The organism is Asaia bogorensis NBRC 16594, from assembly GCF_001547995.1.
GTDB lineage: Bacteria > Pseudomonadota > Alphaproteobacteria > Acetobacterales > Acetobacteraceae > Asaia > Asaia bogorensis.
The window spans coordinates 2081104-2138160 of the sequence record NZ_AP014690.1 but is presented as its reverse complement, the minus strand read 5'-3'; the positions used below and the strand labels follow the sequence as shown (position 1 = coordinate 2138160).

General features: G+C 60.0%; 54 protein-coding genes (2 of these 54 cut by a window edge). 38 read left to right on the top strand and 16 right to left on the bottom strand.

The annotated features are described in order from the left end of the window. From tkt to Asbog_RS09510, 10 genes are all read left to right on the top strand, one after another. Positions 1–1830, top strand: the 3' portion of a protein-coding gene (gene tkt / locus Asbog_RS09555; RefSeq protein WP_023978566.1) for a transketolase. Its footprint begins 291 nt before the window's first position; only the last 1830 of its 2121 coding nucleotides appear in the window; its start codon lies off the left edge, out of view; the stop codon is at positions 1828–1830. A gap of 157 nt (positions 1831–1987) precedes the next feature. Further along, a complete protein-coding gene (locus Asbog_RS09550) occupies positions 1988–4855 on the top strand; it encodes a bifunctional transaldolase/phosoglucose isomerase (RefSeq protein ID WP_062164974.1) in 2868 nt (955 codons plus the stop codon). A 91-nt stretch (positions 4856–4946) separates the two neighbouring features. Beyond that, entirely contained in the window at positions 4947–5942 is a 996-nt protein-coding gene (gene gnd, locus Asbog_RS09545; protein ID WP_023978565.1) for a phosphogluconate dehydrogenase (NAD(+)-dependent, decarboxylating), read from the top strand. A gap of 133 nt (positions 5943–6075) precedes the next feature. Beyond that, complete coding sequence (gene zwf / locus Asbog_RS09540; protein WP_062164973.1) at positions 6076–7623, top strand: glucose-6-phosphate dehydrogenase; 1548 nt, start codon at positions 6076–6078, stop codon at positions 7621–7623. A gap of 28 nt (positions 7624–7651) precedes the next feature. After that, positions 7652–8515: a Cof-type HAD-IIB family hydrolase gene (locus Asbog_RS09535; protein WP_062164972.1), complete on the top strand. Its 864-nt coding sequence runs from the start codon at positions 7652–7654 to the stop codon at positions 8513–8515. A 95-nt stretch (positions 8516–8610) separates the two neighbouring features. After that, a complete protein-coding gene (gene pgl / locus Asbog_RS09530) occupies positions 8611–9360 on the top strand; it encodes a 6-phosphogluconolactonase (protein ID WP_062164971.1) in 750 nt (249 codons plus the stop codon). After that, entirely contained in the window at positions 9353–10072 is a 720-nt protein-coding gene (rpiA, locus tag Asbog_RS09525) for a ribose-5-phosphate isomerase RpiA (RefSeq protein ID WP_062164970.1), read from the top strand. The genes pgl and rpiA overlap by 8 nt, the downstream gene beginning before the upstream one ends. Next, complete coding sequence (locus tag Asbog_RS09520) at positions 10069–10605, top strand: gluconokinase (RefSeq protein ID WP_062164969.1); 537 nt, start codon at positions 10069–10071, stop codon at positions 10603–10605. The genes rpiA and Asbog_RS09520 overlap by 4 nt, the downstream gene beginning before the upstream one ends. A gap of 274 nt (positions 10606–10879) precedes the next feature. After that, a complete protein-coding gene (locus Asbog_RS09515; RefSeq protein WP_171840684.1) occupies positions 10880–11776 on the top strand; it encodes a DUF4349 domain-containing protein in 897 nt (298 codons plus the stop codon). A 227-nt stretch (positions 11777–12003) separates the two neighbouring features. After that, positions 12004–13398: an MFS transporter gene (locus tag Asbog_RS09510; protein WP_083510818.1), complete on the top strand. Its 1395-nt coding sequence runs from the start codon at positions 12004–12006 to the stop codon at positions 13396–13398. Positions 13399–13514: 116 nt separating this feature from the next. Here the strand turns inward: Asbog_RS09510 and gloA2 are convergent, their stop codons facing one another. Genes gloA2 through cysS form a run of 3 tightly spaced genes read right to left on the bottom strand, consistent with a single transcriptional unit; the run spans position 13515 to position 16037 of the window. Next, positions 13515–13931 carry an SMU1112c/YaeR family gloxylase I-like metalloprotein gene (gloA2, locus tag Asbog_RS09505; RefSeq protein WP_231944552.1) on the bottom strand — a complete coding sequence of 139 codons (417 nt, stop codon included), beginning with the start codon at positions 13929–13931 and terminating at the stop codon, positions 13515–13517. After that, on the bottom strand, positions 13906–14685 hold the full coding sequence (locus Asbog_RS09500; protein ID WP_171840683.1) for an RNA methyltransferase: 780 nt from the start codon (positions 14683–14685) through the stop codon (positions 13906–13908). The genes gloA2 and Asbog_RS09500 overlap by 26 nt, the downstream gene beginning before the upstream one ends. After that, complete coding sequence (gene cysS / locus Asbog_RS09495; RefSeq protein WP_062164965.1) at positions 14682–16037, bottom strand: cysteine--tRNA ligase; 1356 nt, start codon at positions 16035–16037, stop codon at positions 14682–14684. The genes Asbog_RS09500 and cysS overlap by 4 nt, the downstream gene beginning before the upstream one ends. Positions 16038–16133: 96 nt before the next feature. On the opposite strand from cysS, the gene Asbog_RS09490 reads away from it, so the two are divergent. Next, positions 16134–17561, top strand: coding sequence for an MATE family efflux transporter (locus tag Asbog_RS09490; RefSeq protein ID WP_062164964.1), 1428 nt, complete (start codon positions 16134–16136; stop codon positions 17559–17561). A gap of 44 nt (positions 17562–17605) precedes the next feature. Here the strand turns inward: Asbog_RS09490 and Asbog_RS09485 are convergent, their stop codons facing one another. Next, a complete protein-coding gene (locus Asbog_RS09485) occupies positions 17606–18076 on the bottom strand; it encodes a LysM peptidoglycan-binding domain-containing protein (protein WP_023978554.1) in 471 nt (156 codons plus the stop codon). Between the two features lie 386 nt (positions 18077–18462). Between Asbog_RS09485 and rpsD the strand changes: the two genes are divergently transcribed. Then, on the top strand, positions 18463–19080 hold the full coding sequence (gene rpsD / locus Asbog_RS09480) for a 30S ribosomal protein S4 (protein ID WP_023978552.1): 618 nt from the start codon (positions 18463–18465) through the stop codon (positions 19078–19080). Between the two features lie 107 nt (positions 19081–19187). Beyond that, positions 19188–20750 (top strand): peptide chain release factor 3, encoded by a 1563-nt coding sequence (locus Asbog_RS09475; protein ID WP_062164963.1) that lies wholly within the window; start codon positions 19188–19190, stop codon positions 20748–20750. Between the two features lie 111 nt (positions 20751–20861). Here Asbog_RS09475 and Asbog_RS14550 read toward each other — a convergent pair whose 3' ends face one another. From Asbog_RS14550 to aroB, 3 genes are all read right to left on the bottom strand, one after another. Continuing rightward, positions 20862–21005 (bottom strand): hypothetical protein, encoded by a 144-nt coding sequence (locus tag Asbog_RS14550; RefSeq protein WP_023978550.1) that lies wholly within the window; start codon positions 21003–21005, stop codon positions 20862–20864. A gap of 186 nt (positions 21006–21191) precedes the next feature. Next, a complete protein-coding gene (locus Asbog_RS09470; protein ID WP_023978549.1) occupies positions 21192–22337 on the bottom strand; it encodes an OmpA family protein in 1146 nt (381 codons plus the stop codon). Positions 22338–22647: 310 nt separating this feature from the next. Next, on the bottom strand, positions 22648–24330 hold the full coding sequence (gene aroB / locus Asbog_RS09465) for a 3-dehydroquinate synthase (protein ID WP_083510982.1): 1683 nt from the start codon (positions 24328–24330) through the stop codon (positions 22648–22650). Between the two features lie 147 nt (positions 24331–24477). On the opposite strand from aroB, the gene Asbog_RS09460 reads away from it, so the two are divergent. The 3 genes from Asbog_RS09460 to Asbog_RS09450 are packed head-to-tail and all read left to right on the top strand — an operon-like array spanning position 24478 to position 26672. Next, positions 24478–24729 carry a hypothetical protein gene (locus Asbog_RS09460; protein ID WP_146926369.1) on the top strand — a complete coding sequence of 84 codons (252 nt, stop codon included), beginning with the start codon at positions 24478–24480 and terminating at the stop codon, positions 24727–24729. Between the two features lie 11 nt (positions 24730–24740). Beyond that, the gene (locus Asbog_RS09455) at positions 24741–25667 is read left to right on the top strand and encodes a tyrosine recombinase (RefSeq protein ID WP_062164960.1); all 927 of its coding nucleotides are present in this window, start codon (positions 24741–24743) and stop codon (positions 25665–25667) included. 48 nt (positions 25668–25715) lie between these two features. Then, on the top strand, positions 25716–26672 hold the full coding sequence (locus Asbog_RS09450; RefSeq protein WP_062164959.1) for an acetyl-CoA carboxylase carboxyltransferase subunit alpha: 957 nt from the start codon (positions 25716–25718) through the stop codon (positions 26670–26672). 90 nt (positions 26673–26762) lie between these two features. Here Asbog_RS09450 and Asbog_RS09445 read toward each other — a convergent pair whose 3' ends face one another. Continuing rightward, entirely contained in the window at positions 26763–27515 is a 753-nt protein-coding gene (locus Asbog_RS09445) for a competence/damage-inducible protein A (protein ID WP_062165854.1), read from the bottom strand. Between the two features lie 131 nt (positions 27516–27646). Between Asbog_RS09445 and Asbog_RS09440 the strand changes: the two genes are divergently transcribed. Then, positions 27647–28555, top strand: coding sequence for an SMP-30/gluconolactonase/LRE family protein (locus tag Asbog_RS09440; RefSeq protein ID WP_062164958.1), 909 nt, complete (start codon positions 27647–27649; stop codon positions 28553–28555). A 14-nt stretch (positions 28556–28569) separates the two neighbouring features. Here Asbog_RS09440 and Asbog_RS09435 read toward each other — a convergent pair whose 3' ends face one another. Both Asbog_RS09435 and Asbog_RS09430 read right to left on the bottom strand, forming a co-directional pair. Continuing rightward, positions 28570–29532 (bottom strand): bifunctional GNAT family N-acetyltransferase/(deoxy)nucleoside triphosphate pyrophosphohydrolase, encoded by a 963-nt coding sequence (locus Asbog_RS09435; protein ID WP_062164957.1) that lies wholly within the window; start codon positions 29530–29532, stop codon positions 28570–28572. Next, positions 29529–30629: an aromatic ring-hydroxylating oxygenase subunit alpha gene (locus Asbog_RS09430; RefSeq protein ID WP_062165852.1), complete on the bottom strand. Its 1101-nt coding sequence runs from the start codon at positions 30627–30629 to the stop codon at positions 29529–29531. Before Asbog_RS09430 ends, Asbog_RS09435 begins: the two co-directional genes overlap by 4 nt. Positions 30630–31055: 426 nt before the next feature. Here Asbog_RS09430 and Asbog_RS09425 point away from each other — a divergent pair, with 426 nt between their 5' ends. After that, positions 31056–33572, top strand: coding sequence for a TonB-dependent receptor plug domain-containing protein (locus Asbog_RS09425; RefSeq protein ID WP_062164956.1), 2517 nt, complete (start codon positions 31056–31058; stop codon positions 33570–33572). Between the two features lie 103 nt (positions 33573–33675). On the opposite strand, the gene Asbog_RS09420 is transcribed toward Asbog_RS09425, so the two are convergent. Continuing rightward, a complete protein-coding gene (locus Asbog_RS09420) occupies positions 33676–34518 on the bottom strand; it encodes an ATP-binding protein (protein WP_062164955.1) in 843 nt (280 codons plus the stop codon). A 122-nt stretch (positions 34519–34640) separates the two neighbouring features. Here Asbog_RS09420 and yajC point away from each other — a divergent pair, with 122 nt between their 5' ends. After that, positions 34641–34955: a preprotein translocase subunit YajC gene (gene yajC, locus Asbog_RS09415; RefSeq protein ID WP_023978541.1), complete on the top strand. Its 315-nt coding sequence runs from the start codon at positions 34641–34643 to the stop codon at positions 34953–34955. Positions 34956–35083: 128 nt separating this feature from the next. Here the strand turns inward: yajC and Asbog_RS09410 are convergent, their stop codons facing one another. The 4 genes from Asbog_RS09410 to Asbog_RS09395 form a co-directional block, all read right to left on the bottom strand. Continuing rightward, complete coding sequence (locus Asbog_RS09410; RefSeq protein ID WP_062164954.1) at positions 35084–35692, bottom strand: superoxide dismutase; 609 nt, start codon at positions 35690–35692, stop codon at positions 35084–35086. Positions 35693–35811: 119 nt separating this feature from the next. Further along, on the bottom strand, positions 35812–36699 hold the full coding sequence (locus Asbog_RS09405; RefSeq protein WP_062164953.1) for an NAD(P)-dependent oxidoreductase: 888 nt from the start codon (positions 36697–36699) through the stop codon (positions 35812–35814). Between the two features lie 138 nt (positions 36700–36837). Then, on the bottom strand, positions 36838–37359 hold the full coding sequence (locus Asbog_RS09400; RefSeq protein WP_062164952.1) for a hypothetical protein: 522 nt from the start codon (positions 37357–37359) through the stop codon (positions 36838–36840). 27 nt (positions 37360–37386) lie between these two features. Next, complete coding sequence (locus Asbog_RS09395) at positions 37387–37992, bottom strand: LabA-like NYN domain-containing protein (RefSeq protein ID WP_062164951.1); 606 nt, start codon at positions 37990–37992, stop codon at positions 37387–37389. A gap of 285 nt (positions 37993–38277) precedes the next feature. Here Asbog_RS09395 and rpoZ point away from each other — a divergent pair, with 285 nt between their 5' ends. The 19 genes from rpoZ to gloA all read left to right on the top strand — a co-directional run bounded on the left by rpoZ (position 38278) and on the right by gloA (position 56920). After that, positions 38278–38676, top strand: a complete 399-nt coding sequence (gene rpoZ / locus Asbog_RS09390) for a DNA-directed RNA polymerase subunit omega (protein ID WP_023978537.1) — start codon at positions 38278–38280, stop codon at positions 38674–38676. A 163-nt stretch (positions 38677–38839) separates the two neighbouring features. After that, positions 38840–41053: a RelA/SpoT family protein gene (locus Asbog_RS09385; RefSeq protein WP_062165850.1), complete on the top strand. Its 2214-nt coding sequence runs from the start codon at positions 38840–38842 to the stop codon at positions 41051–41053. An 8-nt stretch (positions 41054–41061) separates the two neighbouring features. Continuing rightward, a complete protein-coding gene (gene acpS, locus Asbog_RS09380; RefSeq protein ID WP_062164950.1) occupies positions 41062–41472 on the top strand; it encodes a holo-ACP synthase in 411 nt (136 codons plus the stop codon). A 43-nt stretch (positions 41473–41515) separates the two neighbouring features. Beyond that, complete coding sequence (gene lepB / locus Asbog_RS09375; protein WP_035443895.1) at positions 41516–42310, top strand: signal peptidase I; 795 nt, start codon at positions 41516–41518, stop codon at positions 42308–42310. Between the two features lie 9 nt (positions 42311–42319). Continuing rightward, entirely contained in the window at positions 42320–43069 is a 750-nt protein-coding gene (gene rnc, locus Asbog_RS09370) for a ribonuclease III (RefSeq protein WP_062164949.1), read from the top strand. After that, the gene (gene era / locus Asbog_RS09365) at positions 43066–43956 is read left to right on the top strand and encodes a GTPase Era (protein WP_062164948.1); all 891 of its coding nucleotides are present in this window, start codon (positions 43066–43068) and stop codon (positions 43954–43956) included. Before rnc ends, era begins: the two co-directional genes overlap by 4 nt. Before the next feature lie 86 nt (positions 43957–44042). Then, positions 44043–44771 carry a UMP kinase gene (gene pyrH, locus Asbog_RS09360; RefSeq protein WP_031240659.1) on the top strand — a complete coding sequence of 243 codons (729 nt, stop codon included), beginning with the start codon at positions 44043–44045 and terminating at the stop codon, positions 44769–44771. A gap of 135 nt (positions 44772–44906) precedes the next feature. Further along, positions 44907–45473, top strand: a complete 567-nt coding sequence (gene frr, locus Asbog_RS09355) for a ribosome recycling factor (protein WP_062164947.1) — start codon at positions 44907–44909, stop codon at positions 45471–45473. Positions 45474–45482: 9 nt separating this feature from the next. Beyond that, positions 45483–46250 carry a polyprenyl diphosphate synthase gene (uppS, locus tag Asbog_RS09350; protein ID WP_062165849.1) on the top strand — a complete coding sequence of 256 codons (768 nt, stop codon included), beginning with the start codon at positions 45483–45485 and terminating at the stop codon, positions 46248–46250. Continuing rightward, entirely contained in the window at positions 46247–47113 is an 867-nt protein-coding gene (locus tag Asbog_RS09345) for a phosphatidate cytidylyltransferase (RefSeq protein ID WP_062164946.1), read from the top strand. The genes uppS and Asbog_RS09345 overlap by 4 nt, the downstream gene beginning before the upstream one ends. Before the next feature lie 19 nt (positions 47114–47132). Then, positions 47133–48335, top strand: a complete 1203-nt coding sequence (gene dxr / locus Asbog_RS09340; protein WP_062164944.1) for a 1-deoxy-D-xylulose-5-phosphate reductoisomerase — start codon at positions 47133–47135, stop codon at positions 48333–48335. Continuing rightward, positions 48328–49413 (top strand): RIP metalloprotease RseP, encoded by a 1086-nt coding sequence (gene rseP, locus Asbog_RS09335; protein WP_062164942.1) that lies wholly within the window; start codon positions 48328–48330, stop codon positions 49411–49413. Before dxr ends, rseP begins: the two co-directional genes overlap by 8 nt. A 194-nt stretch (positions 49414–49607) precedes the next feature. Further along, a complete protein-coding gene (gene bamA, locus Asbog_RS09330) occupies positions 49608–52040 on the top strand; it encodes an outer membrane protein assembly factor BamA (protein ID WP_035443891.1) in 2433 nt (810 codons plus the stop codon). A 71-nt stretch (positions 52041–52111) separates the two neighbouring features. Further along, positions 52112–53023: an OmpH family outer membrane protein gene (locus Asbog_RS09325; RefSeq protein ID WP_062164940.1), complete on the top strand. Its 912-nt coding sequence runs from the start codon at positions 52112–52114 to the stop codon at positions 53021–53023. A 6-nt stretch (positions 53024–53029) separates the two neighbouring features. Next, positions 53030–54091, top strand: a complete 1062-nt coding sequence (lpxD, locus tag Asbog_RS09320) for a UDP-3-O-(3-hydroxymyristoyl)glucosamine N-acyltransferase (RefSeq protein WP_062164938.1) — start codon at positions 53030–53032, stop codon at positions 54089–54091. Positions 54092–54338: 247 nt separating this feature from the next. Next, the gene (gene fabZ / locus Asbog_RS09315) at positions 54339–54758 is read left to right on the top strand and encodes a 3-hydroxyacyl-ACP dehydratase FabZ (RefSeq protein ID WP_031240655.1); all 420 of its coding nucleotides are present in this window, start codon (positions 54339–54341) and stop codon (positions 54756–54758) included. A gap of 21 nt (positions 54759–54779) precedes the next feature. Continuing rightward, complete coding sequence (gene lpxA, locus Asbog_RS09310) at positions 54780–55631, top strand: acyl-ACP--UDP-N-acetylglucosamine O-acyltransferase (RefSeq protein ID WP_062165847.1); 852 nt, start codon at positions 54780–54782, stop codon at positions 55629–55631. Continuing rightward, complete coding sequence (locus Asbog_RS09305; protein WP_062164936.1) at positions 55628–56470, top strand: LpxI family protein; 843 nt, start codon at positions 55628–55630, stop codon at positions 56468–56470. The genes lpxA and Asbog_RS09305 overlap by 4 nt, the downstream gene beginning before the upstream one ends. 54 nt (positions 56471–56524) lie before the next feature. Continuing rightward, positions 56525–56920, top strand: coding sequence for a lactoylglutathione lyase (gene gloA, locus Asbog_RS09300; RefSeq protein WP_023978520.1), 396 nt, complete (start codon positions 56525–56527; stop codon positions 56918–56920). A gap of 74 nt (positions 56921–56994) precedes the next feature. Here gloA and Asbog_RS09295 read toward each other — a convergent pair whose 3' ends face one another. Then, on the bottom strand, positions 56995–57057 hold the 3' portion of the coding sequence (locus Asbog_RS09295; protein ID WP_062164934.1) for a hypothetical protein. The gene runs 150 nt beyond the window's last position; the window shows 63 of its 213 coding nt (coding positions 151–213); its start codon lies off the right edge, out of view — the gene reads right to left on this strand; it ends in the stop codon at positions 56995–56997.

The window sequence follows — 57057 nt, the reverse complement described above, 5'->3', positions numbered from 1 at the left end:
TACCTGACCGGCATCCGCGATGTGGTGAAGGACAAGGTTCTCGACAGCCCGTCGCTGACCCTCGAAGATCTCAAGCAGTTCCGTCAGCTGAATTCCAAGACCCCTGGTCATCCGGAATTCCGCCACACCTCCGGCGTTGAGACCACCACCGGCCCGCTGGGTCAGGGCTGTGGCAACTCCGTCGGTATGGCAATGGCCGAGAAGTATCTCGCTGCCCATTACAACCGCCCCGGCTTCGATCTGTTCGACTACCACACCTATGTGTTCTGTGGTGACGGCGACATGATGGAAGGCGTTTCATCTGAAGCGGCTTCGATGGCGGGTCACCTGGGTCTGGGCAACCTGATCTGGCTGTATGACTCCAACCAGATTTCGATCGAAGGTTCGACCGATCTCGCCTTCACGGAAAACGTGGCTGAGCGTTTCCGCGCCTATAAGTGGCACGTGGTGACGGTCAACGATGTCAATGACATCGCCGCTGTCAGCAAGGCTCTTGAGGAAGCCCGTTCGGTCAAGGATCGTCCGAGCCTCATCGTGATGCACACGGTGATCGGTTTCGGTGCGCCCAAGAAGGCCGGTACGGCCTCTGCCCATGGCGAGCCGCTTGGCGAAGAAGAAATCGCCGGCGCGAAGAAGGCCTATCACTGGCCCTGGACCGATGCTTTCCATGTGCCGGAAGGCGTTCTGGAGCACTTCCAGGAAGGCCTCGGCAAGCGCGGTGCCAAGGCTCGTGCGGAATGGCATGCGCTGTTCGACCGCTACACCAGCGAATATCCGAAGGAAGCCGCCGAGCTGCGCGCGATCTTCGAGCGTCGTCTGCCGGAAGGCTGGGACAAGGATATTCCGGTTTGGGAAGCCGACGCCAAGGGTGTTGCCTCGCGCGCCAGCTCGGGCAAGCTGATCAACGCCGTCGCCAAGAACATCCCCTGGATGATCGGTGGTTCGGCTGACCTTTCGCCCTCGACCAAGACGAACCTGACCTTCGAGGGCGCTGGTTCGTTCCAGCCGCCGCAGTGGGGTGGTACTTATGGCGGCCGCAATGTCCATTTCGGCATTCGCGAACACGCCATGGGGTCGATCTGCAACGGTATGGCGCTGGCTGGCCTGCGCACCTACGGTTCGGGCTTCCTGATCTTCTCGGATTACATGAAGGCCCCGATCCGTCTGTCGGCTCTCATGGAGCTGCCGGTCATCTACATCTTCACCCATGACTCCATCGGTGTTGGTGAAGACGGTCCGACACATCAGCCGATCGAGCAGCTGGCCCAGCTGCGCGCCACACCTGGTATCATGACCATTCGTCCCGGCGACGCCAACGAAGTGTCTGAAGCCTGGCGCACCCTGATCCCGCAGACGCACAAGCCTGCCGTGCTCGTTCTGAGCCGTCAGAACCTGCCGACGCTGGACCGCAGCAAGTATGCCTCCGCCGCTGGCGTGGCAAAGGGCGCTTATGTCCTGGCAAGCTGTGAAGGCAAGCCGGATGTGATCCTGATGGCTTCTGGTTCGGAAGTCTCGCTGGTGGTTGACGCCTATGAGAAGCTGACGGCCGAAGGCATCAAGGCCCGCGTCGTTTCCTTCCCGTCCTTCGACCTCTTCGAGGAGCAGGATCAGGCCTATAAGGACAGCGTGCTGCCGCCGGACGTCAAGGGACGTGTGGCTGTTGAACAGGCTGCCGCTTTCGGGTGGGATCGTTACACCGGCATCGGCGGTTCGATCATCGCGATGAACAGCTTCGGCGCCTCGGCACCGCTCAAGAGCCTTCTCACCAAGTTCGGCTTCACGCCGGAGAAGGTTTACGACGCGGCCCGCGAGCAGGCTGCCCGCAAGTAAGACGACTACCGGGGCCTGACCGCTTCCTCGGCGGTCGGGCCTTTCGGGGCCCTAGCGTGCTTTGGCCCCCTCAATTTGAGGTCAGGGTCGGAAGGCCGACCTGAGCTGAGACGGGTGTCCACAGGGAACCCGTCAGGTGGACAGACAGGAGTACGTCATGGACGTCGAACAGAAGCAGGGTGCCGCCACGAGCGGGAACCCGCTGCGTGACCTTTCCAAATTTGGCCAGTCACCCTGGCTGGACTTCATCCAGAGATCCTATACTGCCGATGGCAGCCTGAAGAAGCTGGTGGACGAAGATGGCCTGCGTGGCGTCACTTCCAACCCCGCCATCTTCGAGAAGGCCATGGGGTATGGCACGGATTACGACGCCCAGATCAAGGATCTGCTGGCGAAGGAAATCCTCTCCCCCGGTGAGCTTTACGAGAAGCTGGCCATCACCGACATCAAGGCAACCGCCAAGGTCATGCACCCGGTATTCGTGCAGACCAAGGGCCTCGATGGTTATGTGAGCCTTGAGGTTTCGCCTTATCTCGCTTTCGACACCAAGGCCACGGCTGACGAAGCCCGCCGTCTGTGGGCTGCCGTGAGCGAAGAAAACCTGATGATCAAGATTCCGGGCACGCCTGAAGGTGTTCCGGCATTCCAGGAAGTTACCTCGGAAGGCATCAGCGTCAACGTCACGCTTCTTTTCTCGCTCGAAGCCTACAAGAACGTTCTCGAAGCCTACATCAAGGGCCTTGAGATCCGTCATGCAGCGGGCAAGGATATCAGCAAGATCGCCAGCGTGGCGTCGTTCTTCGTGTCGCGCATCGACGGCAAGATCGATGGTGCCATCGACCGCCGCGTGAAGGAAGGCGACAAGGATGCCGAGGCGCTGAAGGCTCTGCGTGGCAAGGTTGCCATCGCGAACGCCAAGGTTGCCTATCAGCACTATCTCGAAGTGACCGCTTCCGAGCGCTGGAAGAAGCTGGCCGCTGCTGGCGCTCAGCCGCAGCGTCTGCTCTGGGCCTCGACGGGCACCAAGGACAAGACCTTCTCGGACGTTCTTTATGTTGAAGAGCTGATCGGTGAGGACACGGTCAACACCATCCCGCCCGCAACCTTCGATGCCTTCCGTGATCATGGCAAGCTGCGCGCCAGCCTGACCGAAAACGTGGAAGATGCCTTCAAGGTGCTCGAGCAGCAGGCCAAGCTCGGCCTCGACCTCGATGGCGTCACCAAGACCCTTGTAACAGAAGGCTGCGCTTCGTTCTGCGACGCTTTCGACCAGCTGCTTGGGGCGGTAGCAAACAAGCAGGCCACGTTTCTCGGGTCCAAACTGATCGAGCAGAAGGCCGAACTACCGGCCGATCTGAAAGCCGCCTCTGATGCGGTTCTCGAAGACTGGCGCAAGACCGGCAAGGGCCGCAAGCTCTGGGCCAAGGACGCCTCTGTCTGGACTGGCGGTGACGAAGCCAGCTGGCTGAAATGGCTCGATATCGTCGATGAGCGTCTGGCTCATGCCGCCGAGCTCGAAGCCTTCGCCAGCGAAGTCAAGGCCAAGGGCTTTAGCGATGTGCTGCTGCTCGGTATGGGCGGTTCGAGCCTCGGCCCGGAAGTGATTTCGGAGACCTTCGGCCAGATCGCAGGCTTCCCCAAGCTGCACGTGCTCGACAGCACGGACCCGCAGCAGGTGAAGACGTACGAGAATGCTGTTGACCTGAAGAACACGCTTTTCATCGTCTCGTCTAAGTCGGGCGGCACGCTGGAGCCGAACATTCTGAAGGCCTACTTCTTCGCCGCTGCCGAAAAGGCGCTCGGCTCGGCCCCCGGCAAGCATTTCGTTGCCGTGACCGATCCTGGCTCGCATATGGAGCAGGTGGCAAAGGGCGATGGCTTCTGGAAGACCTTCTACGGTGAGAAGCAAATTGGTGGCCGTTTCTCCGTGCTGTCCAATTTCGGTCTCGTCCCCGCAGCGGCCGCTGGTCTGAACGTTCGTGCGTTCCTCGAATCGGCTTTGCGTTCCGTAAAGGGCGCTTCGGCCAGCACCCCGCCGGCGCAGAACACGGCGCTTCAGCTCGGTGCCATCCTTGGCGCGGCCGCAACGAAGTTTGGTCGTGACAAGGTGACGATCATCGCTTCGCCTGCGATCTATGACCTTGGCGCGTGGCTTGAGCAGCTTCTGGCTGAATCGACCGGCAAGAAGGGCACTGGCCTGATCCCGATTGATGACGAGACCCTCGGTGCGCCGGGCGTTTACGGCAAGGATCGCGTCTTCGCCTATCTGCGCCTGACGGATGCGCCTTGCCCGAACCAGGAAAAGGCCATTGCCGCTCTCGTTGCCGCTGGTGAGCCGGTTGTGACGATCGACCTGGCTGACAAGCTCGATATCGCCCAGGCATTCTTCCATTGGGAGTATGCCACGGCCGTTGCGGGCTCGGTGCTGGCAATCGATCCGTTCGATCAGCCGGATGTCGAGTTCAGCAAGATCGAGACCAAGAAGCTCACGACCGCCTTCAACGAGACGGGCAAGCTTCCGGCCGAGACGCCGTTTGCAACCTCGGGTGCGTTCGAGTTCTTCGCTGACGACACCAATGCCAAGGCATTGGGCGGTGGCGATGCGCTTGCAATCCTGAAGGCGCATTTCGGTCGTGTGAAGGCTGGCGACTACGTGGGTGTTCTCGCCTATGTGGAGCGTGATCTGAAGACGCGCGAGTGGATCCAGAACGTTCGCCTCAACCTGCGTGACCAGCTCAAGGTCGCAACGGCAGCCGAATTCGGCCCGCGCTTTCTACATTCGACCGGCCAGGCCTATAAGGGCGGCCCTGATAGCGGTGTGTTCCTTCAGATCACGGCAGATGATCATGCCGATCTCGCTGTGCCGGGTGAACGCTTCACGTTCAGTGTGGTGAAGGCAGCTCAGGCGCGCGGCGATTTCGACGTGCTGTCCGAGCGTGGCCGTCGCGCCCTGCGTGTGCATATCAAGGGACCGCTTGAAGCTGGCCTCGCCGAACTGGCGACGGTCATCAAGAAAGCCGTCTGAGACTGACGCAATCCGCCCCGCTCCAACGGGGCGGATTGTTTTTTGACGTTGTAGTTAGAGGGCACAGGAAAACTGTGCAGGAGTTTTAGAGATGCAAATCGGTATTGTTGGCCTTGGCCGTATGGGCGGCAACATTGCAGTGCGCCTGACCCGTCATGGTCATGACGTCGTGCTGTTCGACCGCACGCCTGAAGTTGTGACCAAGACGTTCGACCGTGCCGAGAAGGGCCGTGCGATCGCCGCGAACTCGGTGGCCGATCTGGTCAGCAAGCTTTCGGCAGAGCGCAAGATCGTCTGGGTCATGCTGCCGGCCGGTGAGATCACCGAAGCCTGCGTGCAGGAACTGCGCGGCCTGCTCGGCAAGGACGACATCGTGATCGATGGTGGCAACAGCTATTACAAGGACGATGTCCGTCGCGCTCATGAGCTGATGGAGAAGGGCATCCACTACATCGACGTCGGCACGTCGGGCGGTGTCTGGGGCCTCGATCGCGGCTATTGCATGATGTACGGCGGCACCAAGGATTCGGCCGATCATATCGACCCGATCCTGAAGGCTCTGGCACCGGGCAAGGGCGACGTCGTGCGCACCATCGGTCGCGACCGTGAGGGCCTCGATCCCCGCGCCGAGGAAGGCTATCTGCATTGCGGCCCGGCCGGCTCGGGTCACTTCGTCAAGATGGTCCATAACGGCATCGAATACGGCATGATGCAGGCTTTCGCTGAAGGCTTTGACGTCATGAAGTCGAAGAATTCGCCGGTCCTGCAGGAAGACCAGCGCTTCGACCTGAACATGGCCGATATTGCTGAAGTCTGGCGTCGCGGCAGCGTCGTGTCGTCCTGGCTGCTCGACCTGACCGCCGATGCACTCGCCAAGAACGAATCCCTCTCCGAGTTCTCGGGCGAAGTGGCCGATTCCGGTGAAGGTCGCTGGACGATCGAAGCCGCTATCGAGGAATCGGTGCCGGTTCCGGTCATGACGGCCTCGCTCTTTACGCGCTTCCGCTCGCGTTCGGGCAACAACTACGCAGAGAAGATCCTCTCTGCGATGCGCTTTGGTTTCGGCGGTCACGTCGAGAAGAAGTGACATGACGGGCCGGGACCTTCTCTGGTCCCGGCCCTTTTTTTTTCCCTAAGCTGTCTGCCTGAATGCCAGCGGGAGTCCGAATGCTCCCGCTCGCACTCCGGCTTTCCGATTATCGACTAAAAAGGTTTGGCATATGGTCGACGTTTCCGCTTCAGCACATGCGGCATTGTCCAATAACGAGACAACGCGTGGGGTTCGCCAGGCGCCTCCCGGGTCCATGGTCATTTTCGGCGGTGGTGGCGACCTGACCAAACGTCTTCTCGTCCCTGCTATCTATAATCTGGACTCCGCCGGTCTTCTCAGTGAGGATTTCTCGATCATCGTGGTCGACTGGGCCGAGATGACGACAGAAGGGCTGCTCGAGCAGCTCAAAGGCGCGCTGGATGACTTCGTCAGCAAGCGTGGGACCAACGCCACGACGCTGCGTCAGGATGTGTGGAACCGCCTTTCGCAAAGCATCACCTATCTGCGTGGCTCCTTTGAGGAGCTCTCGACCTTTGAGGCCCTCAAGGAACGTCTCGGTGAGCGTTCTGCCGTGTTCTATCTCGCAGTTGCTGCAAGGTTCTTCGGTCCGATCGTCGATCTTCTGGGTGAGTCAGGGCTGGCCGACCAGACCGATACGATCTCCCGCCGCGTGATCATCGAAAAGCCTTTCGGTGCGGATCTGGAATCGGCCAAGGCGCTGAATGCCCGTCTGCTGCGCTCGCTGGACGAAAACCAGATCTATCGTATCGATCATTATCTCGGCAAGGAAACGGTCCAGAACATCCTGGCCCTGCGCTTTTCCAACGGCTTCTTCGAGCCGCTCTGGAACCGCCAGAATATCGACCACGTACAGATCACGGCAGCGGAAACCGTTGGTGTCGAACGCCGCGGTCGCTTCTACGAAAGCACGGGTGCCATTCGTGACATGGTGCCGAACCATCTGATGCAGCTTCTCTCCATGGTTGCCATGGAAGCCCCGACCTCCTTCGATGCTGAGGCCGTGCGTGACGAGAAGGCCAAGGTGCTGAGTGCCATCCAGCCCATCGACCTCTCTCAGGTCGTGCGCGGTCAGTATGTCAGCGGTTCTTTCGGCGTGGGTGATGAGGCTGAGGCGCTTCGCGGTTATCGCGAGGAGCCCGATGTCGCGATGGGCAGCCAGACAGAAACCTATGTGGCGATGAAGCTGCGCATCGATAACTGGCGCTGGGCTGGCGTGCCGTTCTATCTGCGCACAGGCAAGCGTCTGCGTCGTCGCAAGACCGAGATTGCCATTCACTTCAAGCAGGCACCCTTTGCGCTGTTCCGCGATACGCCGGTGGACAAGCTCACCCCCAATATCATGGTGCTGCATATCCAGCCGACCGAAGGCGTGACCATGCAGTTTTCGGCCAAGGTGCCGGGTCCTTCGGTCCGCCTCGGCGGTGTGCGCATGAAGTTCGACTATTCCGACTGGTTCAGCGAGGGGCCGAGCACCGGCTATGAAACGTTGATCTATGACTGCATGATCGGTGACCAGACGCTCTATCAGCGCGCCGATACCATCGAAGAAGGCTGGCGCATTGTGGAACCTGCCTTCACGCAGAACATCGCTGACAAGTCCCCGCTCTGCTTCTATCCGGGCGGACTGGACGGCCCGCGTGAAGCCGATGAGCTACTCGCGCGTTCTGGTCGTCGCTGGCTTGATCTGAACAACTAAGATCGTTGGAAAAACGACAGGAGACCTCATGACAATCGAACTGGATGCCATTCACGATGCTCTCCCGCCCGAGGCATCCAGAATTCGGCTTGTCGTCTCCGATATCGACGGCACGCTGATCGGCCCTGACAAATCCCTGGCACCGTCGACACTCGCGGCCGCGCAGGATCTGGCTAAGGCCGGGATTGCCCTGTGTCTGGTCAGCTCCCGTTCGGCAGAGGGTATTTTGCGCTACCATCGCGAATTGGCGCTCCAGACGCCTTTCGGAGCGCTTAATGGTGGTCTGATTGTCAGCCCGGATGACGAGATTCTCTCTCACCTCGTCCTGCCCGAAAGCTGCGTGGTCTCGGCCTGCGATACCCTGTCGGTTCACAAAATCGACACCTGGCTGTTTCGTGACCATGACTGGCTGATCCGCGATCCGGGCGCCTATTACGTGGCCCATGAACGCAAATCGGTCGGTATCGAGCCTGTTGTCGTTCCTGACTTCCGACCCTACATGGCCGGTGTCGGCAAGATCATGGCGGCCAGCAGCAATTTTGCGCTTCTGCAGCGTATGGAAATCGAGATCGGGGCCATGCTCAAAGGGCAGGCCAGTGTGCACCGGTCGTCGGATTATTACCTCGATATCACGCACAAGGATGCCAATAAGGGCTTCGCTGCCCGTGCTCTGGCAGAGCGGCTTGGCATACCCATGAGTGAGGTTGCCTGCATTGGGGACATGTCCAATGATGTCCCGATGCTCAGCATTGCCGGGCTCGGCATCGCAATGGGAAATGCCAGTGAGGAAGTCAGCGCTCATGCCCATGTGACGACAGGGCGAAACGACGCAGATGGCTGGGCGCAAGCCATGCGTGACTACGTTCTCCCCCGTGCACCGGGCGCGGCCTGAGGCGCGGGCCTGAAAGTGGAATCGTCGTGCGGCATAGCGGCGCGACGGCGCTGCGCAAGGCCCCCCTGGAAGCCCTAGAAGAAGGAATGAGATAGATGAGTGGACATGATGTGACCTCGGCCCGGCTCGTGGTTCTGGAAGATGGCGAGGCCGTAGCCCGCAAGATGGCGCAGTGGCTTCTCGATCAGGCGCTTGCAAAGAAAGACGGCCCGTTCGTTGTCGCGCTCTCGGGTGGCTCGACCCCCAAGCGCCTGTTCAAGATCATGGCTGAGCCGGCTTATGCCGCCCAGTTTCCGTGGCGTCGTACCCAGATCTTCTTTGGTGATGACAGGCATGTGCCCTTCACCCATGAAGACAGCAATTTCCGCATGACGAGCGAAATCCTGATCGATCAGGTCGACCTGCCGCCCGAGAACGTTCATCCCATCCCGGCCGATGGCACACCCGAGCATGATGCGGCTCTTTATCAGGCCGCCTTGGTGGATGTTTATGGCAGCCATCACCTCATCCCGGGGCGCCCGCTTTTCGACGTGGTCATGCTGGGCATGGGCCCCGACGGTCACACGGCATCGCTTTTTCCGCGTCAGCCTATCCTGCAGGAGCGCGAGAAATGGGTGGCGGCCTGCACACCTGACAACGCACCGCATGACCGCGTGTCACTGACCTACACAGCCATCCATTCCAGCCGTGCTGTAGTGTTCCTGATCGAAGGGGCAGGCAAAGCCGAGATGCTTGCACGTGTGAGGGCGGGTGACGCCTCGTTGCCGTCATCGCATATCACGTCGGAAGGTGAGGTCGTGTTCCTTACGGACAAGGCAGCTGCCGGAGATCTGGCAAATGGCTGATCTCAGCGCACAGGATGCCGCAGCACGTGTCGCCGAGCTGAAACGAGAGGCTGCGACCCACGCCATTGCCTATATCGAAGATGGCATGGCCGTCGGTCTTGGCACGGGCAGCACCGCAAAGTTCATGATCGACGCGCTCGGAGAGCGCGTCCGTCGTGAAGGGCTCAAGATACGCGCAATTCCGACCTCAGAGGCCAGCGCGGCCCAGGCCCAGAGCCTGAACATCCCCATCACCAATTTTGCCGATGATCCGTATCTCGATGTCGCCATTGACGGCGCCGATGAGGTCCAGACTGGCTCGCTATTCCTCATCAAGGGACGCGGCGGCGCGTTGCTGCGTGAGAAGATCGTGGCGGTCTCGGCGCGCAAGTTCATCGTGATCGTTGATGAGAGCAAGATTGTGACGGATCTCGGCACTCATATGCCTGTGCCCGTCGAAATTATCCCCTGGGGCTGGGAGCGTGTCGAGAACCTGCTGCGTCAGACGGGTGCCAAGAGCTGCATACCGCGTCGTAATGAGGACGGGTCGCTCTACATGACCGACAACCACAACATCATCATCGATTGCGATTACGAGCGCATCGAAAACCCGCGTGGCCTGGCTGACCGCATCATCTCGATCACGGGTGTGGTTGATCATGGGCTGTTTCTGGACATCACCACCGAAGTGCTGGTGGCGGGCGTGTCCGGTCTTCAGAGGCTCAAGGCATGAGCGCCGCGCATAACCCTGCCGCCGATCGTGCGGCGCCCGGGCTTTTTGTCGTCATGGGGGTATCGGGCTGCGGCAAGACAACCGTGGCACAGGGGCTTGCCGATCATTTTGGATGGCCGTTTCAGGAGGGGGATGACCTTCACCCGCCCGCCAATGTTGCCAAGATGCATAGCGGCATCCCACTGGACGACTCAGACCGCGCGCCGTGGCTCAAGATCTGCCACGAATGGCTTCGTGATCATGCGTCAACCGGCGGCGTTCTGACCTGCTCGGCCCTCAAGCGCAAGTATCGCGACACCCTGCGTAGCGGGTTGAATGTCACCTTCGTCTATCTCGAGACCAGCGAGCGCACGATTGCCGAGCGCCTGAAGCATCGCATCGGCCATTTCATGCCGCCATCGCTGCTGCCCAGCCAGCTTGCCACGCTGGAGCCGCCAGGCCCGGACGAGAATGTGGTGACTGTGGATAGTGCGGGTACGCCCGAGATCGTCATGGCAAAGCTGATCGCATCATTGAAATCCAAGGCCGGCTAGGCTTTTCCTCAACATCCGGATCGATTCACGTGCAGTTTGTGGATCGATCCAAAAAGGCTGTCATCAGATTCTATCCAAGCTCGTGAACAGCTTATGCACAGGCTGATCCGCAGAGTTGTTCCTTGAATCTGGGGATAACTTCTGCCCTCTCAGGCATCATGAAGTAATGAACCGGCCTGATGCGGAATTCCGCCCTATTTCCCTCCCAGCCTGACATTAGGCCACGTTGCTGGTGGCGATTTGCTCAAATCCGGGCAGAGAGATGGCAGGTGATATGAGTTCTTCTAAGCGAACCCTACGGTTACTTTCCTTATCCGGCGTCTTTCTGACCCTCGCGCTTCTGCCTGGCTGCAAGCACCATCACACCACGCAACGCGAAGAGGATCCTTCTCCACCGCCCATGCCCGCCGTGGCCCCCGCGCCGGCGATGAGCCTGCGCTTCTTCAAACATGGTGTCAGTCAACGGGCCGGGCAGGCGTTCATGGCCTACGAGCACCGGCTGGACCTTACCGTCCCCGATCATCTTGTCGGTGCCCATCTGGATGCGGCGCGCGCGGCCTGCGCGGCGGCGGTGTCGTGCGAACTCGTTTCGTCGAATGAGAATACGGAGGAACTGGGGCAGGGCATATCGCAACATTCTGCCCGTATCGCCGTGCGATTGCCCCATGATCGTGTCGAGGCCTTTATCAAAGCTGCTTCATCGCCCCTGCCGAGCGAGGAAAGCCGTGATATTGTCACGCGTGCAGCGACGACGAGCGAGACCGACCTGCAAAATGACGTCATGGATGTGGATCGGCGTCTGGCGCAGATGACGGCCTACCGCGACAGGCTGGAAGCCCTTGAGGCCCAAAGTGCCGGCCGTACCGACGACCTGATCAAGGTCGCCAAGGAACTCTCTGAAGTACAATCCTCGCTTGAAGATGCACAGAAGGAGAAGAACGGCCTCTCCCGCCGCATTGATACCGAGAGGGTCGATGTCAGCTTCGAGGGCGCGAGGGCAACGTCCACACCTGTCCGACAGCGATGGAACGAGAGCACACGGATTTTCATGGAGACACTAGGCGACGTCTGGTTCTTCCTGATTCAGGCCGTGGTCTGGGCTCCTCTGGTCCTGATAGGCCTCCTGCTGGTTCGTCGTGCGATACGCAAAGGCTGGTTCAGACGCGACTAGGGATCATCGTTCGCTGGCTCAGCTTAAAGTGAGCCGGCGAACCCTTGCAGCTGCGATGCGTCAGAACCGATATCGAAGATTAAAAATTCTGTAATCGGTGAGGGGTTCGCTCTGTGCATTCATTTTCCGACCGGTCGCATCGGGCAGATAGCGTGAAAGACCATGGCAGGCCCATCGAGACGGATATCCCAGCCCGACTGGACAGGCTGCCCTGGTCGCGTTTCCACATGCTCATCGTCGTGGCCCTTGGCATTACCTGGATTCTGGATGGGCTGGAGGTCACAATCATTGGCTCGCTGGCCCCATCGCTTGAACGCGGCGATACGCTCGGTCTGAGCGCCGATGGGATTGGTTTCGCCTCGTCGTCCTATGTCGCGGGTGCTGTGCTGGGGGCGTTGCTGTTTGGCTGGATGACGGACCAGCTCGGGCGGAAACAGATCTTCTTTCTCACTCTGGCCCTTTATGTCGTGGGCGTTGGCGCATCGGCTTTCTCCTGGAATCTGGGCAGCTTCGCCGTTGCCCGTTTCCTGACGGGCATGGGTATCGGAGGGGAATATTCCGCCATCAATTCTGCCATCGACGAGCTCGTGCCAGCCCGGCTGCGAGGGCGGGTGGATGTCATGGTCAACGGCACTTTCTGGGCTGGGGCGGCTTTTGGCGCACTCGGCTCGGTGTGGCTGCTGAATACCGCGCTTATCCCTGTATGGCTGGCCTGGCGCGTGGCCTTTGCCCTTGGCGCCCTGCTTGGTGTGGCCGTGCTGCTGTTGCGCACCTTCGTGCCGGAAAGCCCCCGCTGGCTCATCACTCACAGGCGTGTGGAGGAGGCCGATGCTATCGTCAGCCACGTTGAATCGCATTGTGCCGAACCGCACGGAGGATGGGCGAGCAAGCTGCCCACGGTGCTTATCTATCCGGCCGGGGTCTTCAGCCCGATGGAGATGATCCGCATCATGGTGCAGCGCTATCGCGGACGGTCGCTCTACGTGCTGGTCCTGATGATATCGCAGGCGTTTCTCTACAATGCCGTTTTCTTCACCTACGGCATGGTTCTCACTCAGTATCACGGCGTCTCTGCGCGCGAAGTTGGCTGGTACATTCTCCCGCTCGCAATCGGCAATCTGATCGGCCCCCTTGTTCTGGCGCGCTGGTTCGATACCTGGGGACGGCGCCGCATGATTGGCCTGAGTTACGCCATATCGGGCGCCCTGATGGTCATCGTTGCCTGGGCCATGGGGGCTGATCTGCTGACAGCCACGACCCAGACGCTCTCATGGTGCGCGATCTTCTTCTTTGCCTCGGCAGCAGCATCATCAGCCTATCTCACCGCAAGCGAACTGTTTCCGCTGGAAATGCGGGCATTTGCCATTGCGGTCTTCTATGCCGTGGGCACCCTTTTCGGGGGTGTCGCGGCACCTGTCATCTTCGGCCATTTGATTGGCACGGGTCGGCTATCGCTGCTGGTCGCCGGGTATCTCGTGGCTGCCGCGCTGATGCTGGTGGCCAGCGTTGTCGCCTGGATCTGGGGTGTCGATGCCGAAAACCGCTCGCTTGAGGAGGTGGCCCCGCCGCTCTCTGCCCTCTATGCGGCTCGCGAGCAGGAGGCGATGCGCTCTGGCGCATGAACAATTCGCTCCTGATCCAGACGGCGTATCACGGGCGTAGCCCCCAGATCAGGGAGGAGGCAGTATCGTGCGGCAGCTGCTCCGCTAGGTCTGTTCTCGAACGAACGGTTCTGCGGTCAGCTCTGATAGAGCTCCAGCGGCAGGCCATCAGGGTCGGTAAAGAAGGTATAGAGCTTGCCTGTATACGGGTCAGTACGGATCGGCTCGCAGGCCACGCCATGCCCCGTCAGATGATCGACGGCGTCCTGCATGTTGCTCACGGAAAAGGCGAGATGACGCAGCCCGGCAGCCTCCGGCTGGGTCGGTCGCGAAGGTGGGGTTGGAAACGAGAAAAGCTCGATCTGGGTATCGCCAATGGCGATGTCGCATTTCCACGACTGTCGCTGCGCACGCCAGACCTCACGGATAATTTCCAGCCCCAGCACCTCAGTATAGAAGCTGCGCGATTTCTGATAATCCGAGGCGATGATCGCGATATGATGGACGCCGTTGAACATCGTCTGACGCCTATTGCTGACGGGCTTTGCGGCCATTGGAGAGTTCTGTCACGACGCCATGCATGGTGCGGAGTTCCTGCTCGGTCACTTCCCCACGCTGGAACAGATGGCGCAGATTGCGCACCATACCAGGGCGCTTCTGCTCATTGCGCAGGAAGCCGCACTCGTCGAGATCTCGCGTGAGATGGCCGAGGAAGTTTTCCAGCTCACCCTTGGTCGCTACATGGGTCTCGTTTGTCATCAGTGTGCGCGGCGGCGTGGTTTCGCAGGCCATCCACCACTCATAGGCCATGATCAGCACCGCCTGAGCGAGGTTGAGTGACATGAAATCGGGGTTGAGCGGATAGCGTATGAGGATATCGGCGCGCGCCATGTCCTCATTATCGAGCCCTGCGCGCTCCGGACCGAAAAGCAGCCCTGCCTTGAGCCCCCGATCGGCAATTGCGCGCAGTTCTGACGCGGCACCACGGGCCGTCATGACGGTCTTGACGATATGGCGCGGGCGCGGGCAGGTCGCCATGACATGGTGGAGATCGGCAACAGCCTCATCCACAGTGTCAAAAACCTGCGCCTCGTCCAGAATCCGGTCGGCACCGGAAGAGGCATACCAGGCGCGCTCCTGCGGCCAGCCATCACGCGGCGCGACGATACGCAGATGGAAGAGGCCGCCATTGGCCATGGCACGGGCCGTCGTTCCGATATTCTCCGCAAGCTGCGGGCGTACCAGAATCACGACCGGGCTGAAGGCCCCGATCGGTCCGATATCGGCGCCACCATCACGACCCGTCATGCGCGCCTCCATTTCGTTCCCTGTGCGGTATCTTCAAGAATAATCCCCTGCGCGGCCAGATCGGTCCTGATGGAGTCTGCCAGGGCGAAATCACGTGCTTTCTTGGCCTCGGCGCGCTGGACGATCAGGGCATCAATGGCTCCGTCATCCGATCCGGCACGGAACCAGTCATCGGCCGACTGGCCAAGCAGGCCGATCATGGCGCCAGAAGCCTTGAGCGAAGCGGCTGCCTGTGCATCGCCAGCGAGGGCAGCGTCGGCCAGCGGGTGCAGGCAGGAAAGGGCGAGAGGTGTGTTCATGTCATCGCAAAGGGCGGACATGAAATCCGCATCGACTGCGCCGGGTGTGACAGACGGGTGTTTCTCAAGGGCGCGATAGAACCGATCGAGCGTCCGTTTTGCGTCCTCAAGTTTTTCCCAAGTGAAATCGAGCACGGAACGGTAATGGGCACCAAGCATGAGCAGGCGCAGCGCCTCGGCCGGGGCGCGGGTCAGCACCTCGCGAATGGTGAAGAAATTGCCCAGAGACTTGGACATTTTCTCCCCATTGGAGAGCAGCATGGCGTTATGCAGCCAGTATCGCGCAAAGCTGCTGCCCGGATTACAGCAGAGAGACTGGGCCCGTTCGTTCTCATGATGCGGGAAAAGCAGATCGTCGCCCCCGCCATGAATGTCGAAACTCTCACCCAGATAACGATGGGACATGGCCGAACATTCGATATGCCAGCCGGGGCGGCCGCGGCCATACGGACTGTCCCATCCGGGCTGTTCCGGCGAGGAGGGCTTCCACAGGACGAAATCACCGGGGTGACGCTTGTAGGGCGCGATCTCTACCCGTGCACCGGCCAGCAGATCGTCCGGGCTACGTCCGGACAGGGCGCCATAACTTGCGCAACGATCGACTGCGAAGAGAACATGGCCTTCTGCCTCGTAGGCGTGGCCGCTTGCGATCAGCTGGGCAATCATGGCCAGCATGTCGTCGATATGGTGCGTGGCGCGGGGCTCGATGTCAGGTGGCTGGATGCCCAGCGCTGCGACATCTTCATGAAAGGCGATGGTCGTGCGGGCCGTCAGGCTCGCGATATCCTCACCATTATCCCGCGCCCTGGCGGTGATCTTGTCATCCACATCCGTAATGTTGCGGACAAAGGTCACACGCGGGAACAGCGCACGCAGCAGGCGGACCAGAATGTCGGCGCTGAGCATGGCACGCAGATTGCCGATATGCACGGCGTCATAAACCGTGGGTCCACAGTAATAAACGCGCACATTTTCAGGGTCCAGGGGCGTGAAAACCTGTTTCCGCCGCGTCTGGCTGTCATGAAGGGACAGGGTATAGGGTGGGGTGGCCATGGAGTTGAGTAGATGCGTCAGCCCCGCGCCCCATGCAACTCTAATTTACGGCTTTTGGTGCTGGTTTTCTTTCGGCACTGCTATAATCAGGGCTGCATGACAGAAATTCGCTCTTCCGCAACGGCCCCGCGCTGGGGTGAACACCTGCGTGCGCTTATCAGAATTGCCGCGCCGCTGAGTTTTTCGCAGTTGAGCGAAATGGCCATGAATGTCACCGATACGGTGCTGCTTGGCAGTCTGGGTGCCACGGCGCTGGCGGTGGGTGGCATGACCACCAATCTCTTTTTCTGCACGTTCATCACGTTTCAGGCGGCGCTGGGTGGGGCCAGCATCCTCATCGCGCGGGCACGCGGCCGTGCCTTCGCGTCGCAGGAGCGTCTGGAAGATCTCTCGGGCATCGTGACATCAGGCGTCTTGCTCGCTCTGCTGCTCTGTCTGCCAGTGCTGGCCATTCTACTGCCTGCGGGGTCGCTGCTTAGTTTCTTCAACGAGCCCGCCCTGATCGTTTCACAGGGCAGCCGCTTCATGCATCTGCTGCTATGGGCGCTTCTGCCCAATCTGGTCATTATCGGGCTCCTGCGCATCATCCTGCCTGCGTTTGGCAGTGAACGTCTGCTGCTCTGGACCATGCCGGGTATGGCGGTCATGAACGGCTTTCTCAATGCAGGTCTGATCCATGGGCGCTTTGGTCTGCCGCGTATGGGGCTGTGGGGTTCGGCCTGCGCGACCATCGTGACGGGCTGGTCGGTTGCCATCCTGCTGGTAATCCTTGCCCGGCGCCAGTCCTTACTCAGGCCGCATCTTCGGCTGACGCGGCCCGATCCACGCGCCATGATGGAAATGCTGCGTCTGGGGCTGCCCATGATGGGCGCAACCGGCGCAGAATTGCTGGCATTCCAGATGACAGGGCTTCACGCTGGCGCGTTGGGGGCTGTCTCGTCGGCAGCGCACCAGATAGCGCTCAGCGTGACCAGTACCGCATTCATGATCAGTCTGGCGCTCTCTCAGGCGGTGAATATCCGGGTTGCGTACTGGCTGGGCGCTGGTGCTCCTGCGGCGGCCCTGCGCGCCACGCTCGGGGCGGTCATGCTGGTGGTTTTGTGGACATCCTTTACCGCTACGATCCTGCTCGTCTTCCCGGGATACATCGCCGGTTTCTATGTCGATTCGCATGGTCAGGATGCGGCACAGGTCATTCCACTGGCTGTGACGCTTCTTAAAATTGCGGGGATCTTCCAGATTCTCGATGGCGTGCAATGCGTCTGTTCTGGTGCCCTGCGCGGTTGCCATGACACGTTCATGCCAATGGTTCTGATGGTGGTGACCTATATCCCCGTATCCATCCTCGGAGGCGACTGGCTGGCGTTCAAGGCAGGTTACGGGGCTGCGGGGCTCTGGATTGGCTTGGCTACCGGGCTCGGTATTTTATCGGTCCTGCTGTCGATAAGACTGGTGGTTACGCTACGACGCAAACTGCGAGAGGGGCAGGGGACGCTGCCCCCAGCCTGTGCGGAGCCCGCCTGAGCAGGCCCCGTTTATTGCACCGTGATCGGTGGGATGCGGAGAGATCAGGCCTCCGGGATACGGATCGTCTGGCCGGGATAGACGCCGTCATGATGGGCCAGCTCGGCTTCATTGGCCTTATGCAAATCCTCTGCTGTGACATCCGCATCCGTTTTCTCGGCAATGGCATGCAGCGTCTCTCCGGGTGAGACCTGGTGAAATACCGGAGCAGGGGTACCTTCAGGCACTGTGATATCGGCATGCACCGTGTCGATGCCGGCAATATTCCCGGCGGCGAGGATCATGGCATCGCGTTCGGCCGCGCTTTCGGCCTTGCCCTTCAGGGCGATGGTGCTGTCGCGAACCGTGATGTGCGAGACGGAAAGCTGCGACATGCCATATTGCTTGAAGGCGCGCTTGATGAGGCTCTCATGCGGAGCCTTGGGTGCGGGGGCACCTGCCGGGTTGATGGCCGCAACCTTCGCTTGCTCGTCAAGCTTGCGCCCGGCAGCACGATTGAACTTGAAAATGGCCATGGTGGTCCTCCCTCGGATAACTTCTGATTATTATGCCATGAGACATGGCGTGCATCCATGCAGACGCAGCCGCCCTTGTGTTGTTCCGTCGATCCGAAATTTGTGAGCCATGCGAGATCTCCAGACTCGTGCAGGTGGGTGAAAGGCCAGCCCCGCCGCTGCAGATACGGGCAAATTTGATTGACACCGCGGAGGGGGTCCTGTAGGAGCCGCCGCTATTGCCGGGAACGTGGACATGCCGGCCGTTGTCAGATCGGGTTCTGCATCCCGTGACAGCGGTTCGAGGGATGCGCCCGTCTTTCCTAATTCGGGGGAAGGCCTACCGGCGCAACATGCGGTTGTCGCGCAGCGTCAGGACAACCCGAAGTCGAAGCGAGTTCTTGCACATGAGCAAGCGCCAAGAGAGCAAGTATAAAATCAATCGCCGTCTGGGCGTAAACCTGTGGGGCCGCGCCAAGTCGCCGGTCAACAAGCGGGAATACGGCCCCGGTCAGCATGGCCAGCGCCGCAAGCAGAAGCCCTCCGACTTCTCGATCCAGCTGATGGCCAAGCAGAAGCTCAAGGGCTACTACGGCAACATCAGCGAGAAGCAGTTCCGCAAGTACTATGACGAAGCCGTCCGTCGTAAGGGCGACACGTCAGAGAACCTGATCGACCTGCTGGAGCGTCGCCTGGATGCGGTGATCTACCGCCTCAAGTTCGCGATCACCCCGTTCGCTGCCCGTCAGTTCGTCAGCCATGGCCACGTGACGGTCAATGGTCGCAAGGTGAACATCCCTTCCTACCTCGTCCGTGACGGTGACGTCATTGAAGTGCGTGAGAAGTCCAAGCAGCTTGCTGTCGTTCTCGATGCCGCCCAGTCCGCCGAGCGTGACGTGCCGGAATACATCGAGGTCGATCATCGCCAGATGAAGGGCAAGTTCGTTCGCAGCCCGCGTCTGTCCGATGTGCCGTACCCCGTGCAGATGGAACCGAACCTCGTGGTCGAGTTCTACTCGCGCTAAAAGACCCGTTTCTTCCGGGTGTTTCTGGCCAATGCCGGATCGGGTTCACCCCCGGTCCGGCATTTGTCGTTTCTGGTATTTGCCGTTTTACCGAAGGTTAGTTTTCGATGTCCGAAGCCGCGTCCGCCTCCGTTTCTGCCACGGGCCTTGCCAGCGAGATCCGGCGACGCCGGACCTTCGCCATCATTTCGCATCCTGACGCCGGTAAGACGACCCTGACAGAGCGTATCCTGCGCGCGGGTGGCGCCATCCAGCTTGCAGGCAATGTACGCGCCAAGGGTGAGCGCCGCCGTACCAAATCCGACTGGATGGGTATCGAACGTGACCGCGGTATCTCGGTTGTGACCTCAGTCATGACCTTCGAATATGGCGGCTGCGTGTTCAATCTGCTCGACACGCCGGGCCATGAAGACTTCTCCGAGGACACCTACCGTACGCTGACGGCTGTCGATTGCGCCGTCATGGTGATCGACGCAGCCAAGGGTATTGAGGACCGTACGCGCAAGCTGTTCGAGATCTGCCGCCTGCGCGATATCCCTATCGTAACCTTCATCAACAAGATGGACCGCGAGGCGCAGGACTGCTTCGGGCTGCTGGATGAAATTGCGTCGACACTGGCGCTGGATACCTCGCCTGCCACATGGCCGATTGGGCGTGCCGGACATTTTGCTGGGACCTATGACATGCGCACGCGTGAGATACGCGGTGAGGCCGCGACGCTCTCGCAATCCGACGCTCGTATGGTTGCGCTTTCCGAAGAGCTCGAACTTGCCGAGGCGGCGCTTCCCTTGTTTGATCGAGAGTCTTTCGACGCCGGGCATTTGACGCCTGTGTTCTTCGGTAGCGCCATGAAGGAAATTGGCGTGACCGATCTGCTGGATGCCTTGGTGGCTTATGGTCCCGAGCCGCGTGCCCAGCCCAGTGAGACGCGCGAGGTCAAAGCCGACGAGGAGCAGGTAACGGCGCTGATCTTCAAGATCCAGGCCAATATGGACCCCAATCATCGCGACCGTATGGCTTTCGCCCGTATCTGCTCGGGGCGGCTGACGCGCGGCATGCGCCTGAAGCATGTCCGCACAGGCAAGCAGTTTGCGCTGCATACGCCACAGTTCTTCTTTGCGCGTGATCGTCAGCTTGCGGAGGAGGCCTTTGCGGGTGACGTTGTGGGGCTGCCCAATCACGGCACGTTGCGCATTGGCGATACGCTCAGCGAGAGTGAAGAGCTTCGTTTTACGGGCGTGCCGCATTTCGCGCCCGAAATTCTGCGCCGTGTGCGCCTGGATGACGCGATGAAAGCGAAGAAGCTGCGTCAGGCGCTTGTGGAACTGGCAGAGGAGGGTGTTGTGCAGCTATTTCGCCCGCAGGATGGGCTGCCACCCATCGTGGGCGTCGTAGGCACACTTCAGCTTGATGTGTTGCAGTCGCGTTTGCAGGGCGAATATGGCGTCGCCATCGGCTTCGAATCGACGCCCTATACGATTGCCCGCTGGGTGACGGGCGAACGTACCAAGATCGAAGCCTATTCCATGGCGAACCGCTCAGCCATGGCAGATGATCTTGACGGCGATCCCGTTTTTCTTGCGAGCTCGAACTTCATGATGCGTCGCATGGTCGAGATGAATCCCGATCTGGCGTTTCACGATATCAAGCAGATCGGCCTGAGTAACTGATCAGCTGGCTGCTCTGCGGGATGCTGTTCGAGTAAGACCCAACATGACGTTGTCTGGAATGAAAAAAGCCCCGGGAGACCGGGGCTTTTTTTTGCCTTAAGAACGTGTCGTTCAGAGGGTCAATAAAGCGATCGCCCCAAGAGCGAAAAGCCCACCCACGAGAGCGCCGAGCATAAGGAAGACATTCTCGCCCTCATGATGAAGCGGCGTAATGCCGGTGCGGTCCGAACGATCGATATGATAAGTCTGAGCCATGGCCAACCTCCCCGGAGGGGCAAAGCGTGAACTGCTTATCCTCCGAACACATTACTTATATGTAATACTTTGGTCGGTGAGACAAGGGGAGATTGCAAAGAAAAAGGCCCCCGGCACGAATGCCGGAGGCCTTTATTCTGGAACCGATCAAGAGGCCTCCGGGGAGACCTCTTTCTCAGGCCGAAATCAGCGCAGGATGATTTCGACGCGACGGTTCTGCGGCTCACGGGTGTTCGGACCCGTCGGGACCAGCGGGTGCTGCTCGCCGTAGCCGTGGATGTCGATCGCAGCGGCAGGAACGCCGTCACGGATCAGCTCAGCCTTGACCGACTGTGCGCGACGGACCGAGAGGCCCATGTTGTACTTCTGGCCGCGTGCACCGGGGTGAGCAGCAGAGTTGTCGGTGTAGCCGTTGACTTCGATGCGCGTCGTCTGGACGTGCGTGGAAGCCTGAGCTGCCTGGGCAACGATCTCACGAGCGCGGCCCGTCAGGTTCGACTTGTCCCAATCGAAGAACACCAGGTACGTGCGAGCAGGCTGCACGACCGGGGGAGCAACGACGGCAACCGGCGGCGGCGGCGGCGGAGCCGTGTCGAAGGCATAACGCAGGCCCAGGATGAACTGGTGCTGGAAGCGATCACCGAAGTTCACGTTGCCCTTGTGCAGGCCCGTGCCGTTACGGTTCCACGAGGTGGAGCGGTATGCACCATCCGTGAAGGTCTGGCCGATCATACGGTATTCGGTCGTGAGCGCGAGGCCCGGAACGCCCGGAATGTCGTAAGCTGCACCGACGATGCCCTGATAGGCAAAGCCACCCTGCGTGCCGCCAACGCGATTAACAGCGCCATTGGTGTAGGCGGTGGTGATCGGGTTGTAGTGCTGCCACAGGTAACCTGCACCGACACCGACGAACGGCGTGACGGGCACGTTGATGCCGAACTGGGCCAGATCGATATCATACAGAACGTTGACAAAGCCGCCATAGGACTGGTCGGAACCGCTGGTCGAACCGGTCACCGGTGTCGTGTTGCGGTGGTTGATCTGGGAGTAGTTGTAGACGCCTTCGATTTCAGCGCGCAGGCCGTTGCCGAAGCCCCAACCGAACGAACCGAAGCCCGTGAAGCCGTCCTTGTGACGGAACTTCGAGCTCGTGCCGCCATTGCCGGTCGTGCCGTCGGCCTGGGTCGTCGGAGAGAAGTGAGCGTGCTGGGTCTGAACCAGATTGTAGCCACCGCCGATATTGACATACGGGCCGGTGATGGTGCTCGCCATGGCGATCGTCGGGGCGGCTGCCATCGACGTCATGGCCAGAAGTGCCGTGCGGAGACGCATTAGTTTCGTCCTCATAAATTCATCCATTCAAGCCTGCCGTTTTCCCTCCGCAGAGGCGAAGCGACAACAAGCTCAGCGCGATGCATAAGTGCGTATAGAGCCGTCAGTTCCGGTTCAGGAAGTGAGTTCCATGGGTATTTGACGATTAGACGAAATAGCCGTGTCCAAACTGCAACACTCCATTCCGCCCGATTAACAATTTCTTATGCAGCGAGCCGTTCTAGCGGGTTTGTTCATGAATCACGGCATCAAGGGATCGTGAGGAGAATGGCTGTTCTGTAAGGAAAAATCACCGAGCCCCCACGTCACCTCAGGGCGAGCAACCTTCCTGAACCAAAACGTCACGCACCGTGTCCATTTCAACATCACGGGTTGTGAAAGCCTGGCCTATCCCGCGCAAGAGGACGAATGAAAGGCGTCCGTTGAGCACCTTCTTGTCGCGTGCCATCGAGGCGATCAGTTCGCTGGCGCTCAGCGTCTCATCGAACCAGTCGAGACCAGCGGGCATGCCAAGGCCACGCAGATGGGTGTCGATGCGTTCCATGTCCGCACGTGGGCACAGGCCCAGAGCAACAGAGAGGGCAGCGGCCAGATGGAGCCCGATCGACACGGCCTCACCATGAAGCAGGCGCCCGTCATAGCGGAAATGGGCCTCCAGAGCGTGACCGAAGGAGTGACCAAGGTTGAGCAGGGCCCTTCCATCCTGTGCAGCCGTTTCCTTTTCATCGTCCATCACGACTTTCGCCTTGAAGGCGCAGGCACGTTGCACCGCCTCGCCAAGGGCGGCCGGGTCACCGTCTAGAAGGTCGGCGCCGTGGGCTTCGCACCAGGCAAACAGGGCGGGATCGGCAATAATGCCTGCCTTGACGATCTCGGCATAACCCGCGACGCGTTCACGGCGTGAGAGCGTCGCCAGCGCCGAACTGTCGGCCAGAACGATGCGAGGCTGGTAGAAGGCGCCGACCAGATTTTTGCCGGCGCGGGCATTGAGCCCCGTCTTGCCCCCTACCGAGCTGTCGACCTGAGAGAGCAGTGTTGTCGGGATCTGGACAAAGGGAACGCCACGCAGAACGCTGGACGCCACAAATCCGGAAAGATCGCCCACCACGCCACCGCCAAGGCCGATGACCGTTGTATGGCGTTCCATCCCGTGGTCCAGAATGTCATTGATCAGCGCTGCATAACGGGTGAGCGATTTCGACTCTTCACCCACCGGAACCACGAAAGGGGTGGCGTCGATACCGGTCTCAGCCAGAGCACCAAGCAGGCGCGGGAGGTGGAGTTTCGCCACGGTTTCATCGGTGATCACCACCGCACGCTTCTGGGGCAGGATGGGCGCCAGATAGGCCCCGGCACGGCTGATCAGGTCAGACCCGATCAGAACCTCGTAACGATGCGACTCAAGCGTTACGGGTACCCGAAGTGGGTGGGCATAGGAATCGAGCGCCTCAATAATGCGCTGAGCACCATGATCGATGCTGTCATCTCCACAATCCACGACGATATCTGCCTCTGCATAAATGGGGTGGCGCTGCGCCTGAAGCGCGGCAAGCGTTGATTCGACATTCCCCTTGTCGAGCAGGGGGCGACCTGTGCGGCCCGAAACGCGACGCACCAACACGGGCAGGGGGCAACGCAGCCAGACCGACCGGGCGTGGGCCTTCACCAGACGGCGCGTCTGCGCGTCGATGAAGGCGCCGCCCCCTGTTGCGAGCACCTTGGCAGGCCCCTGCAGCAGGCGCTGGATCACCCGTCTCTCACCATCACGAAATGCCGGCTCGCCATGCCGGGCGAAGATCTCCGAAATGGTGCAGCCCGCAGCACGCTCAATCTCAAGATCGGCATCCACGAATTCCAGACCGAGTCGAGCCGCCAGACGGCGGCCGATTGTCGTCTTTCCGGCGCCCATCAGGCCGACGAGAACAATGATCGGGTCAGCAGGGTTCGGGGCAGGGAAGTCCGATCCGGTTACGGGATCAGGCAGGTCGGGCATCGGTTCGGTTCGATCGGAAAAAAAGGTGGGGCGTGACATTCGGGCAAGGCTAACATACAGGAAAGCGGCTCGCCACCGAGCAGCCCCGGCAGGGCGCGGCCTGTGGCTGAAAATCTTGCCCACGCGCCCGTCTTTCTGGAGTTTTTCATGTCCACGCTGAGCTTTCCCCGGATCGCCCTTGCACTCGTTGTCCTGATCGTTCTGGGTCTTGGCGGAGCTTTTCTGAAGCTGGGGATGAACCCGCCGCTGCCCGTGCAGACGATGGTGCACAAGGATCTGCCGGGAACGCAGTTCGCGGCGACAGCGGCTGATTCCGCACCGGCCATGCCGGGTGCCGCCCCCGCCAAACCCATGCCCGCCATGCCCGAGCCTGTCGCAGCGCCCACGCTCCAGCACTGAGCCAATCCCCCATGTCCGGGGTTGAAGGGCTCCCCCCGGCGGCAGAGGCTTTTCTGGAGATGCTGGCGGCGGAGCGCAATGCGGCCCCGCGCACCCGTCAGGCCTACGCCTCGGACCTTGCGGATTTCATTGCCTTCCTGAAGCGCCAGAATGAGGGTGAGCCTGCGGCTCTGCTTGAGGCAGGGCAGACAAGCATCGCTGCCTATGGTGCCTGGCAGGGGCGTTCGGGGCTTTCATCCAGTACCGCAGCACGACGGCTTTCATGCCTGCGCCAGTTCTTCCGTTTCGTGCAGCGCGAGGGGTGGTCAGATCATGACCCCACGGAAAGCATCCAGATGCCGCGTCTGGAGAAGCCCTTACCCAAACTTCTGTCGGAGGCACAGGTAGAGCGTCTGCTCGATGAGGGATGTCATGGCCATGACGATCCGCGGCGCGATCTGGTCAGCCGTGCGGCGCTCGAACTGCTTTATACGACCGGTTTGCGTATTTCGGAGTTGCTCGCTCTGCCTGGGCGTCTGTTCAGGCGTGAGTCGGAAATGGTGCTGATAAGGGGGAAAGGCGGGCGCGAGCGGCTCATACCGATTTCCCACGCAGCCCGCGAAGCCGCTCTAGCGCTGCTTCATCACGACCGGGATATCGATAGCCCCTACCTCTTTCCCGGTCGCAACCCGGCGCGTGCCCTGACCCGTCAGGGATTCGACAAGATCCTACTCCATGTAGCGCTCAAGGCCGGGATCGATCCCGATCTGGTATCGCCTCACGTACTGAGACATTCCTTCGCAACCCATCTGCTGGAGCGCGGGGCGGATCTGCGCGCCTTGCAGATGCTGCTTGGCCACGCCGATATCGCGACGACCCAGATCTATACCCATGTGATGCAGGAGCGGCTACGGCAGGTGCTCAACCAGCATCACCCGCTTTCCGATGATGCGCCATGATGAAGCGACGGATTGTTGTGGAACATGAACCCGTGCTATCGGCGGGTCATGCGTCAGTATCTCGATTTCGAAAAGCCGGTTGCCGAGCTTGAAAACAAGATTGCCGAACTTCGCCAGATGGCCAAGGACGGCGAAGGCATCAACATTGCCGACGAAATCGGCAAATTGTCCGACAAGGCGGAAAAGCAGCTTCGTGCTGCCTATACCAAGCTGACGCCGTGGCAGAAGGTCATGGTCGCGCGCCATGCGCAGCGTCCTCGCGCTCTTGATTACTTCAAGGGGCTGCTTGAGGAATATACGCCGCTTGCCGGTGATCGTCTGGGTCACGATGACCAGGCCATCGTCGGTGGTCTTGCCCGTTTCCGCGGTCAGGCTGTCATGGTGATCGGCACAGAGCGCGGTTTCGACATGGAGTCGCGCCTGCGTCATAATTTCGGCATGCCCAAGCCGGAAGGCTATCGCAAGGCGCAGCGCCTCGTAGAGATGGCTGGCCGCTTTGGCCTGCCGATCCTGACATTCATCGATACGTCAGGGGCATGGCCTGGCATCGATGCCGAAGAGCGTGGTCAGGCGCAGGCTATTGCCCGTTCGACCGATTGCTGTCTCCGCGCACCGGTCCCGCTGATTGCCATCATCATCGGTGAAGGCGGATCGGGCGGGGCTGTTGCCCTCGGCGCCGGTGACCGCGTTCTGATGCTTGAACATTCGATTTATTCGGTCATTGCCCCGGAAGGCGCCGCGTCCATCCTCTGGCGCGACCCCAAGCAGGCGGCTACGGCGGCCGAGGCGCTCAAGCTGACAGCTCAGGATCTTCTCAAGCTGCACCTGATCGATCGTATCATCCCCGAGCCCATCGGCGGGGCGCAGCGTTTCCCGGAAGAAGCGATTGCCGCTGTCGGTGACGCCATTGGCGATGTGCTGGCCGAGCTAATTCCCTTTGAGGGAGAGAATCTGGTGGCAAAGCGACGCGAGAAGTTCCTTGCGATGGGGCGTGATACGCTCTGAGGCACCGATTTACGGACGGGGTCTGACGGCCCCGACCCGGAAGGATGAAGAACCGCCCGGCCAACAGGTCAGGCGGTTTTTTTGTGCCTCTCAGGGGGCAGGTTCACCCTCGATCGGCGTCACCCCAAGCGAATCGATCAGTTGTCGGATGCGCTCACCGGCTTGCGCCACCTGATCTGAATCGTAGCCCTTGGCGACGAGAGACACGCCCTTTCGCCCATCAGCACGTTCAAACGGATAGGAGCCAAGGTCGAGCGTAGGGAAATCGTTCTGGATTGCCTCTAACCCCTCTGCCAATGTCCCCTCACGCAAATCCGCATGCCATGCCACGGAGCATAGAGGGGCCCCGCCTTCAAGGGTTGGGAGCAGAGCGTTGAACATGGATTGCATGATCGAGGGTACGCCCGCCATCACATGGACATTGGCAATCGAAAAACCCGGAGCAATCGAGACGGTGTTCTCAATCGGGACAGCGCCGCGCGGTAGCCAGGCCATCCGCTGCCGCGCCTTGTTGAATTTCTCCTTGCCCAGATAAGATTCCAGCTTCCGGTAGCTTTCCTCGTGAATTTCAAGGGGGACTCCAACGGCCTCCGCGACGCAGGCGGCGGTTATGTCGTCATGGGTCGGGCCGATGCCGCCCGTGGTAAACACATGGTCGAACATGGCGCGACAGGTCGCAACCGTATCGACGATGCGCCTGGCCTTGTCCGGAATGACGCGAACCTCTTCCAGCGCAATTCCCGAGCGGGCGAGGCCGTTCGCAATGAAGCGGATATTGGCATCCTGCGTGCGACCAGACAGGATTTCGTTGCCGATGATGAGAAGACAGGCGGTGGGTGGCATGGGGTTTCCCTCTGATCGCCGGGGAATGATAACTTCGTCAACCATACAGGGTGTCCTGACGTTAAATCCCGACACGTCGATCAACTTCGAGTTGATGAACCTGACTATGACCTTTTCGCAGGAGACAGGAAATGAGCGATCTGAACAGCGAACCCTGCGCATCATGCGCTTATGACATCCGCGCCGATCTGGGTGAGGGGCCGGTCTGGATCTCCAGCGAAAACGCCATCTATTTCGTCGATATCAACGGTCGCAAGGTCCATCGGTTCACACCGGGGCTGGGCGAGGCCCATCACTGGGTCGCCCCCGGCAAGGTCGCGTTTCTGCTTCCAGTGGAAGACGGCACCTTTCTGGCGGGGCTGCCTGACGGGCTCTACCGGTTCGACCCTCAGGCCAGCAGCTTCGAGAAGGAACTGGATGTCGAGGCCGACAAGCCTGGCAACCGCCTGAATGATGGCTGCGTGGACCTGCACGGGCGTGGCTGGTTCGGCACAATGGATGATTCGGAAGAAGCGCCGAGCGGTTCTCTCTATTCGGTCCATCACACGGCGGAAGGGTTCGTGCTGCGCCACCACGACACGGGATATACGGTCGCCAATGGCCCCGCAGTCTCGCCCGATGGCAAGCTGCTCTACGCCTGCGATACCCCCAATGGTGTGATCTACCGTTTTGACCTTTCCGCGGATGGGGCCTTGTCGAACAAGCGCATCTTCGTGAACCTGCCTGAGGACAAGGGCTATCCGGACGGCGTTGTGTCAGACAGCGAAGGCAATATCTGGTGTTCGACCTGGAATGGCGCTCATGTTCGCTGCTTCACCCCCGATGGGGTCGAACGAGCCTCATTCGCTGTGCCTGCCATGAATGTCACCAAAGTCGCCTTTGGTGGTGATGATCGCAAGACGGCCTATGTCACGAGTGCGCGTCAGGGCCTCTCCGACGCAGTCCTTGCCCGGTATCCGCAATCGGGGAGTCTTTTCACTTTCCGTGCCGACAAGGCAGGGTTGCCGCAGCATCGCATCGCTCTGGTCAAGGCGGACTGAACCTCGCCTGCAGATCAGCCGGCGAGCAGCTCCCTGAGGAGGGGAATCAGGGGGCGGTCGGGCGCTGGCATGGGGAAGCGATCCAGTTCATCCACCGGCACCCAGGCCAGTTCCTGTCCCTCACGCGGTACTGGCTGGCGTCGCCAGCGTGTGCAGAGATAGAGCGGCATCAGTAAATGCCGCCCCCCTATGTTTTCGGAAACGAAAGTGAAGGGGGCGATACATCCCGACGAGATATCGACCCCGAGTTCCTCATCCAGTTCGCGAATCAGTGCCTGTTCGGGCGATTCATGGGGCTCGACCTTGCCACCCGGGAACTCCCATAACCCGGCCATCGGTTTGCCGGGCGGCCGACGGGCCAGAAGAACGCGCTGCTCCTGGTCGATCAGCACGGCTGCGACGACCAGGAGAACACGCGGTCCGCTACCCTGTGTCACGGGCGTTGCCTTCTCCGTTGTGCGATCCAGTCTATAGGTAAGCACCGGATAGGGTTCCGACCCGCGTGAAATGAAGGGAATACGCGTCGTGCCTGAGCGCACGAAGGCTAGGCGGTCAAGCAGAGCGATCGAAGGCAGGTTGTCTTCCGCCACATCTGCCATGATCTTCGTGACCGGAAGTGTCTCGAACGCCCATTCGACCACGCGTCGCACGCAGGCACTTGCAATGCCTTTCTGCCAGAAAGGACGTCCCACCCAGTAGCCAATCCTTGCCGTCTGGGTCGATCGATCCATCGACAAGCCAATGCAGCCGACAAGCCTGTCATTGTCGCAAATGGCGAAATGCCAGGCTTTGCCGGCTTCCTGACGCTCGATAGTGCTCGCAATCCATTGATCAGCCAGCTCCCGCGGGTAGGGGAAAGGGAGATGGCTGAGCATGCGCACCACACTCCAGTCGTTGACTAGATTGTGTACAGCGGCACCATCGGTCGGCTGAAGCGGGCGCAGACGGTAGGGCGAGACCTCGAGTATCAGACTCATTCGGCGGCCTGAGCCCGATCCGGTTCGGTCAGTGCCTCGGCATCCTGAGCCTGTGTTTCCGGCTGAATGCCCGAACGACGCAACAGGTCGCGCAGGGCGTTGATGACCGGAAAGACTTCCTGATTGCGATCACCGCCAAGTTCACGCCACGCCTTCTGCTCAAGTTCCACAATCTCGCGGTCCTCGGCGAAGATCCTGTTCGTGAACCCGACAAGGAGCGGCCAGGCGAGTTCGAGTGCTCCCTTGAGCTTGGGACGTCGAATCGAGAGCAGGCCGAATACGCGGCATGTAAGATGCTCAGCGTCCTGAGGCACGTAGACGATCCAGAGATCCATCACGGGTGGTTCGTCGCCGGTACGGATGTGCAGCGTCTGATAGGGATAGACAGTGCGGATGGTCATGACGTCGCGATGCGCGAATTTCGCGCTGGCATCGCGACGCTCTCCGAAGATCAGCGCCTCGCCCCAGGGCTGCTTTCCACCCACGCGGGCAAAGCTGTAGCGCGCTTCGACCATGCGTGGCTCATCGGCACCGCCAAGATAGCGGGGCTTCATCTTGCCCATCTGCTTCGAGTGCATGAACTGATGGTTCATATCCATCAGGTTCTCATGCATGAAGCTGTAATGGCAGTTTACATGCTCGCCGAAACGGCGGGTCTTGTAGGCTGGGTCGGCAACGGAGCCGAGCTGAGGGAAGGGGGTCGTTTCCGCCTTGGCTGGATCACCGGGGAAGATGAAGATCAGCCCTTCCACCTCACGGCATGGATAGGTGCGAACACCATTGGGGAGTTTGCCCTTGCCCAGATAGGGCACATCGATGCAGCGACCCGAGCGGCCATAGGCCCAGCCATGATAGCAGCACTGGACCGCCTCGCCTTCGACACGTCCCTTGCTGAGCGGTACCTGCCTGTGTGCGCAGCGATCCTCCAGAGCGAACACGGTGCCTTCCTGCGGGCGCACAAGCGCAATGGGCTGGCCGGCAAAACGTGTCGCGATGGTCTTGCCTTTGCGCAGCTCATGCGACCACGCGACAGGGTACCAGTAATCGGGATCACACTTGACCCGGCGCAGATCAACCACGTCGCTTCCCAGCCTCATGGCGTCTGAACAGCGCTGCCCTGATCTGGCGTTTTCGGATGTGTCGTTAATAAGGCTTTCCGTCATCGGTATCCCTGTCTTGACCGCCTCATGGCCAGGCCTGGCAACAAGCTGGCGGCCCTGAGCGTGGCTCTGAAATCCTTGCAACCCTGTGCAGGAGCGAAGTTTAGCAGGCTTGCGGCCAGAGGGAACAGCACCTTTGCGTCAGGAATGTTCACTGGGGAACTTATGGTCGTGAAATACAGAACGGGCGACAGATAATTGCTGAAACTGGCCGGTTTGTGCTGGCTATCTGCGACAAACTGTGTTTTTTTTGTCTCATTCGATCCGCTAACGAAAGAAAATTCCATTTCGACGTTGTAACGAGTTTTCGATGCTGCCTAGACTGATCCTGGTTCACGATCCCATGGAGAGACAGCTCGAACGATGTTTACAAAGCGAAGAATACTGGCGGCGGCGACCCTTCTCTCCTTCCCATTCGGGTTCAGCTACGCTCAGGCGGCTACGCAGCCTGCCGAGCAGACCGCGCCAAAGGTAAAAAAGAGCGGCGTCGTTCACCACAGAACGTCAATCGGCTCGGATCAGCCCCTTCATTCCGTTCCCAAGATCCGCACCCGCAAGGCACGCGATGCGAGCGGCGATAGCGGTGAGTCTGTCATCGTGACGGGTACCCACGCCTTCAATCGCAAGGCTCGCGACAGTGCCGTGCCTGTCACCGTGGTTTCCGCCGCCACCCTGCGCCGTTCGGGCCAGCTGAACCTGGCAGACGCCATCACGCGCGTTGATCCCTCCATCACAGTCACGGCCAACGGTGCCGATGCCGGTGCGCTGACCTCGGCGATCCGTATGCGTGGCCTGAATCCTAACGAGGTTCTGGTGCTGGTCGATGGCAAGCGCCGTAATACGACAGCCAATATCTATGCCGATGCGGGCCCGCAGCAGGGTTCGACCCCGGTCGATCTGAACATGATCCCGGCGGGCGCGATCGATCACATCGAAATCCTGCGTGACGGCGCAGCCGCCCTTTACGGCTCCGATGCCATCGCTGGTGTCGTGAACATCATCACCAAGAAGACCAATCATGGCATCAACACTGTCGCGCAGACGGGTGCCAATGCCTATAACGGCACCGGATGGCAGTATCTGATTGGTGCCGATGGTGGTCTCAAATGGGGCAATGACGGTTTCGTCCACCTGAGCGGTCAGGTCTATCACACCGATCACTGGGTCTCGAAGCTCAAGAGCACCGACGACCATCGCTGGACGACCAGCTCGAGCTGGCCCGCCAACTCCAACAACATCCTCTCCAACCCGGAAGAAACACGCGAAAATCTCTCCATCGAATGGGGCAAGGGTATCACGGAGGGTATCGAGACCTATGGTCTGATCACCTATGCCCATCGCCATTCCGAGGCTTACGAGAACTATCGTGTGCCCACCGTGGCACCGAGCGCCTATCCTTATGGCTTCTCACCGTTGGAGACGATCGAGGAGAACGACTTCCAGGCCAATCTGGGCCTCAAGGGCGATAATCTGTTCGGCTTCAGCTGGGATCTGAGCACGCTGTACGGCCAAGATGACGACGATATCGGGAACAAGAACACCTTCAACCCGAACTATTACAAGGCCTATGGGTTCTCGCCCACCACGGTGCGCGCCCAGAGCTATTCTCTTGCCCAGTGGACCAGCAATTTCGATGCCCGTCGCAACTTCCGTATCGCGGATGTCGTGCCGATGACGCTGGCCTTCGGTGCCGAGCATCGCCTTGAAATGTACACGATCAAGGCGGGCGAGCCGGCTTCGTATGAGCTTGGCGGCACACAGGGCTTTGCCGGTCTGACGCCGCAGAACGCAGGCAAGTGGCAGCGCAATATCTGGGCTGGTTATCTGGATGGCGACTTCCACCCGCTGCCGCACTGGGACCTCGATTTTGCAGGCCGCTTCGAGCATTACACCGATTTTGGCAACACCGAGAACGGCAAGGTCACGACGCGCTACGACATCACCAGCAAGCTCGCAATCCGCGGCACGATCAGCAACGGCTTCCGTGCGCCGACCATGCCCGAGCAGTACTACTCGGCGCTTAATGTCTCACCGACTGGCGCTTCGGGCCTGCTCCAGACTGTTGGCGCTGCAGGCAAGACCATTGGTGCCCAGCGTCTGAAGCCCGAGCGGTCGACGAGCGCCGAAGGCGGCATCATCGCAGAACCGCTGAAGGACTGGCATGTCTCGGTTGATGTCTATCAGATCAATATCCGTGACCGCATTATCGGCTCGGCTACGGTCAATGGTCAGACAGCACTGGACGCGATCGCCCTGACAGGCGTGGATCTGCCAAGCGGAATCGACCCCAGCAACGTGACGGCCAACTACTTTGCCAACGTGGCCAGCACGCGCACACAGGGTCTCGACCTGCAATCCGACTACCTGCTGCATCTGCACCGCTATGGCACGCTCAACCTGAGCGCGATGCTCAACCTCAACCGCACGCGCATCAGCCATATCAACACCAACGCTTTCGGCGATCCCGCAGCCAATGCGCAGACGGTGGGTTATCTCACCACGGGCTCACCGCGCAGCAAGCTGATCCTGAACGCCTACTGGACGTATCATCAGTGGGACGTGAACCTGCGTCAGACCCGCTATGGCGAGACCAAGTCGCTGCTGACCTATGAGGATCTGGCACCAGCGGCGATCAAGTACTCCAACACTGAATGGGCAGAATTCAAGAATACGCCTGTCTGGCTGACAGATCTTGAAGTTGGCTATCGCTTCACCGAGCATTGGCATTTCGCTATCGGCGCGAACAATATCTTCAACCAGCGCCCGCGCCACGTGAACCCGATCACCAACTATCTGGGTCCGAAGATCTATGACACCGACTCCTCGGGTATCCCGATCTATGGTGCCTATTACTACGGCCGTCTGAACGCGACGTTCTGATCGTTCTGTCATCCATGCAGGGACCAGACAGGGGTCCCTGCAGAAGCTTTTCTTTCGGATAAGCCATTCAGGCCGGGCCGGTGCATGACCGGCCCGGCTTTTTTCATCCCAGCGTCGCGCTGAGATGGTCGATGAACTGGGCGGCAACGCGGCCGGAGCGGCCCCCACGTTCCATGGCCCATTCCAGAGCGTGCCGATGCAGCGCCTCGGTCGAGATGGCGAGTCTGCGGTGGGCTGCATAGCCGTCGACAATTGCGAGATAGGTTTCCTGGTTGCAGCCATGAACACCGATCCACAGGCCGAAGCGGTCTGACAGGGAGACCTTTTCCTCGACGGCTTCCTGCGGGTTGATGGCGCTGCCGCTTTCGTTTTCCATCATGTCACGCGGCATGAGATGGCGACGATTGGACGTGGCATAGAACAGTACGTTCTCGGGGCGGCCCATGATGCCACCATCCAGAACCGATTTCAGCGATTTGTAATCGGCATCCTGTGTCTCGAAGGAGAGGTCATCGCAAAAGAGGATACAGCGCCGGGGCTGGGCGCGCAGGATATCGAGCAGTCGGGGGAGGGTGGAGAGATCGTCGCGCTGGATCTCGATCAGGACAAGGGCATGAGGCCGCTCGCGATTGGCCGCGGCAAAGCACGCCTTGACCAGCGAGGATTTACCCATACCCCGCGCACCCCAGAGCATGACATTATTGCCTGTGCGACCCTGTGCGAAATGACGCGTGTTTTCCAGAACCAGCCGGGTCTGGCGATCAATCCCGCGCAGCAGCGAGAGATCGACCCCGTGGACCTGCGCGACGGGTCGCAGGCTTGCGGACGCCCCCTGCCACATGAAGGCGTCGCCTGTCTCGAGCGTGGTTGCGCTGGCCGGTGCGGGTGACAGGCGTTCCAGAGCCGATGCAATACGCTCGAGTTTTTCGAGCAGAACGGGGTCCATAGGTTTCTCCCTTGTTCCAAAGCCGTGCTTGACGTGCAGGCGCGGTCAATTATGGTCCGGCTGCAATCCGGTCCGTCCCATGACGTGTCCGGTCCCTGACTATCGACATATGGAAGAAACGCATGCTCGCCAACAGCGGGATTATCTCATTCCTCCCGATGATCCTCGTGTTCGTCGTGTTCTATTTCGTGCTCATCCGTCCCCAGCAGGCACGCCAGAAGGAACTCAAGGCACAGCTCAACGCGCTGCGTCGTGGTGACCGTATTGTGACCAGTGGCGGCATCATCGGCGTGGTTCAGCTTGCCCGTGAGGGGACCAAGGAAATCGAAATCGAGATTGCTCCCGGCGTGAAGATCCAGCTGATGCGCGAAAATGTCTCGCAGGTTCTGACCAGCACGGCCAAGCCAGCGAATGACGGTGGCAAGCCCGCCAAGTAAGGCGCAGCGATCCGTACAGATCGAAAAAGGCCGGCCCCGAGAGGGAGCCGGCCTTTTTCATGGGATATCGTCTTGTGCTGCCCCGCAGATAGTCCCAGGAACAATCCTCAGGGCAGCCCGGAACGATATCAGGCAGAGAGCAGCTCTGCTTCGGCAAACTCGTAATTGGCAAGCTTGTCGAGATAGTTGGTGATGTAATCAGGACGACGGTTGCGGAAGTCCAGATAATAGGCGTGTTCCCACACATCCAGACCCAGCAGGGCACGACCCTGGCCTTCGGCCAGCGGGTTCGAGCCATTGGCTGTCTTGGTCACGGCGAGCTTGCCATCATTGCCAAGAACCAGCCATGCCCAGCCCGAGCCGAACTGCGAAATGGCGGCCTGCTTGAACGCAGTCTTGAACGCATCGAGACCACCGAGATCGGACTCGATCTTTGCGGCCAGCTTGGACGGCACCTGACCGCCATTCGGCGCAAGGTTCTTCCAGAACAGGATATGGTTCCAGTGCTGGCCCGCGTTGTTGAATACGGGAGCCTGTGCGGCATCACCCTTCACGGCGAGGATGATTTCCTCAAGGCTCTTGCCCTGAAGCTCCGGCTTGGCTTCGACAAAGCCGTTCAGCGCCGTGACATAAGCCTGATGATGCTTGCCATGATGCAGCTCAAGCGTTTCCTGGCACATGCCAGAGGCGGCGAGCGCACCGGACGAGTAGGGAAGGGACGGCAGTTCGAAAGCCATGGTCGCGTCTCCTGGACTGTCATGGTGAGGGCCAGACGGGCTGTCTGGCCACAGAAGGCAGCTATGGTGCGCAACCGGTTTCGTCAACCCGTTGCGGCACCGGTTCGTGCCGCGCTGATCTATCGGCTGTCGTGCTTGACGACGCTCTTTTCGATGGCGCCAAGCAGGGCAGAGTAATCGTCATTGGCATGACGCTTGCCCGAAAGGGCCAGTGCCTGGTCTGCCACAGCAATGGCAGGGCAGAAGCTGTGCGTCGATCTGGCGGCGCTGATGAGCAATCCCATATCCTTGGACATGAGGCGGGTGGGGAATTGCGGCGAAAAATCGCCCTGCTGTGCAGCACCGAGCTTGCGCTTGTGATGCGGCGAGATGACGGCCACCTGAGAGAGTGCGTCATACAGCATGTCACGGTTCAGGCCGCTATCGAGGCCATAACCCACGGCTTCGGCAATCACGTTGAGCGTTGCGCCCATGATGCCGTTGATGACGAGCTTGAGACGTGTGCCCGCCCCGACGTCTCCGGCATGAATGGTGAGCTTGCCGATGGCGTCCAGCACGGGCGCGGCGGCGGCAAGATCCTGTTCGGATGCTCCCACCAGCATGACGAGCTCGCCCTTTTCGGCTTCGGGGGTGCTTCCTGACATGGGGGCGTCGACGAAGCGTAGTCCCCGCTTCTCAGCAAGCTGCTGCAGCCTGTCGGTTGCTTCGGGGGAGATCGTGCTGCAATTGATCACCAATGTGTTCGAACGGGCACCGATCAGAAACCCGTCCTCGCCTTCTGCCGAAGCAAAGATGGCCGCGTCATTGGGGACGCACAGGATCAGGATGTCGGCCTTCTCTGCAAGTCTGCACGCCGACGTCTCAACCGGGGTTTCCTCGTCCTGCTTGCGACCCGATGGCGTATAGGCACAAACCCCATATCCCGTCTTGCGAAGATTGCGTCCCATCAGCGAGCCCATCGCGCCATAGCCGATAAAGCCGATTGTGCCTGAATTGCGCTGGTTCATGATGAAGCTCCTTCAATGCCTGCTGCCGTGGGTTAATGCACGCTGCCTGTCAGGGTTGCGCCGCCCCTTGCACTCGCCATCGCGGCATCCGGCTCCTCAGGATCCTTGGGCCGCGCTAGATGACTGACACGAAAACAGTCAAAGCGACGCCTGGGTCGCGCTCATTGCGGTCAGCTGTGCGAGGGAAGAAGCGATTGTGTCAATACATATCCCGGTGTGCGACGGGAACCCGGCAAGCAGCAGGCCGTCTGGAAGGATAAGTGCGTCATGGGGTTTGAAAGGGATCTTTGCCCATGGCACGCCATAGGCATCCAGAGTTGAGATATGGGCGGCAACGCCCAGATTAACCACGATGTGAAGTCCGGTCAGACTGGTGACAAGTTGGGAGAGGCCGGTATGGGCGTCCTCTCGCATCAGAGAAGTCGGTTGTTCCTGATCCGGCAATCCCTGTGTCGATGATCTTTGAGACATGGCAGCACGCATCTGATCGGGCGCGACAAGGTTGTGGAAAACGAGATGCGGTGTCTGACGCGATCGGGGTGCCTGGAGCCTGAGCGCGGCATCGAGTGCTTGCTCAAGCTGCGTGCGCTGCTCGGACGCGATTGCGCCTAGGCTGACGATCAGGATGCACGTTTCCTTCGCATGCGCCGGACTTGCCATGCCTCAGGCTTCCCCTCGTGACGTCCTTCAGTCATCCATATCATGATCAACGGTGACATCTGCCGGATGACGAATGGGGTTAGATCGTGGGCGGGCAGGGGTATCGGCCTGTCGGCGTGTGAACTCGGCCGCGATATCTCCGAGCTCGATGAACTGATCGACCTGTCGACGAAGGTCATCGCCGATCAGTGGCGGCGAGGAGCGGAGGGATGAGACCGCAGTCACTCGAACGCCCCGTCTCTGTATGGCTTCCACAGCGCGGCGCAAATCGGCATCTCCGCTGAAGATAACGGCATGATCGATCTTGTCGGCAAGCTCAAGTAGATCCACCGCCAGCTCGACATCCATATTGCCCTTGAGGCGGCGGCGGCCGGATTGATCGGTAAATTCGCGCGCTGTCTTCGTGACCAGCATGTAACCATTATAGGCCAGCCAATCTGTCAGAGGCTTGAGCGGCGAATATTCCTCAGTCTCTGGTATTGCGGCGTAGTAATGGGCGCGCAGCAGGCGGGTACCCGATTTCAGATAGCGCAGAAGCCTGCGATAATCGACTTCAAAACCAAGAGTTTTCGCGGTGTAGTACAGGCTCGATCCATCTATAAAAACAGCAGTTTTCTCGTTCTTGTCGAGCATGTCTGATCCGTATGAGAGATATGTCGCGACGTGACTTCGCGGCAATCAGTTGGAATTACCCTGGAAGTTTAACAAAAGCGGGGCGGATAAAACAGTGAGCGCTGCATTTCGTAATGGTTAGACTATGTCAGTCTGATGAACAAAGCTGTTGTTATCTTTGTTTCCCAAAGGGCGAAGGTCAGGCTGCGTGCAGAGGACAATCGCCGTAATGATTGTGCCGACCCACCGGCTATGCTATTTTGCACAATTCACGTCGATCCGCGGAAATTGGTTGGGAAGAGTTTTATGGCACGCGTTACCGTTGAAGACTGCATCGAAAAGGTTCCGAACCGCTTCGAGCTCGTTCTCCTTGCTGCACAGCGCGCTCGTGGCCTGTCGCGTGGCGAAGAGATGACCCTTGATCGTGACAATGACAAGAACCCTGTCGTGGCCCTGCGCGAAATCGCGGAAGACAAGGTCAATCTCGGCACGCTCAAGGATGGTATCGTGCGCTCCCTGGCCCGTGCACCCGAGCCTGAGCCTGTCGATGAAGAGGTAATGGACCTCATCCCGACCGATCAGAACATCTTTGGCCTGCAGGATGTCTCTTCTGAAGAAGAGCATGCCCACATGGCTGAAACCATGTCGACAGCCGAGCTCGAGGCATCGTTCGAGGCAGAGTTCGGAGGACGCGGCCGCCGCTGAGTCCTCTTGCGGTGCCGGGCTGTTCTGTGGTCCGGTAGCGTATTCAACGATCTAGGTTGCGGGAGAGAGTACCGGCATGTCTGACACCCTTCTCCCCGGCGCCGAACACAACACGCCAGCGCCTGAAATCCTCGCCGCTGAACCGGCCGGCTTGGCACCCGCCATGCCGTCGATCAGCGGTCTTCTTCGCCGTATTGCTGCTTATGATCCGCAAGCGGACCTCAAGCGTGTGGAAGAAGCCTACGAAGTTGCCGAAAAGGCGCATCGCGAGCAAAAGCGCGATAACGGTGAACCCTATATCATCCATCCCATCGCCGTAGCGAACATCCTTGCAGGTTTTCGCATGGACGTGCCTTCGATCATGGTCGGGCTGCTGCACGACACGGTCGAAGATACCGGGATCACACCGGCCTTTCTGAAGGATCGCTTCGGTGAGACGGTGGCCAGTCTGGTCGATGGTGTGACCAAGCTGACCCGTCTGGAGTTGCAGTCGGACCGAACGAAGCAGGCGGAAAACTTCCGTAAGCTTGTTTTGGCGATGTCACGCGATATTCGCGTGCTGATCGTGAAGCTTGCCGATCGCCTGCATAACATGCGCACGCTGCATTACGTGCAGCGGCAAGATCGACGCCTGCGCATTGCCCGTGAAACGATGGATATCTATGCGCCGCTGGCCGAGCGCATTGGTATGGACCGCGTCAAGACCGAACTGCAGAACCTCTCATTCGAGCAGCTCGAGCCCGAGGCCGATGCGACAATCCGGGCGCGCCTGAACTTTCTGCGGGGTCATGGCGCGGATATCATCGAGCAGATCAAGCATGAACTGAAGGCGCTCTGTGCCGAGGTCGGTCTGCCCCAGATTGATGTGACGGGGCGGGAAAAATCGCCCTATTCCATCTGGGCCAAGATGCAAAAGCGCAATGTCGCGTTCGAGCAGCTTTCCGACATTATGGCATTTCGCGTGATCGTTCCCAGCCGTGACGCCTGTTATGCCGCGCTGGGTGCCATACACGGCGCCTATCCGATGATTGCTGGGCGCTTCAAGGATTACATTTCCACGCCCAAGGCCAATGGCTATCAGAGCCTTCATACGGGCGTGACCCTGCGACAGCCGCGAAACCAAAAGATCGAAGTGCAGATCCGTACGGCGGACATGCACAATTTTGCCGAGAACGGTGTGGCAGCGCACTGGGCCTACAAGGAACGTGACGAGGCGCAGGCGTCCAATAGCGAAGTTGCGGCTCTGGGCCTCAACAAGCTGCGCTGGGTGCAGGACCTGCTCGAGATTCTTGAGGATTCCGAGGCACCTGACGAATTTCTCGAAAACACGAAGCTCGAACTGTATCAGGATCAGGTTTTCTGTTTCACCCCCAAAGGGCAGCTGATCTCCCTGCCGCGTCGCGCGACACCCGTAGACTTCGCCTATGCGGTGCATAGTCAGGTTGGTGATGCCTGCGTAGGCGCCAAGATCAATGGCCGCCTGATGCCCCTGCGTCATGAATTGCAGAATGGCGATCAGGTCGAGATCATGACGGCGCGTGGCGGGACGCCCTCCGCGTCCTGGGAGCGGTTCGTCGTTACAGGCAAGGCGCGCGCGCGCATACGCCGCCATGTCGCGTTGCAGCAGCGCCAGGTCAATCTTGATACCGGGCGCACTGCGCTGGCCAAGGCTTTCCGTCAGGAAGGTGTCGATGGCAGCGAGAAAGTGCTGGAATCACTGCTGCGCGATCTGCGTCAGGCCAGCATCGAAGATCTCTACGTTGCGGTTGGCAATGGTCAGCTTGGGCCGCGTGACGTGGTCAATGCGGCTTATCCTGAGCTGCGCCAGACCCATCGCGCGCCTCGTATGGTGCCGGGTCTGTCCGGTCGCCTTGGTGGGGGGGGCGGTACGGCGCCGCGTTATGGCGCCAAGAGCGGTTCGATCATCACCGGTATCGGCTCCGGGATTGCGACCCATTTCGCCGGGTGCTGTCATCCGCTGCCGGGTGATCCGATCGTAGGCATCATCGCGCAGGGCAAGGGCGTAACCATCCACCAGCGTGCCTGCCAGAATTTGAGTGCCTTCTCGTCCACGCCTGAGCGGTTCCTTGAAATCGACTGGGATTATGAGGCTCTGGCGCAAGGCGAACGCGGCGCACCGCATATCGGACGTGTCAGCGTGATTGCTGCCAATGAGTCGAGCGTTCTGACTACCCTCACTAATACGGCCTCGAAGCATAATGGCAGTGTCGTCAATCTGCGCATTCTGAACCGCCAGCTCGATTTCATGGAAATTCTGGTCGATCTCGAAGTCCGTGACGTGCGGCACCTCTCCGCCATGATTGCAGCGCTGCGCTCGGCGCAGGGTGTCATGCAGGTCGAGCGCGCCCGGAACTGAGTTGCGGGATGATCAGGGGAATTGGCACGGATCTGTGCGATATGCGTCGTATCGCACGCGCTCTTGAGCGTTCAGGGGAAAGATTTCTCGAGCGCAGCTTTACCGCAGCGGAACGCGCCTATGCGGATACGCGCAAGGGCGATGGCCGTATCGGTATCCTTGCCAAGCGATGGGCGGCTAAAGAAGCGTGCGTCAAGGCGTTAGGCACCGGCTTTCGCGACGGTATTGCCCTGACCGATATTGAGACCGGCAATGATGCATCGGGTAAACCCTTCCTGACCCTGAGGGGCGAGGCGGCGCGTTGTCTTGCTGCGATGGCCCTGCCGGGAGAGCGGGCGGAAATCCTGCTCAGCCTGAGTGATGAAACACCCTATGCACTGGCTTATGTGATCGTGCAGTCAGTTTCCTGTACTTCGTGATAGCCTGTCGCCAATGCCCCACCACCTGCGCTAAGACCCGGATATGACCGACCAGAATCAGGAGGCACGTGCCTCCAGGAAAAAAGAAGACACCCCCCTTGAGATCGTGCGCTTTGTCGCGATCTGGATCGTCGTATTGCTGGCGATACGAACGGTGGTTCTCGAGCCGTTCAATATTCCCAGCGCGTCCATGATCCCGACCCTGCAGGTGGGCGACTACATTATCGTCACGAAATTCGATTATGGCTGGTCTCGATTCTCCATGCCGTTTTCGCCCCATCTCTTTGAGGGGCGCATCTGGGGCGCGTCGCCGCATCGTGGCGATGTCGCGGTGTTCCGCTATACGCAGAACACGTCGGTCGATTATATCAAGCGCATCATCGGTCTGCCGGGTGATCACATCCAGATGCGTGCAGGCGAGCTTTATCTTAACGGCACGCTGGTGCCGCGCCAGTCGCTGGGCGCCTATTCCGTGATGGATGAGAACCGTTATCCGCAGACGGGCATACGTTATCTCGAAACCCTGCCCGGAAGTGCGGGCGCCGCGCCCGTCACGCATCAGATCCTGAAGCAGACGGATGAGGGTGAGCAGAACGACACGCGCGAATATGTTGTGCCCGAGGGTTACTTCTTCGCGATGGGCGATAACCGCGACAATAGTGGAGACAGCCGTTTCCAGCGCGATAATGGTGTGGATCTTGGCTATGTGCCGATGGTCAATCTGGTGGGCAAAGCACGCTTCGTATTCTTTTCGTACGAGGCGGTTCATCCTCTTTGGCAGTTCTGGCAATGGCCTTTCGAGATCCGCTGGAGCCATCTTTTTGCGACCATGCATTGAGGGTGGCTCATGACGACGCATGACGCCATAGCAGAAACCCTCCAGAAGGCCCTTGGCCACCAGTTTGCTGATCAGGGGCTTCTGCGACAGGCGCTTACCCACCGTTCCGCCGTCTCCGCCCGTCAGGGGAAGCGCGCCCCACGTCAGGCCGCACGGGTTGCCAGCGCAGCCTCGAACGAGCGGCTGGAATTCATCGGTGATCGCGTGCTTGGCCTGCTGATGGCTGAATGGCTGCTTGAGCAGTTTCCCGATGAGCCCGAAGGTGCGCTGGGGCCGCGCCATGCCTCGCTGGTCTCGCGCAATGCTCTGGCCCCGATTGCAGAGAGCATCGGTGTAGCCGGGGCGCTGCATATCGCGGAACATGAGGAGCAGGCCGGAATACGCGGCCTTGCGAATGTTCAGGCCGACGCGATGGAGGCTCTGTTAGGGGCGCTCTATCTCGATGGCGGACTGGAGCCGGCGCGACGTTTTGTGCGGGAAAAGTGGAAGGATCTGCTGACCTCGCAGATCACGCCGCCCAAGGACCCCAAGACAACGCTGCAGGAGTTCGTTCTCGCACGGGGATACCCCCTGCCGGATTACGAAACGCTTTCCATGGAAGGTCCCTCACATGCGCCGCGCTTTACCATCGCGGTTTCTGCTATGGGGGAGAAAGGAGAGGGCGTTGCGGGTAGCAAACGCCAGGCCGAGAGTGAGGCTGCTACTGTCTTGCTTCGGCGATTGAACCGTGGCCGTAAAGGCACGAAGGATAGAAAATGACAACACGTTGTGGTTTCGTCGCCCTGGTCGGGGCTCCGAATGCCGGTAAATCCACCCTGATCAACCGTATGACCGGGACCAAGCTCTCGATCGTCAGTCCCAAGGCCCAGACGACGCGCTTTCGCGTGCTCGGGATCCTGATGCGGCAGACTTCCCAGATTCTGCTGGTTGATACGCCGGGTATCTTCAAGCCAAAGCGCAAGCTCGACCGGGCTATGGTGGCGGCAGCGTGGACCGGATCACAGGACGCCGATATCTCGCTCCTGCTGATCGATGCCAAGGCTGGCATACGCGAAGAGGCCCAGGCGGTCATCGATACCCTGGCGAGGCAGAAGCGTCGTGTCTGGCTTGTGCTCAACAAGACCGACCTCGTGACCACGCAGCAGCTTCTGCCCCTGACCAAAGCCATTACCGATCAGCTGTCGGTCGAGCATGTGTTCATGCTCAGCGCCCGTTCGGGTGATGGGGTGGACGATCTGCTGGATTATCTCGCAGCTGAACTGCCGGAGGGGCCTTACCTCTATCCGGAGGATGATTTGACCGATCTGCCTGATCGTTTGCTTGCAGCCGAACTGGTGCGTGAGCAGATTTTCATGCAGACCCATGAGGAAATCCCCTACCAAGCCACCGTCGAGACAGAGAGCTTCAAGGAACGCCCTGATGGGTCAGTGCGCATCGATGCCACGATCTATGTCTCCCGGCCAGGGCACAAGGCCATCCTGATAGGTGAAGGGGGACGCAAGATTCGCAGCATCGGCGAGCGGGCCCGTCTGGATCTGGGTCGGTTGCTTGAACGGCCCTGCCATCTTTTCCTGAACGTGCGTGAGCGCGCGGGCTGGGATGAGGAAAAGGCCAGACTGCGTGCCATCGGGCTGGATGACGCCTGAGAAGTTCTTGTGAGGACAGGCCGCGCCCTATAAGAGAGGCGCGGGCCGTGTTGGGCCCTGATCAGGCCGCTGTGAAAGAGGATGCGATGACCGGAACTTCTGCAGGATACAAGCGCGTTCTTCTCAAGGTTTCGGGCGAAGCCCTCATGGGCAAGGGCTCATTCGGTATCGAGCCGCAGATGGTCGAGGCCATCGCGAATGATGTGGCTTCTGTCTCACGCAGCGGCATCCAGGTCTGTCTGGTGATCGGTGGTGGAAACATCTTCCGGGGTGTGGCTGCCGCAGCGAAGGGCATGGACCGCGCCCAGGGTGATTATGCCGGTATGCTGGCAACCGTCATCAACGCGCTGATGATGCAGAATGCTCTTGAGCGCGCAGGGATCGATACCCGCGTGATGTCCGCCATCCAGATGTCCTCCATTGCCGAGCCCTATATCCGTCGTCGTGCCGTGCGCCACATGGAAAAGGGGCGTGTGGTGATTTTTGCTGCGGGTACGGGCAATCCGTTCTTCACGACCGACACAGCGGCTGCTCTGCGCGCCAACGAGATGGAATGTGATGTTCTGCTCAAGGGGACGCAGGTCGATGGTGTCTATTCTGCCGACCCGCGTCGTGTGCCGGATGCCGAGCGTTATGATGAATTGTCCTACATGGACGTGCTGTCGCGCGATCTGAATGTGATGGACGCAACAGCTATTTCGCTGGCGCGTGAGAACCGGCTTCCGATCATTGTTTTCAATATTCATGCCCCCGGTGCGTTTGCGAGTGTCATGCGCGGTGAGGGGCGTTTCACCCGTATCATCGAAACGGCCTGAGCAAGGCCATCTGCCGGGTGTTCCGGGGGATCTCGCGAGGGCTCATGGCCTTCGGGATAACCCGGCAATGCCATACCGCCACCCAAGGGACACTTCCCCGGTCCGGACGCCTGAACCGTATTGAAGGAGAGACCAATGCCTGCCGAACTGAACGATCTGCTTGACGATCTGACGCGCCGTATGGATGGCGCCCTCGAAAGCCTGCGTCGCGATCTGTCTGGCCTGCGCTCGGGCCGCGCCAGCCCGAACCTGCTGGAGCCGGTTCGCGTGGAGGCTTATGGCAGTGAAGTGCCGCTCTCGCAGGTAGGCTCGATTGCCGTTCCCGAAGCACGCATGCTGACGGTCTCGGTCTGGGATCGCGGTCTCGTAGGTGCCGTTGAGCGCGCCATCCGTGATGCGGGTCTCGGCCTCAACCCGGCGGCGGATGGACAGACCGTGCGCGTGCCGATTCCCCAGCTGACGGAAGAGCGTCGTACCGAGCTGGCCCGCGCTGCGGGGCGTTATGCCGAAAACGGCAAGATTGCCGTGCGCAATGTGCGCCGCGATGGCATGGACCAGATCAAGACGCATGAAAAGAAGAGCGAAATCAGCCAGGACGACATGAAGGTGTGGTCTGATGGCGTGCAGAAGCTGACTGATCAGTACATCAAGAAAGTTGATGATATGCTGGCGGACAAGGAACGCGAGATCAAGCAGGTCTGATTGAAGGCTGTGTCCTCCTCACGCGCTCATACCACCCCGGCGACAGTGCTGGACCCGGCGACAGTGCCTCGCCACGTGGCCGTCATCATGGATGGTAACGGGCGTTGGGCGCGTGCGCGCGGCAAGCCTGTCATGGCCGGTCATCGTGCAGGCGCAGAGGCCGTCAGGCGCTGTGTCAGGGCGGCCATCACTGCTGGCGTGCGTTATCTGACGCTTTATGCCTTCTCGTCGGAGAACTGGAATCGTACCAGCGAGGAGGTTTCGGACCTAACGTCGCTTTTGCGTTTCTATCTTCGGCACAAGGTTGCGGAACTACACGAGCAGAATGTCCGGCTCGATTTCATCGGTGACCTGACCCGTTTCGACTCCGGGTTGCGGGCCGAGATTGATCGTGCACGCACGCTCACAGCGCGAAATACCCGTCTGACCATGATCCTTGCGCTGTCGTATGGCGCACGTCACGACATGCTGAGCGCGGCGAAAAAAATGGCTATCGCTGCCTCGCGTGGTGAAATTGACCTGGATGGCTTGAGCGAGGCTGCTTTCGGCGATTTTCTTCAGACCTCTCCTTTTCCCGATCCGGACCTGATCGTGCGAACCAGTGGTGAGAGACGGCTCTCCAATTTTCTGCTCTGGGAGTCGGCCTATGCCGAACTCGCATTTCTGGATGTGATGTGGCCGGATTTCAATGAGGATCATTTCGCTGGCCTCATGAGCGATTTCTCTCGACGCGAGCGCCGCTTCGGCAGACGCCTCGCACCGGATGGCGCCCTGTGAGTCAGCAAAGTGCCGCCCAGCGCTGGTCTGATCTGCGCCTGCGCCTCATTTCAGCAGCTATCATCGTTCCTGTGGCGGTATTCTGTATCCTCATGGGCGGGCTGGCCTATCGGGCCATGATCCTGCTTGTCAGCCTCGGGCTGGTTTATGAGGCTATGGCAATGGCGGGGCTGCGATGGGGGCGCGGTGCCTTGCACTGGCGCGGCTGGCTGCTCCTCGCCTGGCCGTTGGCGGCACTGCTCGCTGCCATGAGGGGCGAGTGGCGCGTTGCCTTTGCTCTTGTGTTCGCGGCGGGTATCTTCGGCGCTGCCCAGTGGGCCTGCGTTGCTGTGGCAGCATTGGGGGGGCTCTCCCTCTTCTGGCTGAGAGAGCCTTCGCACGGCGCTGTACTTGTGCTTTTTGTTGTGGTGGTCGTTATCGCCAGTGATAGCGGCGCCTATCTCGCGGGACGTGTTTTCGGCGGGGCGAAGCTCGCGCCGCGCATTTCTCCTGGTAAGACCCGTTCTGGCGCGGTTGGTGGCCTGGTGGCGGCCGGTATAGCGGGCATGACAACAGCGTTTTTCTCTGGTCTCGGCTCACCTCTGGGTGGGCTCCTGTGGGGCATGGTGCTCGGCTGTGCCTCGCAATCCGGCGACCTTGCCGAAAGTGCGGCCAAACGTCGGGTCGGGATCAAGGACTCCGGCAAGCTTATTCCCGGTCACGGCGGTTTGCTTGACAGGTTTGACGGGCTTCTTGCTGCCGCGCCTCTTGCAGCGCTGCTTTCCCTGTGCGTGCCCACACATATTTTCTGGGATGCCACGCCCCATGATGTGATCGTGGCTTTGACACATTACCTCGTTTCATCTTCTGCTTCATCGCATTGATCTGGAGTATCCTGGGATCATGACCGTCTCACCACGCAGCATCACCGTTCTCGGTAGTACTGGCAGTATCGGCTGCTCGACGATCGATCTCCTGCTGGCAGAACCGGCACGTTTCCAGATCCGGGCCCTTGTTGGTGGGCGCAATGTTGCCTTGCTGGCAGAGCAGGCAATCGCCCTGCATGCGGACATTGCCGTCATCAACGACGAATCCCTGCTGGAGGAACTGCGCGACCGGTTGAAAGGGAGCGGTGTCCAAGCGGCGGGTGGACGCAAGGCGGTCATCGAAGCCGCTGCCATGGAGGCCGACTGGACGATGGCCGCCATTACCGGGGCCGCAGGGCTTGAGCCAACCCTCGCAGCGACACGGAATGGCCGCGCTATCGCGCTCGCCAACAAGGAGGCGCTCGTCAGTGCCGGTGACGTCATGCTGCGTGCGGTTGCCGCAGCAGGGGCGACCCTTCTTCCTGTTGATTCCGAACATAACGCCATTTTCCAGAGTCTGACGGGCAGTCCGATCGAGAGCGTCGAGAAGATCGTGCTGACCGCGTCCGGCGGGCCGTTCCGTTGTGCCTCGATTGAAACCATGCGTGCCGCCACACCGGAACATGCGCTCAAGCATCCGACATGGAGCATGGGCGCCAAGATTACGATCGACTCTGCCTCGATGGCCAATAAGGGACTCGAAGTGATCGAGGCCGCCCGCATCTTCGGCCTGAGCAACGAACAGATCGACGTGCTGGTTCATCCCCAATCAGCTGTTCATGGCATGGTGCAGTTCCGCGACGGCAGCCTTATTGCGCAGCTCGGTGCGCCCGATATGCGCGTGCCCATCGCCAACACCCTGGCCTGGCCCGACCGTATGCAGACCAACGCGCCGCGTCTCGATCTGGCGGCGCTTGCCCGTCTGGATTTCGAAGCGCCAGACGAGGTGCGTTTCCCCGCACTGCGTCTGGCCCGTGAGGCCCTTTGTGCCGGGGCAGCCTCCCCCACCATTTTCTCTGCGGCTAATGAAATCGCCGTCGAGGCCTTCCTCGGCCGTCGTATCGGGTTCCTCGGGATCGGGGACACGATAGCCTATGCCATGGAAAAGCTTGGGGCTCCCAAGCTCGATACCCTTGATGAGGTGCTGCACTGGGATGCAGAAGCCCGTCGCGTAGCCGAGGCCTTCGTATCGCGCGAGCGCAGCAATTCCCTGAACGGTGCGGAGACGCTCCATGCATGAATTCGCGGTGACGATTCTTGCTTTCGCCCTCATCCTGGGGGTGCTCGTTTTCGTTCACGAGATGGGGCATTACCTCGCCGCGCGCTGGCGCGGTGTAAAGGTCGATACGTTCTCGATCGGCTTCGGGCCTGCGCTTTATCGCTGGCATGACCGCACGGGCACGGAATGGCGTATCTCGGCCATTCCACTTGGTGGTTTCGTCAAGCCGCATGGGTTTGAAGACCCCGAGGATGCAACGCCTGAGCAAAAGGCGGCGTGGGTCCCAGGTCAGACGTTCCACGACAAACCAGTCGGCTCGCGCATGCTGGTGATCGTCATGGGCCCGGTATTCAACTTTGTTTTCGCGATCCTGCTTTTTACGGTGCTCTATATCTCGGTCGGCAAACCCGAGTTGAAGAACGAAGTCTCGCAGGTTGTGCCGCATAGCGCCGCGGAAAAGGCCGGATTGCAGAGGGGTGACGTGATTACCCGGCTGGGATCGCTGGATGTGTTCAATTTTGCCGATATCCAGGCGCATGCTGTGAAGATGCCGGGCGAGAGCACGACGCTCGGGATTCATCGCGGTGACCAGGACCTCAGCCTTCCCATCACCCTGGACCGCGTTCCGGGCAAGCTGGGTGCCCCGGACACGGGCAGCATCGGCATCATGGCACAGTTGGTGCCTGGCAAGCCGATGGGTTTTGCAAGCGCTGTTACGGCAGGGCTGCATGAAACATGGCTGGTCTCGGTACAGACATTACAGGGCGTCTGGCAGATCATTACGGGTCATCGCAGTGCGCGAGAGCTTGGTGGGACGATCCGGATTGCTCAGCTCTCAGGGCAGGTGGCCCATTACGGCTTTGCCAGCATCCTGTCTTTCATGGCGCTTTTGTCCATCAATCTGGGCCTGATCAATCTCTTTCCCATCCCACTGCTCGACGGTGGGCGGCTCGTCTTCTATGCGGCTGAGGCTGTGCGGGGGAAACCTGTCTCACGCAAGGTGCAGGAAATCAGCTACCAGGCCGGGTTCGCCATCATTGCTGCGCTGTTCCTGTTTTCTACCTTCAACGACCTATCGAATCTCGGTCTGTTTCGCTAGGAAAACGCTGGAAGTGCCTGTCACTGACACAGAGTGTTACGACACTTCATGTGGCAGGACGCTTGCTCAGGGGGGCTAAACCGGATACGTCCGGATGAAGTGGGCCAGCTGCGGAGTAGTCGCTTCGTTGCGGAAATTTAAATTGTCTGAAATAAACCTTCACGTCGGGTTGATGAAGTTAAGGAACGTCCGTCTTGTCAGGTAAACGCCTCGTTCTCCTTGCTTCGGTCTGCATACTCCCTGTTTGGGCAGGGAAGGCCGAGGCTCAGAAAACCCGCCGTCCTTCGCATCACCAGGCAGCCGCATCGCGGCAGGCCAATGGGCAGATGATCGAGGCGATCGACGTGAAGGGTAACACCCGCATCGAAACCAGCACCGTGCTGTCCTATATGGTGGTGCAGCCCGGTGACCGTTTCAACCAGGACGATCTCGATCGTTCGCTCAAGACGCTGTATGCGACCGGCCTGTTCAAGGACGTGACGCTGCGTCGCACGGGCGGCACGCTGACCGTGGACCTGATTGAGAACCCTATTGTCAATCGCATCGCCTTCGAGGGCAATCATGCGGTTAAGGACGAGGATCTGCGCAAGGAAATCGCCATGCGACCGCGCGCCGTGTTCTCCTCGCAGGCGGCTGCGGCTGATCGTCAGAAGCTGCTCGATCTCTATGCCTCGAAGGCCCGTTTCGGCGCGACCGTCACGCCGCAGATCATCAAGCTGTCGCATAACCGTGTCGATGTGATCTTCAAGATCAACGAAGCGCGCCAGACCCTGATCAACAAGGTCGTGTTCGTCGGCAACAAGGCGTTCAGTGAAGCCCGTCTGGCCTCTGTGATCTCGTCCAAGGAGACCGAGTGGTATCGCTTCTTCTCCTCATCGGACGAGTATAACCCTGAGCGTGTGAAGTACGATGCCGAATTGCTGCGTCGCTTCTATCTGCATAATGGTTATGTCGATTTCCACATGATCAATGCGACGGGTGAACTCTCACCTGACCGCAAGAACTTCATCATCACCTTCACGGTGGATGAGGGGCCGCGTTACCGCATTGGCAAGATGGATGTGCGTTCCAGCCTTCGTCACGTCGAAGGGAAGGATCTCAAGCAGTACATCGATCTGTTCCCGCATCAGTGGTACGATGGCACTGCCATCCAAAACAACGTGACGGGTATGCAGGAGCGTCTGCAGGCGACAGGCCATCCGTTTGCGATGGTACGTTCCGAGATTGCCCGCAATCCTGAAAAGCGCATTGTCGATCTGCTGTTCGATGTGAACGAAGGGCCACATGTCTATGTCGAGCGCATCGACATCAACGGCAATACGGTGACCAAGGACAAGGTCATCCGTCGTGCGCTGCCCATGGCAGAGGGCGACCCGTACACCCCGTTCGATCGCAAGTACTCAAAGGCTGCGCTTCAGGATCTCGGCTATTTCAGTACGGTTTCCGTCGATCAGACCCAGGGTTCGGCACCGGACAAGGTAAACGTTGCGGCCAATGTGGTTGAGAAGCCGACCGGTGAATTCTCGCTTGGTGGTGGTTACTCGACCGACGTGGGTATTCTCGGTAACGGCTCGGTCAAGCAGCATAACCTGCTTGGCACGGGCATGGATGCCGGCATCTCCGGAACGGTTGCGTATTATCAGAAGCAGGTCGATCTCTCTCTGACCGATCCCTACTTCCTGAACCGCAATATCGTTGCTGGTATCGATATCTTCGGTATCGAGAACAACTATCAGACCTATCAGTCCTATAAAGAGGGCCGTTACGGTATGACGCTGCGCATGGGGTATTCGTATAACAACTACCTCTCGCAATCTTGGAGCTACTCGCTGATCGATCGTCGCGTCGGCAATATCTTCAGCCAGAGCGATATTGCGACCTACGGCTATCAGTATGTCCCGTCCTATTATGTGCAGGATTCGGCAGGCTGGTCGTTGCTCTCGCAGCTGAGCACCACGCTCACCTACGACCGTCGCGATAACCGCATGCGTCCGCGGAAGGGCTATGTGCTGAACCTGAGCGGCGATTTCGCCGGTGTGGGTGGCGACGTGAAGTATCTGCGCGCCAAGTTCGACGGCCAGTATTATGTGCCGCTCGATTCCGTGACCGGTAACCATGACTGGGGCCTGCAGTTCAAGGGCGGCGTCGGCTATATGGGCGACTGGTCCAAGAGCAGCAATGTCAGCATCATCGACAACTTCTATCTTGGTGGTGAAAACCTGCGCGGCTTCCTGCAGGGTGGTGCCGGTCCGCGTACGGGTCATACAAGCATCGATAACCCCCTACCGGGTCAGGAAGATCTGATCGGTGGTCGCTTCATCTACACGGCGTCCGCCCAGCTCAACTTCCCGCTGCCCATGGGTGAGGATGTCGGAATTTCCGGACGTTACTTCGTCGATGCCGGTAGCCTTGCAGGGCTGCGCGTGAAGAATCTCTACACCAACCCGACGCAGGCCAAATACACGCCTGTCACGGGTAACACGCTCACACCGCGCGTCACCACGGGTCTTGGTATTTCCTGGAAGAGCCCGTTTGGCCTCGTAAATATCGACGCCGCCGTGCCGATCCGCAAGTCGCGCAACGACCGTCTCTACCCGATCCGTTTCGGCTTCGGGCAGCAATTCTGATCTCCGCTTACCGCTCTGCGCTATCGCCCGCCAAGAAGGCGATAGCCACCCGGTCTTGAACAGAGGTTTCCATGTCCATTTTCTCGGCAGCCCGTTTCGTGGCTGCTTCGGTACTGCTCGCTTCCGTCAGCCTGCCGAGCCTGGCTCAGGCACAATCTGCCCAGAACGCCTCCGGCAATGGTGGCTGGTTCGTTCCCAAGACAGCCCAGCAGCCGGCTCCTGCCGCGCCGCATCCGGTTCGTCGCGTTCCTGTCGCGCAGCCTATGGCGCAGGATGCTGATGAACCGATGCAGCAGCCGGAAACGCCGCCCGTTCTGCCGCAGCCCCCCATTCCGGACTCGCCCGATCTGCCCAAGGCGGCACCGCCGCCGGCCGCCCTGCTTGGTGTGATCAGCATTCCGACTGTCATGCGTCTCTCCAGCGCGGCCGCCGAGGCGCAGCGTGTTCTGGGCGAGCGCCGCGACAAGCTCGCCGCTGCCGCCCAGAAGGAGCAGGCTGGCTGGCGTGCCGAGCAGCAGAAGCTGCAGGAAAGCGCGCGCACGCTGACTTCAGAGCAGATCCAGCTGCGTGAGCGTCATTTGCAGGAGCGTCGCGCCAAGGCGCAGCGTGATTTTGCCAATCGCGCCCGGATCATTCAGGAAGCAGCCAATGTTTCCCTGAACCAGATCGAGCGTGAGCTGGTTCGTATCGTGCGTCAGGTGGCTGCATCCCACAGCATGAACCTCGTTCTGCATAGCGAACAGGTCGCCCTGCATGTCGATGGTCAGGATATCACGGAAGAGACAGCCAAGGTCCTGAACAAGGTGCTGCCGCACGTCTTCATTCCTGCTGAGGATGTCGATCCTGAAGTGCTGGCAAAGTCGGGCAAGATGCCGACCACAGCGGATGAAGATACGAACTCGCAAGTTGGCCCCGGTCCCGCCGCACCTCCGGCGGCTCCTGCGCCGCAAGCCGCTCCTGCCTCCATCCTCAGAAAGCACTGATTTGCCATGACGCTTTCCCTGCCAGACGCTCTCCCCGGCGATCCCCGCTTCTTCGGACGTCAGGGACCGTTCTCGATCCAGTCGCTTGCCGAGTGGGCGGATGCCGAGATCGTGGGGCAGGGTGAGGCGGGTCAGCGCATGTTGCGTGGTGTGGCGCCTCTTCAGGCGGCCACTGCGCAGGAAGTGAGCTTTCTGGATAACAGGCGCTATCTGCCGCTCCTGGCAGAAACTAAGGCTGGTGCCGTCATTCTTGCTCCGGCGTTCAAGGACAAGCTTCCAGAGGGCGTTGTCGGGCTGGTCAGCAAGTCACCTTACCTCGCCTGGGCCCGTATCGCCGCCCGTTTCCACCCGGTGCCCCCATCGCGTCCCGGCGTACATCCGACAGCGTTTGTCGATGAAAGCGCTGTTCTGGGAGAAGGCGTTGAGATCGGCCCGTTTGCGACGATCGGCGCCAATGTGCAGATCGGGGCAGGGACCGTCATCGGTCCTCACGCCGATGTGGCGCAGGGTGTCGTGATTGGCGCATCGTGCCGCATCGGCGCGCATGTCTCACTGTCTCATGCCATTCTCGATGATCGTGTCACCCTCTATCCGGGTGCGCGTATTGGACAGGACGGTTTCGGCTTTGCGGTCGGACCGGCCGGGTTCGAGACCGTTCCACAGCTGGGGCGCGTCATTCTGGGTCATGATGTCGAGATTGGCGCGAACTCGACCATTGACCGTGGTTCCATGCGCGACACGGTAATCGGGGCGGGAACGCGCATCGATAATCTTGTCCAGATCGGCCACAATGCGCAGCTTGGTCGCTGCTGTATCGTGGTATCGCAGGCTGGCATTTCCGGTTCGACAGAACTCGGTGATTTCGTCACGATTGCCGCTCAGGCTGGTCTGATCGGGCATATCAAGATTGGTGAAAAGGCCCGTATCGGCGCACAATGTGGTGTGATGTCAGATGTCGAGGCAGGTGCGGATGTCATTGGCAGTCCCGCCATGCCTTTCCGCGAGTTCTTCCGCAATGTCGCTTTTCTGCGCAGACTGGCCAAGAAGGACGGCAAGCCTGACGCCTGAGCACCACCGGTCGGGCAGTGGTCATGACTACAGAGTTTTGCTAGAAGCAGGCGGACACGTTAAACCTGTTGTCATGTAACTGACAATTGGGCGTGGTTGGCAGGGCCGACCCGCTCAGGAACGAGAAGTGAGCAGAACATTGGACGCCTCTGCGGAAGAGAAAAACAAGGAAGTAACGGCGCAGGCCGGCACGGCTGACAACGGCGCAGCCGAGGTCGCGACGGTGGATATCGAGGCTATCGATATCATGCGTATCATGGCCGCTATCCCGCATCGCTATCCCTTCCTGATGATCGACAAGATGGTCGATATCAAGCTTGGTGAGTCGGCAACCGGCATCAAGAACGTTACGATCAACGAGCCTTTCTTCACCGGGCATTTCCCGGCGCAGCCTGTCATGCCAGGCGTGCTCATTGTCGAAGCCATGGCCCAGACAGCGGCGACGCTGGTCGTGCTCACACTGGGTGAGGCTTTCGAGGGCAAGCTCGTCTATTTCATGACAATCGAGGGTGCCAAGTTCCGCCGGCCGGTTGGTCCCGGTGACCAGCTGCACATCACTGTCGTGAAAGAGCGCGCCCGAGCCAACGTCTGGCGCTTCAAAGGCGTTGCACGCGTCGATGGCGTGTCGGTTGCCGAGGCGACCTTCAGCGCCATGATCATGGGTTAAAACAGCTTCGTGGATCGTTCCGTGTCAAATTGGCCCAGCACTGTCAGCATTCATCCCAGCGCCCTGGTCGCACCCGAGGCGATACTGGGTGAGAATGTCACCATCGGGCCCTGGTGTTCCGTTGGCCCCGATGTCTCGATCGGCGAGGGGGCCCGCCTTCATGCCAATGTCATCATCGACGGGTTGACCGAGATCGGTGCGCAGGTCGAAGTCTTCCCATTCGTCACGATCGGTCTCGCGCCGCAGGACCTGAAATACAAGGGCGAGCCGACACGCTGCGTGATTGGTGCCCATACTGTCATTCGTGAAAACGTGACGATCCATCGCGGGACCGCGCAAGGTACGGCGCTTACCCAAATCGGCTCGCACTGCCTGATCATGGCGAATGCCCATGTCGCGCATGACTGCATGATCGGTGATGGCGTGATCATCGTGAACAATGTGGTCATGGGCGGTCATGTCGAGATTGGCGATGGTGCCCGAGTCATGGGGGCTGCTGCGCTGCACCAGTTCGTGCGTATCGGTCGCGGTGCGCTGGTTGGTGGCGTGTGCGGTGTCGAAGCTGACGTCATTCCCTATGGCAGTGTGCTCGGTAACCGGGCGCGTCTCGTAGGATTGCACTGGATCTGGCTGCGCCGCCAAGGCGTCAGCGCCGAAGAAATCCAGCAGATGCGTCGCGCTTTCCGCATTCTTTACCCGCGCACTGGCCGCAATGAGCAGGTGCTCGAAGCCCGCCTTGCGGCTGTAAAGCGTGACTTTCCTGACAGCCCTCGCGTGCAGGAGATCATCGCTTTCATGGAAGTCCAGAGCCGGCGTGGTCTTGTCCGCGCCGCCAGCCCTGCGCAGATTTCCGCCGAGACGGAGGGCGTGTGACTACCGCACCGGTCGGTATTCTGGCAGGGGGCGGTCCGCTCCCTTTCCAGGTGGCCGATTCAGTGCGCGCCCAAGGAGGCGAGGTTTTTATCATCGGGTTTCAGGATTTCGTTGATCCCGACCTGATCCGTGCCTGGCCACATCGTATCATCCGTCTGGCTGCGGCGGGCGAAATTCTCTCGACACTTCGTGTTGCCGGTTGCCGCGATATCGTGCTTATCGGCCCGGTAAAGCGACCGGCCCTGCGTGATCTGCGTCCCGACGCGGAAGGCGCGCGTCTGCTCGCCCGGGTCGGGCGCGCGCTCTTCTCCGGTGATGACGGATTGCTCGGCGCGCTCGTGCGGATTTTCGGTGAAGAGGGCTTTCGCGTCCGAGGCGCCCATGAATTCCTGACCCGCTCGCTCGGTCGCCCCGGCGCCATGGCGCGATACGCACCGGATGATCTTGCACTGAGCGATATCAGACGCGGTGTTGCTGTCGTGCGTGGGCTGGGTGCGCTGGATATCGGGCAGGGGTGCATCGTGCAGGATAGCCTCGTCCTGGCTGTCGAGGCTATCGAAGGGACGGATGCCATGATTGCGCGGGCAGGGGGGCTGCGTCAGGCTGGTCCCGGTGGCGTGCTGGTAAAGATGCTGAAACCCGGCCAGGAAAAACGGGCCGACATGCCGACAATCGGCCCTCAAACCATCCAGAACGCCGCTTCTGCCGGGTTGCGTGGCATCGCGTTCGAGACGGGAGGCACCCTTCTGACAGATCCGGCCGCTTGCGAGGCAACCGCCGACCGCTCAGGTCTGTTTCTCTATGGTCTGAGCCCGGCCGAACTGCTGGGCGCTGACTGATCATCCTGTCCGGTGTGCAGCGCATTCCGGACCCAACTGCCCGGGAGAGCCACAATGGCAAGCTATCTGCACACGATGATACGCGTTCAGGATCTCGACAAGAGCGTTGCTTTCTACAAGATTCTGGGGATGCGTGAGATCCGTCGTCGCGAAGTGCCCGATGGTCGCTACACGCTGGTTTATATGGGGTTCAACGACAACGCCCATGGTGAGGCTGAGGTCGAGCTCACCTATAACTGGGACCAGGAAGGTCCTTACGAGCTCGGGACCGGCTTTGGGCATTTTGCGATCGGCGTGCCTGATGCGGCCCGTACCGTCGAGACGGTCCGAAGCAATGGCGGCAAGGTCACGCGCGAAGCGGGGCCAGTCAAGTTCGGCACGACAATCATCGCCTTTGTTGAAGATCCCGATGGCTACAAGATCGAGATCATCCAGAAGGACACGTTCTGAGGGAGAGATCGGGCGGGTGCATGACTCACCCGCCTTGCGCCTCGTCCGGAGATGGGGGGGGGCGTCTGGCGACCCTAGTTTGCCACGCGCGAGCGCTTGAGGCGTTCGTTCGCTTTTTCCAGCGCTTTGACGATGCT

Bases quoted from the DNA above. Each gene is read 5' to 3' on its own strand.
- zwf (WP_062164973.1), top strand. From the start codon at position 6,076: ATGGTCGACGTTTCCGCTTCAGCACATGCGGCATTGTCCAATAACGAG.
- era (WP_062164948.1), top strand. From the start codon at position 43,066: ATGACAACACGTTGTGGTTTCGTCGCCCTGGTCGGGGCTCCGAATGCC.
- frr (WP_062164947.1), top strand. From the start codon at position 44,907: ATGCCTGCCGAACTGAACGATCTGCTTGACGATCTGACGCGCCGTATG.
- Asbog_RS09510 (WP_083510818.1), top strand. From the start codon at position 12,004: ATGCTCATCGTCGTGGCCCTTGGCATTACCTGGATTCTGGATGGGCTG.
- acpS (WP_062164950.1), top strand. From the start codon at position 41,062: ATGATCAGGGGAATTGGCACGGATCTGTGCGATATGCGTCGTATCGCA.
- Asbog_RS09405 (WP_062164953.1), bottom strand. From the start codon at position 36,699: ATGAACCAGCGCAATTCAGGCACAATCGGCTTTATCGGCTATGGCGCG.
- gloA (WP_023978520.1), top strand. From the start codon at position 56,525: ATGGCAAGCTATCTGCACACGATGATACGCGTTCAGGATCTCGACAAG.
- Asbog_RS09435 (WP_062164957.1), bottom strand. From the start codon at position 29,532: ATGAGTCTGATACTCGAGGTCTCGCCCTACCGTCTGCGCCCGCTTCAG.
- rpiA (WP_062164970.1), top strand. From the start codon at position 9,353: ATGGCTGATCTCAGCGCACAGGATGCCGCAGCACGTGTCGCCGAGCTG.
- rpsD (WP_023978552.1), top strand. From the start codon at position 18,463: ATGAGCAAGCGCCAAGAGAGCAAGTATAAAATCAATCGCCGTCTGGGC.
- pgl (WP_062164971.1), top strand. From the start codon at position 8,611: ATGAGTGGACATGATGTGACCTCGGCCCGGCTCGTGGTTCTGGAAGAT.
- Asbog_RS09470 (WP_023978549.1), bottom strand. From the start codon at position 22,337: ATGCGTCTCCGCACGGCACTTCTGGCCATGACGTCGATGGCAGCCGCC.
- Asbog_RS09445 (WP_062165854.1), bottom strand. From the start codon at position 27,515: ATGCCACCCACCGCCTGTCTTCTCATCATCGGCAACGAAATCCTGTCT.
- fabZ (WP_031240655.1), top strand. From the start codon at position 54,339: ATGCGTATCATGGCCGCTATCCCGCATCGCTATCCCTTCCTGATGATC.
- Asbog_RS09475 (WP_062164963.1), top strand. From the start codon at position 19,188: ATGTCCGAAGCCGCGTCCGCCTCCGTTTCTGCCACGGGCCTTGCCAGC.
- Asbog_RS09325 (WP_062164940.1), top strand. From the start codon at position 52,112: ATGTCCATTTTCTCGGCAGCCCGTTTCGTGGCTGCTTCGGTACTGCTC.
- dxr (WP_062164944.1), top strand. From the start codon at position 47,133: ATGACCGTCTCACCACGCAGCATCACCGTTCTCGGTAGTACTGGCAGT.
- Asbog_RS09385 (WP_062165850.1), top strand. From the start codon at position 38,840: ATGCCGTCGATCAGCGGTCTTCTTCGCCGTATTGCTGCTTATGATCCG.
- Asbog_RS09400 (WP_062164952.1), bottom strand. From the start codon at position 37,359: ATGGCAAGTCCGGCGCATGCGAAGGAAACGTGCATCCTGATCGTCAGC.
- Asbog_RS09420 (WP_062164955.1), bottom strand. From the start codon at position 34,518: ATGGACCCCGTTCTGCTCGAAAAACTCGAGCGTATTGCATCGGCTCTG.
- Asbog_RS09450 (WP_062164959.1), top strand. From the start codon at position 25,716: ATGCGTCAGTATCTCGATTTCGAAAAGCCGGTTGCCGAGCTTGAAAAC.
- Asbog_RS09425 (WP_062164956.1), top strand. From the start codon at position 31,056: ATGTTTACAAAGCGAAGAATACTGGCGGCGGCGACCCTTCTCTCCTTC.
- aroB (WP_083510982.1), bottom strand. From the start codon at position 24,330: ATGCCCGACCTGCCTGATCCCGTAACCGGATCGGACTTCCCTGCCCCG.
- Asbog_RS09515 (WP_171840684.1), top strand. From the start codon at position 10,880: ATGAGTTCTTCTAAGCGAACCCTACGGTTACTTTCCTTATCCGGCGTC.
- rpoZ (WP_023978537.1), top strand. From the start codon at position 38,278: ATGGCACGCGTTACCGTTGAAGACTGCATCGAAAAGGTTCCGAACCGC.
- Asbog_RS09440 (WP_062164958.1), top strand. From the start codon at position 27,647: ATGAGCGATCTGAACAGCGAACCCTGCGCATCATGCGCTTATGACATC.
- yajC (WP_023978541.1), top strand. From the start codon at position 34,641: ATGCTCGCCAACAGCGGGATTATCTCATTCCTCCCGATGATCCTCGTG.
- Asbog_RS09485 (WP_023978554.1), bottom strand. From the start codon at position 18,076: ATGGCCATTTTCAAGTTCAATCGTGCTGCCGGGCGCAAGCTTGACGAG.
- cysS (WP_062164965.1), bottom strand. From the start codon at position 16,037: ATGGCCACCCCACCCTATACCCTGTCCCTTCATGACAGCCAGACGCGG.
- Asbog_RS09520 (WP_062164969.1), top strand. From the start codon at position 10,069: ATGAGCGCCGCGCATAACCCTGCCGCCGATCGTGCGGCGCCCGGGCTT.
- lepB (WP_035443895.1), top strand. From the start codon at position 41,516: ATGACCGACCAGAATCAGGAGGCACGTGCCTCCAGGAAAAAAGAAGAC.
- Asbog_RS09490 (WP_062164964.1), top strand. From the start codon at position 16,134: ATGACAGAAATTCGCTCTTCCGCAACGGCCCCGCGCTGGGGTGAACAC.
- Asbog_RS09550 (WP_062164974.1), top strand. From the start codon at position 1,988: ATGGACGTCGAACAGAAGCAGGGTGCCGCCACGAGCGGGAACCCGCTG.
- gloA2 (WP_231944552.1), bottom strand. From the start codon at position 13,931: ATGGCCGCAAAGCCCGTCAGCAATAGGCGTCAGACGATGTTCAACGGC.
- Asbog_RS09460 (WP_146926369.1), top strand. From the start codon at position 24,478: ATGTCCACGCTGAGCTTTCCCCGGATCGCCCTTGCACTCGTTGTCCTG.
- Asbog_RS09535 (WP_062164972.1), top strand. From the start codon at position 7,652: ATGACAATCGAACTGGATGCCATTCACGATGCTCTCCCGCCCGAGGCA.
- Asbog_RS09395 (WP_062164951.1), bottom strand. From the start codon at position 37,992: ATGCTCGACAAGAACGAGAAAACTGCTGTTTTTATAGATGGATCGAGC.
- Asbog_RS09410 (WP_062164954.1), bottom strand. From the start codon at position 35,692: ATGGCTTTCGAACTGCCGTCCCTTCCCTACTCGTCCGGTGCGCTCGCC.
- Asbog_RS14550 (WP_023978550.1), bottom strand. From the start codon at position 21,005: ATGGCTCAGACTTATCATATCGATCGTTCGGACCGCACCGGCATTACG.
- rnc (WP_062164949.1), top strand. From the start codon at position 42,320: ATGACGACGCATGACGCCATAGCAGAAACCCTCCAGAAGGCCCTTGGC.
- Asbog_RS09455 (WP_062164960.1), top strand. From the start codon at position 24,741: ATGTCCGGGGTTGAAGGGCTCCCCCCGGCGGCAGAGGCTTTTCTGGAG.
- rseP (WP_062164942.1), top strand. From the start codon at position 48,328: ATGCATGAATTCGCGGTGACGATTCTTGCTTTCGCCCTCATCCTGGGG.
- Asbog_RS09430 (WP_062165852.1), bottom strand. From the start codon at position 30,629: ATGAGGCTGGGAAGCGACGTGGTTGATCTGCGCCGGGTCAAGTGTGAT.
- lpxD (WP_062164938.1), top strand. From the start codon at position 53,030: ATGACGCTTTCCCTGCCAGACGCTCTCCCCGGCGATCCCCGCTTCTTC.
- pyrH (WP_031240659.1), top strand. From the start codon at position 44,043: ATGACCGGAACTTCTGCAGGATACAAGCGCGTTCTTCTCAAGGTTTCG.
- gnd (WP_023978565.1), top strand. From the start codon at position 4,947: ATGCAAATCGGTATTGTTGGCCTTGGCCGTATGGGCGGCAACATTGCA.
- Asbog_RS09500 (WP_171840683.1), bottom strand. From the start codon at position 14,685: ATGACGGGTCGTGATGGTGGCGCCGATATCGGACCGATCGGGGCCTTC.